We start from the raw sequence: 57671 nt of genomic DNA, 5'->3' as shown, positions 1-57671 counted from the left end.
CGCGAAGGGGATCGACCCGCCCGCCGCGGTGGGAACAATCGTCCCGTCGTCAACGACGCGATGCTCGCTCACGCCGCGCGCCATATAGCCGTTGAAGCTGCGCGGCGTTCCGTTGACGCTGAACTGGTCCTCGGAATAGCCGGGTCCGTCCGACGCGGTCCAGCCCCAGATATCGGCGCTATAGTCCTTCCACTTGTTGGGATTGTCGGCGCCATAAGCGCGCTGCGACAACGTCGCGCGGCGGCTGTTCTCGAAATAGTCGATGCCCTTCTTGCGCATGAACTCGTCGCGAATGCCGCGGAAATCGACCCAGACATGGCTGTACTGATGCCCGAACAGCGGTTCGAACTGCAGATGTTCGTAGCCATAATAGGGGCCCCAATCCTTTTCGAGATTGGCCGCCCATCCCTTGTCCCACGCATCCGTGTCGACGGGGTGCGTCGGCGACCCGAGCGCGAGAATATAGACGAGCATCCCTTCGTTATAGCCGACCCAGTCGTGCGTGCCGAAGTCGCCGCCCTCGCCGCGCTCGGGATACCAGCCCATCGCAATCGACTTGGGACCGCCGCCGTTGCGCGAGGCGATGCTGCTGTTACCGCGCTGGACGAAGGTCCAGTCGACGCGGCGGTAAATTTTTTCCGCCAGGTCGCGGATCTCGGCCTCGACCGGCGTGGCGCGGTCGAAATAGCTTTGCGCAAAAAGCACGCCGCCGAGGAGCAGCGATGTATCGACCGTCGACAGCTCGGTCTTGCCGCGCCGCGTCCCGTCTTCGCTGTTGAGGAAATGATAGAAAAAGCCCTTGTGGCCGGTCACGCCGGAAACGGCGGGCCCCTGCGGAGCTTCCCAGTAAAAGCGCAGGCAGTCGCGCGTGCGCGCTGCGGCTTCGTCGCGGCTGACGTAGCCGCGCTCGGCGCCGATGCCATAGGCGGTGAGCGCAAAGCCGGTCGCCGCGATGCTCGAAAAGGGATTGCTCGGCCAGCGATCGGGCGCAAGGCAGCGCTGGGTGTCGGTCGTATCCCAGAAATAGCGGAAGGTGCGTTCGGTCAACTCTTCCGAGAATGCCGCCTCGCTGATCGGTGGGAGCGTGTCCGACGCTGTATCGGGCAAAACCGCTGGCGGCGGCGTGGTTGAACAGGCGGCAGTAAGCGCCAGAAGGGGCAAGGCGAGCGACCCGAGCCGAGAGACCATCTGTAACTCCAAAAGAAAAGGCGCCGGTCACGGGAGGAATGTGACCGGCGCCGATGTTAGATCGGTTAGAACGAGAAGCCGACCGAGAATTTGAACGTCCGCGGCGGGTAACCGCCTGTGCCGAAGTTCGAGACATCGCCGAACGATCCGTTGACGTCGTTGGGATTATTGTCGTTCGCGTTGCCGTTGTAATTCACGTAATTCTTTTCGTTGAGCACGTTGAACACGTCGACGCGGAGGCGAATGCGCGAATCCTGGCTCAGGAACGGCAGGCCCACATATTTGGTCAACGCGAGGTCTAGCTGACGGATCGCCCAGATGTCGCCGACGATGAACGGCTTTTTGTTGTTGCCGAACGTCCCGACGATCCGGCGCTCGCCGGTGACAGGGTCGTTGGTGAAGCCCTTCAGATAGGGCGGCGACGCAAGCGTGAGTTTGCTCGACAGGGTGAAGCCCAATGGAAGATCGACCGCGCCCGCCGTTACGAAACGGTGGCGGGAAACGCCGGACGAACGGAGCACCGGATAATCTTCGATCGACGGAAAATCGAGCGAGAAGGTCTGGCCGAACGCGCGATTTTCTTCGGCTTCGGTGAAGGTATAGGTCGCCGTGATGTTCCACGGCGAGCTTTGCGTATAACGCTTCACCAGCTTGAGGTAAGCCGAGTCCGCGCTGGTTTCGAGGCCGTTGGTCCCGATGATGATGCTTCCGCGGCCCGGAGGCGCATTGCCGAACGGCGAACTCTGCGGCGTCGGTGCCGGCGCAAAGAAGCTGCCGTCGGGACGACGGTTGCCGAGGAGCCACGCAAAGCCATCATGGCTTTCGATGTGGGTATAGCCGATTTCCGCGTTGAGGAGGCCGAACTGACGGCGCAGGCCGAGGCTGAACTGGTCCGAATAGGGGACCTTCAGATCATTATCGATGAAGCGAAGTTCGGCACCGCCTTGCGAACCGACCGACGCCACCAGCTGCTGGCGGCCAGCCTCGGTCAGATAAATCGGATCCCACGGTACGCAAGTCGGCGACGGTGTGCAGTTGTTGCGCGTATCGCCCGGCACCTGGAAGCGGAAGGTGCGCGTCGTAAACCCGCCGACGCTCGTTTCCTGCTGGATGAAGTCGAACTGGTTGCGGTCGTACGAGCGTCCGAAACCGCCGAACAGCACGAACTGGCTTTCGGGATCGATTTCATAAGTGAAGCCAATGCGCGGCTGGAAGGCGCCCGTGAAGGTCTTGCGTTCGCTGCCAGTCGATATGAAGTCGTTGATGTCATAATCGGCGTTGACGAGGTTAGGATAATTGGCCGCCGAAACAGCGGCCAACGCCTGCGCCGAATGTACGAAATTCACGAATGCGGGCGTGCGGTCATAATCCCAACGCAAGCCCACGTTCAGCGTAAGCCGATCGGTCACTTCCCAATCGTCCTGGACATAGAGGCCGAGCTGGAAGTTTTTCGATTTGACCACCGGGTTGCCGCCGAGGCCTGAATCGAAACCGAACTGAACCTGATAGGGGATCGTGTCGTTCCACGTCGCCCCATTGTACATCGTGTTATAGGTGAACACCGGATTGAAGAGGTTGAGCTGCAGCGAATTGAGCTTGACCCACTTCGCCTTCACGCCCGCCTTGATCGTGTGGCGCTCGGTCCCGGTCCAGGTGAAATCATTCTGGAACGAAAAACCTTTTTGCCCCTTGTCCTGATAGTTGGAGCCGCCGCCGGTCTGGAAAATCTGGCCGCCCGTGGCGTCCTGGTAGCGGAACGCATTCTCGAACGTACGCGGCGTCGGCGCCCAGCTAACGTCCTCATAGGTCAGCTTGAGGTCGTTGATCCAATTGTCTGCCGTATGCTCCCAGCGCAACAGGCCGCGATATTCGGTGACATTTTGATCGATGGTTGTCGAACGAAGGTTCGAGCCCGAGTTGATGCCGTCGCCGGTTTCGCGGCGATATTTGAGCGACGCCTGGAACAGGTCCGACGAATTGGGCGTGAAGTCGAGCTTGCCGAAGATCAGATCTTCGTTGAAGCGCTTGCTGAAACCGCCAAATTCACCCGCAAATGCGGCGGGGATATTCGCGACATTGTTTGCGCTTCCCGGCTGGATGTCGAGCGGCTGGTCGATCCGCTTGCCTTCGTAGGCGCCAAAGAAGAACAGCTTGTCCTTGATGATCGGCCCGCCCAGAGAGACGCCGAACTGCATGTCGCGCATCGGCGTCTTCGGCACATCGATTTCTGTAGGCACATTGGGTGAACCGCTGAATTTCTCGTCGGGACTGCGCGAGCGAAGATGCTCGTCGGTATATTCGAAGAAAGCGTCGCCGTGGAATTCATTGGTACCCGAACGGGTTACGGCAGTGACCGCTACCGAACTCACCTGATCGAACTCTGCCTTATAGTTTGACGTGAGCACGCGATATTCGCCGATGGCCGACTGCGGGAAAGGGTTGCCGACGCTCGAATCCTGGCCGGTGATGCCGTTCTTGAGGACGTAATCCTTCTGCCCGACGCCATCGATAAAGATGTTTGTGGTGCGGCTGTCCTGCGCGCCGCCCTGCAGACGCGATTGCCCGGCCGCATTGGTCACGAACTGGACGCCCGGTGCCAGATCCGCAAACGCCAGGAAGTTGCGGTTCGACTGCGGCAGCGTCTCGATCTCGCGCTGCGTGATATTGAGACCGACTTCGCCGCCTTCCATCGTGCGGATGCGGCTGCCGGTCACGATGATCGCATTGTCATCACCGGTCGCAATTTCGGGCGCCGACAAATCGAAATCGAGCACCGCATCCTGCGCGACCAGCAAGGTGAATTCGTCGGTACGGCGAACACCGCCCGGCGTCGTCAGTTCAAGACGATACGTCCCCGGCGGCAGCGAGGCAAAGGTATAGGCGCCACCAGCCGTGACTGTCGAGGTACGCGACAGTCCGGTATTCACATTGATAGCCGTGACCTGCGTCACGCCACCTTCGGCAGCGACGGTGCCACGAAGCGATGCGTTGACCTGCTGCGCAAAGGCCGGCGCCGAAAATCCGACGGCGAGCGCACCAGCGGCGCTGCTCCACGCCAATGCGGCGGCGAGCGCACGAGCGCGCGACGGGCGCGCAGAATGAACCTGACTCTGACGAAATGACTTCACGGCATCCTCCCTTACGGTGTCCCCGGACCCCCGCCTTCGCCTTTCGAACCCGCGCGGCTTTTGAACCGTCGCGGCGACGAATCGCAGGAAATCCCGTTGCTGCTTTTTTGATTTGTAACCGGTTTCATGATGACTGTATAGGGGGAAGTGCAATCGACGGACGATATTTGTCCGTCGCGCCAAAAGTCGCCATTTTCTGCGGCCCAAGGCACAAAGGCATTGTAATAGATCTGTTTGGGAAGGACGAATCATGTCGCCGATTTCGCGCAACCTCACCCGTTTGACGCTGGTGTCGCTGCTGGTCGCAGCACCGCTGGTGCCGACGCCCGCACTCGCCAAGTTCGCACCCAACGCGACTGCTGGCGAACTGGTGGACTCGACTGCCTGGACGCGCGCTGACCCCAAGATGGATCGCTTTGTCGCCAACCTCATGGCGAAGATGACGCTCGACGAGAAGATCGGCCAGTTGACCCTGCTCACCAGCAACTGGGAGTCAACCGGCCCAACGATGCGCGATTCTTATAAGGAGGACATTCGAAAGGGCCGCGTCGGCGCGATCTTTAACGCCTATACCGCCAAATATACGACCGAGTTGCAGCGCCTCGCGGTCGAAGAAACGCGCCTCAAAATCCCGCTGCTCTTCGGTTATGACGTGATCCACGGCCATCGCACCATCTTCCCGATCTCGCTCGGCGAAGCGGCGAGCTGGGACCTTCAGGCCATTGAAAAAGCAGCGCGAATTTCGGCGCTCGAAGCATCGGCAGAGGGCATTCACTGGACCTTCGCGCCGATGGTCGACATTGCGCGCGACCCGCGTTGGGGCCGCATTTCCGAAGGGTCGGGCGAAGACGTCTATCTCGGCAGCCTGATCGCCAAGGCGCGCGTGCGCGGTTATCAGGGCAGCGACCTGTCGCGCCCCGACACGATCCTTGCGACCGCCAAGCATTTCGCCGCCTATGGCGCTGCGCAGGCGGGCCGCGACTATCACACCGTCGACATCAGCGAACGCACGCTGCGCGACGTCTATCTGCCGCCGTTCAAGGCTGCGGTCGATGCCGGAGCGGCGACGTTCATGACCTCGTTCAACGAGGTCGACGGCGTCCCCGCCTCGGGCAGCCGCTACCTCCTCACCGACGTGCTGCGTCATAAATGGGGGTTCAAGGGTTTTGTCGTAACCGATTACACGTCGATCAACGAAATGGTCCCGCACGGCTATTCGGCCGACCTCAAACAGGCGGGCGAGCAGGCAATCAATGCCGGGGTCGATATGGACATGCAGGGCGCGGTCTATATGGAAAACCTTGCCAAATCGGTCGCCGATGGCAAGGTCGACGTCGCACGCATCGACGCCGCGGTGAAGGCAATTCTCGAGATGAAATATCGCCTCGGTCTGTTCGACGATCCCTATCGCTACGCCGATGAGGCGCGCGAGAAGGCGACGCTCTACAAGCCCGAATTCCTAGAGGCTGCGCGCGACGTTGCGCGCCGGTCGATGGTGCTGCTCAAGAACAAGGACAATACCCTTCCCCTCGCCGCTTCGGCCAAGTCGATTGCAGTCATCGGGCCGCTCGGAAACAGCAAAGAGGACATGATCGGAAGCTGGGCCGCCGGCGGCGATCGCCGCACACGCCCGGTAACGGTCCTCGAAGGATTGCAGGCGCGTGCGCCAAAGGGCGTCAGCGTCGCCTATACCAAAGGCGCGGGTTATAATTTTGACGATGCGGGCAAGGCCGAGGGCTTCGCCGAAGCCCTTGCTCTCGCGGAGAAATCCGACGTCATCATCGCCGCAATGGGCGAGCATTGGAACATGACCGGCGAAGCAGCAAGCCGCACCTCGCTCGACCTTCCCGGCAACCAGCAGGCGCTGCTCGAAGAGCTCAAGAAGGTCGGCAAGCCGATCGTCCTCGTGTTGATGAGCGGCCGTCCGAACAGCATCGGCTGGGCCGAGGAGAATGTCGATGCGATCCTGCACGCTTGGTATCCGGGAACACAAGGCGGTCACGCCATCGCCGATGTGCTGTTCGGCGATTACAACCCATCGGGCAAATTGCCCGTCACCTTTCCGCGCAATGTCGGGCAGGTGCCGATCCATTACGACATGAAGAACACAGGCCGACCGATCGAACTCGGCGCGCCGGGCGCGAAATATGTCTCGCGCTATCTCAACACGCCGAACAGCCCGCTCTATCCATTCGGCTATGGCCTCAGCTACACAAGCTTCACCTATTCGCCGGTGACGCTCAGCAAAGCGAGCATCCGTCCGGGCGAACCGCTGACGGCGACCGTGACCGTGACGAACAGCGGCAAGCGCGACGGCGAAGAAGTCGTGCAGCTTTATGTCCGCGATCTCGTCGGGTCAGTGACGCGTCCGGTAAAAGAACTGAAGGGCTTTCAGAAGGTCATGCTCAGGAAGGGCGAAAAGCGTACGCTGCGATTCACGCTGACCGACGCCGACCTTGCCTTCACACGGCAGGACATGAGTTGGGGCAGCGAACCCGGCAAATACAAGCTGTGGATCGGCCCCTCGTCGGCCGAGGGGTCGGAGACCGAGTTCGAGCTGACGCAGTAAGGAGATTGTCCGTGCGATACCATCTCTCGATCGCCGCGCTCGCCGTCCCGCTGATGCTGGCGGGCGCGGCGCAGGCGAAGGACCAGAAGGGCACGACCCCGCAGCGTCCGAACATCGTCTACATCATGTCGGACGATCACGCTTATCAGGCGATCTCCGCCTATAGATCGGAGGTGTCGAAGCTCGCGCCCACGCCCAATATCGACCGCATCGCCCGCAATGGCGCGATCTTCACCAACAGTTTCGTCGGCAACTCGCTCTGCGGGCCTAGCCGCGCGACGCTGCTGACCGGCCGGCAAAGCAACGCCCACGGCTTCAAGCAGAATGGCAACAAGTTCGACAACAGCATCTGGGTGTGGCCACGCGCGCTGTCGCAGGCGGGCTATGCCACCGCGCTGTTCGGCAAGTGGCACCTCAACTATTCGCCCGAAGGCATCGGCTTCGACGATTGGAAGGTGCTCGACGACCAGGGGGAATATTATAACCCCGACATCATCACGCCCAAGGGGCGGAGCATCGTCGAAGGCTATGCGACCGACCTGACGACGCAATACAGCCTCGAATGGCTCAAGAGCGGGCGCGACAAGTCGAAGCCCTTTGCGATCCTGATCCACCACAAGGCGCCGCACCGCAATTTCATGCCCGCGCTGCGTCATCTGCAGAAATATCAGGGCGTGACATTTCCCGTCCCGGCCAATTATTTCGACGATTACGCCGGACGTCCGGCGGCGGCGGCGCAGGAAATGAATATCTACCGCGACATGTATGAGGGGCACGACCTCAAGATGACGGTTGCGGAGGGCACCGCGCAATTGCGCTACAATCGCTGGCCGGGCGGCTTCGACCGCATGACCCATGCGCAGCAGGCCGAATGGGACCGGCTGATGCAAGCCCACAACGACCGGATGAACGCAGCGAAGCTGACGGAACGCGAATTGGCGGTCTGGAAATACCAGCGCTACATGCAGCAATATCTGGGCACCATCGCCTCGGTCGACGAAGGCGTCGGCGCGGTGCTCGATTATCTGGAGGAAAGCGGCCTCGATAAGAATACGGTTGTCGTCTACACCTCCGACCAGGGCTTTTACCTTGGCGAGCATGGTTGGTTCGACAAGCGCTTCATCTATGAAGAATCGATGCGCACGCCCTTCCTGATCCAATATCCGGGGCATATCCGCCCCGGCACGCGGGTCGCTGCACCGATCCAGAATGTCGACTATGCCCCGACCTTCCTCGAGCTTGCCGGCGTCAAAGGTCCCGACACGCTGCAGGGCCGCTCGCTCCGCGCACTGTTTGCCGGACGCACCCCCGCCGACTGGCGCAAAGACGTCTATTATCACTATTATGAATATCCCGGCTTTCACGCGGTGCGGGCGCATTATGGCGTGCGAAGCGACCGCTACAAGCTCGTCCGCTTTTACAGCAAGGACATCAACAATTGGGAATTCTATGACCTGAAGACCGATCCGTCGGAGATGCACAACCGGATCGACGATTCGAAACTGCAGCGACAGATCGCGCAAATGAAAAAGCGCCTCGTCGCACTCCGCCGCCAATATGGCGACAACGACGGCCCGGCTGTTGACGCGCCGCTGAACTAACGCTCTACGCCGCCGGGCAGCCGGAGCTGTTCGGCGGCAACGCGCTGCAAGACCGCGGTCACGCGCGGATCGAGGCCAATTTCGTGCGCCGCCTTGTCGCCTGCGCCCAAGGTGCGCGGATCGACGCCGGTTACGCGCCCGAAGACGACGAGCGCCTCCAGGTAAGATCCTGCGGCGCTCGCGTGATATTGGTCGTAACTCCACAGATCGACCTGCCCGAAGCTGGTCCCGTCATAGGGATTGGGATCGGCGATCCCCGCCGCCATCGCGCGGTTCCACGCCGCGCCCACCGGGATGACGCCGTCGATGGCATCCGATGCGGCGTCGATCCTGTCCAGCGCCCGCTGTACATCCTCTGCCATGCTGGCGACCGGTCGGCCGTACCAATGGCCGGCGGGCGTATAGATCTGGTCGGCGCGCGACCAGGTTGCCATCAGATAGATGGCGGCACCGGGGTTGGCCTTCTCGATATGGCGCGCGAGTTCGGGAGCGGTTTTGGCCGTGATTTCGGCATTGCCCGGTCGCTGAGGGTCGAGCGTGCTATATTCCTGCAGCACCGCCACGTCCCACCGACCCGCCATCAACGGCAGCCGCTCGCGGATATGGTCCGCCAGGGTAGCGCCGCCGCGCGTCACATGGACGACGCGCCAAATCTGCCCCGTCTGCTCGGCGAAACGTGCGAACAGCGCGGGAATGCCGCCGACATCGGCCTCGACGCGTCCCTCGACCGATTGCGGGCGATAGCGCAGCACCGCCGAATTGGCGCCTTGGGTAAAGCTGTTGCCGACGAACAGGATTGATCGCGCCTCTTCGGCGAAGGCGGGCAGCGACAGACCGGAAAGGGTGAGCGCGAGCAACGCCGCGCGGACCGAAGCAATGGACATATGCGCGACCTGCCAGCCGCGCGCCACGACGTCAATTCACTGCGCGCGAACCGTCGCCAGCTCGATCCGCGCCTGCCGGAACACCTCAACGCTGCCCCACAGCGCGAGCACCGCCATGATTGCTGCGACGACCAGATCGGGCCAGCCCTGCCCCGTCCCGAACACGCCGAGCGCGGCAGCAAGCACCGCCAGATTGCCGATCGCGTCGTTGCGCGAACATATCCACACCGACCGCATATTGGCGTCGCCGGTGCGATAGCGGAACAGCAGGAGCGCAACGACGACATTTGCCGCCAGCGCCAGCGCACCGACGATCCCCATCGTTTCGGCATGCGGCGCGCTTCCGTTCACGAACGCCCAGGCGGTCGAACCGATCACCCACAGGCCGAAGGCAAGCATCGTCGCCGCCTTGACCAGCGCGGCGCGCGCGCGCCACGCCAGCGCCATGCCTGCTACACCCAGGCTGATCGCATAATTGGCCGCATCGCCAAGGAAATCGAGCGCGTCGGCCTGAAGCGCGCGCGAATCCGCCGCCACACCCGCCGCAATTTCCACGCCGAACATCATCGCATTGACGATCAGCGCGATCCACAGGATGCGCCGCCAGCGCGGATCGTTGAGTGCGGTGGTCCCGCTCTTGCTGGCGCAACATTGATCGGCCATCGCCGAAGCCTCCTTGGTGTTTCGAGTCGGCCACCTATATGCACCCTGTAGCAACTACAGGGTCAAGCCATGAAAATCGGCGAGCTATCGCGTGCCACCGGCACCAATGTCGAAACGATCCGCTATTATGAGCGCATCGGCCTGCTTCCCGAGCCCGCGAGGTCGGCGGCCAATTATCGCAGCTATGGTCCCGACCATCGTGCGCGGCTCGTCTTTGTGCGCCACTCGCGCGAGCTTGGCTTCACCATCGAGGAAATCCGCTCGCTCCTCGACCTGTCCGATGACCCCACGCGCGACTGCACCGAGGCCGACCGCATCGCGAGCGCGCATCTGGCGCAGGTGGAAGACAAGATCGCCCAGCTTTCGCTGCTCCGCGACGAACTGAAGCGCATCGTCGGCCGCTGCCGCGGCGGACTGGCGGGCGATTGTCGCGTCATCGAGGCGCTCGCCGACCATTCGCAATGCGAAAGCCAGCATTGAACGATCAGCGCCCCGCCGGGGTCAACTCGTAACGATGATCTTGCCGATCGTCTTGCCATCCTCGAGCGCCTGATGGGCCGCTGCAATGTCGCTGAGCGGGTAGCGCGCGCCGATCGCATGCGTCAGCCGCCCTGCCACGAGTTCCTCGTTGATCGCAGCGGCCGCCGCCGCGTGCGCAGCCTCGTCCATCACATAGACCAGCACGAACCGGATCGTCGCATCGAGCATGACGAGCGACCAGAAGGGCAGAAGGGGTTCGGGGACCGCATCGGACGAATAGGCGGCGACCGCGCCGCGCGGCGCCAGCAGCGCCGTGATCATGTCAAGGTTGGCGCCGAAGGCCACCTCCACAAAGCGGTCGACGCCGCGCTCGGTCCCGGTGAACGCGCGAACGCGCTCGATCAGAACGTCCTCGGAGCGATAGACAACCAGATCGGCCCCCGCAGCCAGCGCGGATTGTTCCTGCTCGGCTCGGCTGACGCTCGCAATCACGCGCGCCCCACCCGATTTGGCGAACTGGATGGCATAACGTCCCACCGCGCCCGCGCCGCCCGAAACGAACACGGTCTTGCCGGTGACCGGGCCATCGGCGAACACGCAGCGATGCGCGGTCATCGCCGGAACGCCCAGGCACGCGCCTTCCTCGAACGACACCCCATCGGGCAGCGCGACGACCTTGACGGCAGGGAGAGCCACATATTCGGCGGCGGCGCCAAACGGACGGCCAAGCTGCGCTTCGTAGAACCAGACGCGGCGCCCTACCCATTCAGCAAGCTCCGCCGACCCGGCTCCCACCACTTCTCCGGCACCGTCCTGGTGCGGAATAATGCACGGGTAGGGCATGGAGGTGCGGCCGCGCGCGCCGCTGCGGCCCTTGGTGTCTGACGGGTTCACCCCCGACGCGCGGACGCGGATCAACAATTCGCCATCCTTTGGCACCGGCATCGGCTGCTCGCCGACCACCAGCACGTCGGCTGCGGTCCCGGTCCGTTCGTACCACGCCGCCATCATCGTCTCTTCCGCCATAATCTCTTTCCTGTCGCTCGCGGGGTCTGCCGCGAGGGGCTCAAGCCCGTTGCCGAAGAAGGCATAGGCTGGTAGAAAGAATTGCGTAAGTACGCACAATTTGGGCCTATACTATCATGAACGTAACTATCGCGGAAAATGAAGCGAAATCACCCATTCGTACCGGTCGAAAACGTGCGCAAAAAACGGGATGCGCCGTCGAGGCGACGCTGTCGGTGATCGGGGGCGTGTGGAAGCCGGTGATTCTCTTTCACCTGCTCGACGGGAAATTGCGCTTCAATGCGATCTGCAGGCTGACTCCCAATGCGACGCAGCGCATGATCACGTTGCAGCTGCGCGAACTCGAAGCCGATGGCATCATTGCGCGGACCGTCTATCCCGAGGTGCCACCGCGGGTGGAATATGAACTCACCGCGCTCGGACGCTCGCTGGAACCGGTGCTGTTGAGCATGCGCGCGTGGGGGGCGAGCTTCCAGAACGGGTATGGCGACTGAGGCGGGCGCTGCAGATGTGAACCCCCGCCCTCTGTGTGCGTTTGACGCAAGGTCACAGCGGGAGTGAATGATGACCAACGGGCAAAGTCTTGAATCGCTGGCCGCGCGGCTGCTTCAGACCGCAAAGGACCGCGAATGGCGCATAGCGACCGCCGAAAGCTGCACGGGCGGGCTTGTCGCGTCGCTGCTCACCGACATTGAGGGGCTCGGCCATGTGTTCGAGCGTGGTTTCGTGACCTATAGCGACGAGGCCAAGACCGACATGCTCGGGATTGAGCAGCAGCTGATCGACGAACGCGGCGCGGTGTCGGCCAAAGTGGCCGAAGCGATGGCGCGCGGGGCGCAGCAGCGCTCGCGTGCGGAACTCGCTCTGGCCATAACGGGTTTCGCCGGGCCTGCGGGGCCAGGTGACGAGGAGGGACTGGTCTATGTCGCCGCCCGCTGCGGCGCGCGGATGGAAATTGGCGAACATCACTGGGGAGCGATCGGCCGCGACGCGGTGCGCGCAAGATCGGCGCGCGCGGCGATGCGGCTGCTGCTCGATCTTGTGGAACACGATGGGAAATAGGTGGGACGATTCTGTTGCCCGGCTCGTCCCCAGCCGCTGGTATCCGATTCTGTTGCCCGGTTCGGTCCGAACCGCGTTCTATTTGTCTAACCTTAGGCCGTGAGGCTTATCGGTTAGGCAGCAAGAGCGAGTGCTTCGTTATCGTTAGCACTTATAGGTTTGAGCCTTTAACGGGTTACTCAGCCCGGAAGAAAACATCGCCTTTGAACACACGTCGATCCTGGTTCGGCCCCGTCAGAAGCCCGCTCGCCATGCGGCAGCGCGGGTTTGTGGTGGAGCCGCCGGGTACTGCCCCCGGGTCCGCTGTGTCTATTCCACGACACCATTTATCCTCATAGCCGACCGAAGCCGGCACCGACCAATATAGGAAAGCCGCCGGCGCTTGGAAAGGGCGCGGGCGGCTTCATCACACAAATATCTGATATTAATTTATTTTTTTCGCAATTCATCGCGAATCTCGGTCAGCAGGTCGACCTCACTCGGTCCCGCCGGCGCGGGCGCTTCGTCTTCATGCCTGCGCATCACCCGGTTCACCCAGCGCACGAGCAGAAAAATGATGAACGCGAGGATCAGGAAGTTGATCACCGCGGTGATAAAAGCGCCATAGCCGATCATCGCCACGCCCGCCTCTTTCAGTGCGGCATAGTCGTCCGCCGCTACGCCACCGGGCACGCTGCCGAGCAGGATGAATTTGCTCGAGAAATCGACCCCGCCGAATATTGCGCCGACGACCGGCATGATGACATCCTCGGTCAGCGAGGTGGTGATGGTCGCAAAGGCGCCGCCGATGATGACACCGACCGCAAGGTCCATGACATTGCCCTTGGCAATGAATTCCTTGAATTCCGACAACATGTTGGCATTCCCCTTTTCCATGTTTCGCAGCGTTGAGCGTGGCGCGGCGATTGCACAAAGGCAAGCGGCTTCCTATTATCTGTATTGTTGCGGCAAAACGCCGCCGGAGGGAGATTTACGACCATGACTATTCGTTCCGCGCGCTGGCTGATCCTGCCCGCCGCCGCGATGAGCCTGTCGGCCTGCGGCATCAACAGCGTGCCAACCAAGGAAGAAGCCGCGAAGGCGAAGTGGGCGAATGTCGAGGCCGCCTATCAGCGGCGCGCCGACCTGATCCCCAACCTTGTCGAAACCGCCAAGGGCGCGGCGCAGATCGAGCAATCAACGCTGGAAGGCGTCATCCAGGCGCGCGCATCGGCAACGCAGGTCAAGCTCAGCACAGACGACCTTGAAGACCCGGCGAAGGTGCAGGCGTTCCAGCAGGCGCAGGGCAATGTGTCGAGTGCGCTCGGCCGCTTGCTCGTCACAGTCGAGCGTTATCCCGACCTCAAGAGCCAGCAACGCTTCGCCGATCTGATGACGCAGCTCGAAGGCACCGAGAACCGGATCAATATCTCGATCCAGGACTATAATGCGGCCGTTCAGGATTATAACACCACGATCCGCACCTTCCCCGACATCATTGGCGCCAAGATCGTTCACGGCGCCGACCCGATGACGCCTTACAAGGCCGTGAATCCGAACGCCGAACAGGCCCCCAAGGTCGATTTCGGCAGCTAGGGCAACAGGATATGCCCCATTTTACGTTCGCCCTGAGCTTGTCGAAGGGCCGTTCCGAGCCTCCAAGCGAGAAGAGCGAAGAACGGTGCTTCGACAGGCTCAGCGCGAGCGGCATTTTTCGGAGTAAAATCTGGCAACTCCTGTCGGGGATTGTCGCACTTGGCGTTATTGTCTCGGCTCCCGCCACTGCCCAGACCTTTCCCCAACGCGCGACCGAACCCGTGGTGGATCAGGCGGATATCATCCCGGCTGACAAGGAAGCCGCCCTCAACGCCCAGCTCACGCAACTGTTCGAAACGACCGGTCGCCAGCTCGTCGTCGCCACGGTCAACGACCTCGAGGGCCATGATGTCGCCGACTATGGCTATCGGCTCGGCCGCGAATGGGGGATCGGCGATGCCGAGAAAGACGACGGCGTCGTCTTTCTGATCGCGCCGAACGAGCGGCGTATGCACATCGCGGTTGGCTATGGGCTCGAACCGGTCCTGACCGACGCGCTGTCGGGCCGCATCATTCGTGACGTCGTGACGCCACGCTTCAAGGCCGACGATTATCCCGGCGGAATTCAGGCGGGGGTCGACGCAATCGCCGAGCAGATCCAGCTTCCGCCCGAGGAGGCTGCGGCGCGCATCGCCGAGGTTGAGGCGCAGGAACGCGACCGCGCCGACGACGGCAATATCGGCGGGCTGTTCTTCGTTGCCTTCATCGTCATATTTTTCTTCATCCTGCCTATGGTGGGCGCCTTTGGGCGACGCGGCATGCGGCATCGCCGGAATCGCCCGTGGGGCGGCGCGCCCATCATCATCTGGGGCAGCGACTGGGGCAGCGGTGGCGGTTCGTCATGGGGCGGTGGCGGATCGAGCTGGGGCGGCGGCGGTGGCGGTGGCTTCGGTGGATTTTCGGGCGGTGGCGGCAGCTTCGGCGGCGGCGGCGCGTCGGGCGGCTGGTAGGAGGGCGAGCCAATGGCACTCAGAAAAATCAGCCACGTCAGCGAGGCCGACCACCGCATCGTTACCGACGCGGTCGCCGAAGCCGAGCGCGGCACTGACGGCGAGATCGTCACGATCATTGCTGCGCAGTCGGACGGTTATGACGATGTGGCGCTCGTCTGGGCAAGCGTCGGCGCCTTTGTTGCCATGTCGCTCGTGGCGTTGTTTCCGGCTTGTTATCAGGGATTGTACCAGACGCTGACCGGAGGCTGGGGCGCCGAACCAACCGCAAACCAGTGGCTCGGCATCGTGCTGGCCTTTGGCGCGCTCAAATGGATCGGCATCTGGATCATACTGCTGTGGCGGCCGCTGCGTCTTGCGCTCACGCCGCGCGCGATCAAGGCGGGGCGCGCCCGCGCGCGCGCGATCGATCTGTTCAAGGTCGGCACCGAGGCGAAGACCGTCGGGCGCACGGGCGTTGTGCTTTATGTCAGCCTGAAGGAGCACCGCGCCGACATTGTCGCCGACGAAGCGATTGCGGCCAAGGTCGCGCCCGAGGTGTGGGGAGAGGCCATGGCCGCGCTGATCGAGCGTATCCGCGCCGGCCAGCCGGGCGAAGGCATGGCCGAAGCGGTCAGGCAGATGGGCGTCGTCCTCGCTGAACATTTTCCCAAGAGCGACAACAACCCCAACGAGCTTTGCGACCGGCTGATCGAGATTTGACCCAATGACCCGCCCTGCCCTCGGCACCCCCGTCGAGACGCGGTGGGAGGGCCGCTTCATCACCGTCAGGCAGCAGGGCAATTGGGAGTATGTCGCACGCGCGCGCGGCATCCATGCGGCGGTCATCCTTGCCATTGACGATGCGGACGACGGGCGCCACGTCCTGCTCGTCGAACAATATCGCGTCCCGCTCGGCCGATATTGCCTCGAACTGCCCGCCGGGCTCGTTGGCGACGATACGGCAGGCGAGGCGCCCGAGACCGCAGCTGCGCGCGAGTTGGAAGAGGAAACCGGCTACCGCGCCGCCGAATGGCAGACCGTCGGCGAATTCTATTCCTCGCCCGGCATGGTGAGCGAGAGTTTCACGTTGCTTGTCGCGCGCGGCCTCACGAGGGTTGGCGAAGGCGGCGGAGTCGATAGCGAGGATATCATCGTCCACCGCGTCCCTCTGAGCGGCATCGCCGACTTTGTCGCGGCAAAACGCGCCGAAGGCTGCGGCATCGACGTGCGCGTCGCGATGTTGCTTGCGGGAGGGTTACTGGCTTGATGACTCTCTTCGACCGAAGGTCGTGCCTTATTTGATCGTCATCCCCGCGAATAAGCAGATGACTGCTTTCACCTCAAACCGCCGTTGGCAGCGACGTGATGGCCTACCGTCCGCCGAAACGCCAGCGCAGCAGCGGTCGTGCCAGCAGAAGACCTGCGAGAAATCCACCGACATGCGCCCAGATCGCCACCGCGCCGAATCCACTGCTGCCTGCAAAGCCCAGCAGCAATTGCAGCCCGATCCACGCCGCAGCGAGCCACAATGCGCGCACCCAATGGCTGGGAATCGGCCCTATCGCGGGCGCCTGGCTGCGGCTGAACAGCAGTGCGAACACCGCGATCAGCGCAGAGATTGCGCCGCTTGCACCAATCATCGGCACCGCCGAAGCGGGCTCCGACAACCATTGCGCTGCCGCACCCGCATAGGCGCCGACGAGGATCAGCACAGCCATCGCCTTGCTCCCCAGCGGCGCCTCGAGCTGGCGGCCGACGAACAGCAATACGACCATATTGAAGACGAGATGCAGCACCCCGCCGTGCAGGAAGGCCGATGTGAGCGGCGTCAACGCAAAGGGTACCATCGTCCCCGGCGGCAGGATCAGTTCGCTGCCCGACCGCGCGGGAACGAATCCCGCGCGGACGATGGCCTCGATCTGCAGGCCGGTAATCGACAGCAGGATGAACAGCACCGTGCAGGCGAGCGCATAGCCCGTGACCAGCGGCGTATCCTGCGGCCTCATCCCGCGCGGCCGATCAGAGGAATTCGATCTTGGTCACCAGATAATATTTGTCGCCCGACGGGACCGTAACTTCGATCTCGTCGTCGACGCGGCGGCCGATCAGCGCGCGGCCGAGCGGCGAATTATAGCTGATCTTGCCAACTTTGGCGTCGGCCTCGGCCTGTCCGACGATCTGGTATTTGACCGGCTTGTCGTCTTCGTCCGACAGGGTGACGGTCGCTCCGAACACGATGCGGTCGCCCGATAGCGTCGAGGGATCGATGACCTGCGCGCGCGACAGCTTGTCCTCGAGGTCGCCGATCGTGGCTTCGACCTGACCCTGGCGCTCCTTCGCGGCATGATATTCGGCATTTTCCGAAAGATCGCCGTGCGCGCGCGCTTCTTCGATCGCGTCGACGATCAGCGGTCGCTCGGCTTTGAGGGCGGCGAGTTGCGCGCTCAGTTTCTCATAGCCTTCCGCCAGCATCGGCACCTTTTCAACGCTTGCCATTATCATCTCGTCCTTCGTCAAATATCCCGTCCCGGCGGCGAAGCGCCGGGCGGCTGAGCCGCTGTATCCGTCGATGTCGGGGGGTGAAGCGGTTCCTCAATAATAGTCTTGAAGCGGCTTTACTTCAAGAGAGCGTGCACGCAGCGCCCCGATCGCCTCGGTCGCCGCATGGCTTGCCGCGGCGGTCGTGTAATAGGCGATGTCGGCGCCGAGCGCCGAAGCGCGGATCGACTGCGAATCCTGCAAGCTCTGCCACCCCTCGGTGGTGTTGAAGATCAGCTGCACATCGCCATCCTTGATGCGGTCGACAATGTGCGGCCGCCCTTCGGCAACCTTGTTCACCCGCTCGACGGCGACCCCCTGTTCGGCAAGATAATCGGCGGTGCCGCCGGTCGCGATCACCTGCCACCCCCATTCGGCGAGCTGGCGGACGGGCGCGACGATGCGCGGCTTGTCGCTGTCCTTCACCGACACGAACAGGCGTCCCTCGGTCGGCAGGCGGTCGCCCGCGCCGAGCTGCGCTTTGGCAAAGGCGGTATTGAAATCGCTATCGATTCCCATGACTTCGCCGGTGGACTTCATCTCGGGCGACAAGACGGGATCGGTGCCAGGGAAGCGCGCGAAGGGGAAGACCGCCTCCTTGACCGCGACGTGGTCGATATCGCGATTGATCTTTGGCAGGTCGGCGAGCTTTTCGCCCGCCATCACGCGCGCCGCGATCTTGGCGATCGGCGAACCTACCGCCTTTGCGACGAACGGCACGGTGCGGCTCGCGCGCGGGTTGACCTCGATCAGGAAGACTTCGTCGTCCTTGATCGCGAACTGGATATTCATCAGCCCGCGCACCTCGAGCGCGCGTGCGAGCAATTCGGTCTGGCGCTCGATTTCGGCAATGATCGTGGGCGACAGGCTATACGGCGGGATCGAGCAGGCGCTGTCGCCCGAATGGACCCCGGCTTCCTCGATATGCTGGAGCACGCCCGCGACCACGACATCGGTCCCGTCACAGATCGCGTCGACGTCGACCTCGATCGCGTCGCGCAGATATTGGTCGATCAGGACGGGAGAGTCCCCCGACACCTGCACTGCCGTCTCGATATAGTTTTCGAGCTGCGCCTGGTCATCGACGATCTCCATCGCGCGCCCGCCAAGGACATAGCTGGGGCGGGTCAGCACCGGATATCCGATCCGCGACGCGACCGCGACCGCCTCTTCGCGGCTGCGTGCGATGCCGTTGTCGGGCTGCTTGAGGCCGAGCTTGTGGACGAGCGCTGCGAACCGCTCGCGGTCTTCGGCGAGGTCGATCGCGTCGGGCGAGGTGCCGAGGATCGGGATGCCCGCGTCCGACAGCGCCTGCGCTAGCTTCAATGGCGTTTGGCCGCCGAACTGGACGATCACGCCCGCCAGCGTCCCCTTCGACATTTCGACGTGCAGGATTTCGAGCACATCCTCTGCCGTCAGCGGCTCGAAATAGAGGCGGTCCGACGTGTCATAGTCGGTCGATACCGTTTCGGGGTTGCAGTTGACCATGATCGTCTCGAACCCGGCGTCCTCGAGCGCGAAACAGGCGTGGCAGCAACAATAGTCGAACTCGATCCCCTGCCCGATGCGGTTCGGTCCGCCGCCGAGGATGACGACCTTCTTGCGCTCGCTGGGGTTCGCCTCGCACTCGGGCTCGCCAAAGGTCGGCGCTTCATAGGTCGAGTAAAGATAGGGCGTCTGCGCCGCAAATTCGGCGGCGCAGGTGTCGATCGTCTTGAACACCGGCCGCACGCCGAGCTTGTGACGCAGCGCGCGCACTTCCTTTTCAGTGACGCCGCCCGTCATCGCCTTGACCGCCTCGTGGATCAGCCCGGTGCCGCGCGCCGTCGAGCGACGCGTGCCCGGCTGAAGGTTCGCCGACTGGAGCGCCAGATAGGCAAGGCGCTTGTCCGAAAAGCCCATCGCCTTCAGCTTCCGCAGTCCCGCGGCATCGCGCGGCAGACCGTTGCGGCACACGTCGCTCTCGGCCGCGACGATTTCCTCGATCCGCTGCAGGAACCACATGTCATAGCCTGCGACGCGGTTGATCTCCTCAAGCGGCAGCCCCTCGCGGATCGCCTGCGCGGCGATGAGCAGCCGGTCGGGGGTGCGGCGCGCCAGTTCGTTACGAAGCTGCTCGTGGCTCGCGCCCTTCAGCCGGTCGACGAAATTGAAGCCCGACAGGCCGGTCTCCAGCCCGCGCAGCGCCTTCTGCATCGATTCATGAATGGTGCGACCGATGGCCATCACCTCGCCCACCGACTTCATCGCGGTCGACAGCAACGGTTCCGACCCCTTGAACTTTTCAAAGGCAAAACGCGGGATCTTGGTGACGACATAGTCGATCGTCGGCTCGAACGACGCCGGGGTGACGCCGGTGATGTCGTTCATGATCTCGTCGAGCGTATAGCCGACGGCAAGCTTCGCCGCGACCTTGGCGATGGGGAAACCGGTCGCCTTCGACGCGAGCGCCGACGAACGCGACACGCGCGGGTTCATCTCGATCACAATCAGGCGGCCGTCCTTGGGATTGACCGCGAACTGGACGTTCGACCCGCCGGTTTCGACGCCAATTTCACGCAGCACCGCGATGCTCGCGTTGCGCATGATCTGATATTCCTTGTCGGTCAGCGTCAGCGCGGGGGCGACGGTGATGCTGTCGCCGGTATGCACGCCCATCGGATCGACATTTTCGATCGAACAGATGATGATGCAATTGTCCTTGCGGTCGCGCACCACCTCCATCTCATATTCTTTCCAGCCGAGGAGCGATTCCTCGATCAGGACTTCGGTGGTCGGCGACGCGATCAGGCCGCCGCGGACGATATGTTCGAACTCCTCGCGGTTATACGCGATGCCGCCGCCGGTGCCGCCCATGGTAAAGCTGGGGCGGATGATCGACGGCAGGCCGGTGCGTTCGAGCACCGCGAACGCCTCGTCGAGCGTATGCGCAATGCCCGAGCGCGCGCTTTCGAGGCCGATCTTGTCCATCGCGTCGCGGAACTTGATCCGGTCTTCGGCCTTGTCGATCGCCTCGGCATCGGCGCCGATCATCTCGACGCCATATTTTTCCAGCGTCCCGTCGTTGAACAAGGCGAGCGCGGTGTTGAGCGCGGTTTGCCCGCCCATCGTCGGCAGCACGGCGTCGGGGCGTTCCTTTTCGATGATCTTGGCGACGATCTCGGGCGTGATCGGCTCGACATAGGTCGCGTCGGCGAGCTCGGGATCGGTCATGATCGTCGCCGGGTTGGAGTTGACGAGGACGATGCGATAGCCCTCCTCCTTGAGCGCCTTGATCGCCTGCGTCCCCGAATAGTCGAACTCGCACGCCTGACCGATAACGATCGGGCCGGCGCCGATGACGAGGATGGATTGGATGTCGGTTCTTTTGGGCATTATTTTTTTTCCGTTTGTGCCACGCAGCCCCAACCGTCGCACTCGACGCCGAAACTGTCTTCAATCTGCAAATAGGTCATCGTCAGGTCACGCATCGCATCATCGTCGGTCGTTTGCGTTCGGACCAAAAACAACCAAGGCTCGCCCTCCTCGTCGGCCTCGATGAACTCCTGCACGGTAAAGCCGAAATTCTCACACGCCGCTTGGAGCCGCCGGAGCGCGTCCATCGGACCGCGAAAGGAAACATCGACCTCGCGCGGGACGTCCGGCAGATCACCATTCTCGCGCAAATTGCGCAGAACATCGAGATCTGCTGCCCAAACCTCATCCCACTGATCAGGAGAAGGAATCTGCGAACTCACTTTAACCCACCAACAAACTTCTCGAACAGGTAAAAGCTGTCCTGCGGCCCCGGGCTCGCCTCGGGGTGATATTGCACGCTGAACGCGTTCTTGCCCGTAATCGCGATGCCGCAGTTCGATCCGTCGAACAGGCTCTTGTGCGTTTCGACCACGCCCGCGGGCAGCGTCGCGGCGTCGACCGCGAAGCCGTGGTTCATGCTCGTGATCTCGACCACGCCGTCCGCAAAATCGCCGCCGACGCGCTGCACCGGATGGTTCGCGCCGCGGTGGCCCTGATGCATCTTCACCGTCCTTGCCCCCGCCGCGAGCGCGAGCAGCTGGTGGCCCAGACAGATGCCGAAGATCGGGACGTTGCGTTCGAGCAGCCCCTTGATCACCGGCACCGCATAATCGCCCGTCGCCGCTGGATCGCCGGGGCCGTTCGACAGGAACACGCCCGCGGGCTCCAGCGCCAGCACTTCGTCGAGGGTCGCGGTCGCGGGCACCACGGTGACGCGCGCGCCAGCCTTCACGAGATTGCGGAAGATATTGTCCTTCGCGCCATAGTCGATCGCGACGACATGGGGGCGGACTTGAGCCGTCGCCCCATTTCCGTTCGTGTCGAGCGAAGTCGAGACACCGTGAGGTCGTGCGCCGTCGATGGGCATCTCGACTTCGCTCGATGCGAACGGGATTTGGTAACCCTTGCCGAGAGCCCAAACGCCGCCGGTCCATTCGCCGGTGTCGGTGCGGCTGACGCCTTTCGCCAGGTCCATGCCCTCCAGCCCGGCCCAGCCGCGCGCCATCGCCAACAGCTCGTCGATGTCGAACTTGCCCTCGGGGCTGTGCGCGATCACGCCGTTGGGCGCGCCCGCTTCGCGGATGCGGCGCGTCAGAGCGCGCGTGTCGATACCCGCAAGCCCGATTACGCCCTGTTCGGCCATCCAATCGGGCAGCGTCTGGAAGCTGCGGAAATTGCTGGGCGCCGTCGGCAGCTCGCGCGTGATGCAGCCAAGTGCGCCGTGCACGCCGCGTTCCATATCCTCGGGGTTCGCGCCGACATTGCCGATGTGCGGAAAGGTAAAGGTGATGATCTGCCCGGCATAGCTCGGGTCGGTCAGGATTTCCTGATAGCCGGTCATCGACGTGTTGAAGCAGATTTCGCCCACACCGGCACCCACAGCGCCATAACCCACGCCCCACAGGATCGTGCCATTGGCAAGGACAAGAACGCCGGTGGCGCCGGAAGGCTGGCTTTTGGGCGCGGCAGAGGGATTGGCTGGTGCCATTTAACATGCTCCGGTCGGGGGGCTAAACGGCCGACCAATTAGGCGGCAAAAAAGTGATTCACAAGCTATCGGATTTGGAATCTTGCCGCTAAAGGTGCTCCTTTCCGAAATGAGAAAAGCTGGGGACACGCAATGATTCGTGATGCTCTTAAGGCTGCGCAGGTCGCCGCAATGAAGGCCGGCGACAAGGCGCGGCTCGGCACCATCCGCCTGATGCTGGCCAAGATCAAGGACCGCGACATCGAGCTTCGCACCGGTACCGCACCCGCAGACGACGATGTGCTCGTCACCGACGTCCTTCAGAAAATGGTCAAGCAACGCCGCGAATCGATTGCGATGTACGAACAGGGCGGCCGCCAGGAACTCGCCGACATCGAGGCGGCGGAAGTTGTCGTGATCGAGGAATTCCTGCCCGCACAACTGAGCGAAGAAGAAGCGACCGCTGCGATCCGCGCCATCATCGCCGAACTGGGCGCAAGCGGCCTCAAGGACATGGGCCGCGTGATGGCGACGGTCAAGGAACGCCACGGCAGCGAACTCGACATGAGCAAGGCGAGTGGGTGGGTGAAGGGGGCGCTTTCCGCCTAAAGGGGACATGCCCTGCCCTAGCCCCCCGCCCGCAGGAGAGGGATTGGCTGGGCCGCGAGCGCATATTTCTCCCCTCCCGCTTGCGGGAGGGGTCGGGGGAGGGCCTGTTTGGACAAGGGCTACAAACGAGCGACCGCAAATTCCCGCGAGTTGAGACTCAACGCGACCGACGCCGAACGGAAGCTATGGGCACAGTTAAGCGCCCGTAAAGTCCGGGGTGTCCGCTTCAATCGCCAATTCCCGATCGGCCCGTTCATCTGCGACTTCGTATCGCGCAGCGCCAAACTTGTGATTGAAGTCGATGGCGGCCAGCACGCGCTTGATGTAGCCAGCGACAAAGCGCGCACTCCTATTTGCAAGCACGGGGATATCGAGTGATCCGGTTCTGGAACAATGATGTGCTAGAACGGATCGATGGGGTCGTGCGCGAGATCGAGCGCGTGCTAGCCACATGCCCTCCCCCGACTCCTCCCGCAAGCGGGAGGGGAGTACCGTGACCCTCACCCCCCAATGGCTGGACGAATTGCGCGCGCGCATCACCTTGTCGACCCTCATCGGCCGCACGGTGAAGATCACGCGCGCCGGTCGCGAGTATAAGGCGTGCTGCCCCTTCCATAACGAGAAGACGCCCAGCTTCACGATCAACGACGAAAAGGGCTTCTATCACTGCTTCGGCTGCGGCGCGCATGGCGATGCGATTCGCTGGATGACCGAGCAGCGGGGGCTCGGTTTCATGGACGCGGTAAAGGAGCTTGCCGCCGAGGCCGGGATGGACGTCCCCGCTCCCGACCCGCGCGCCGCGAAAAAGGCCGAGGCTCAAGCGAGCCTGCGCGATGTCGTGCAGGCCGCCGCCGACTGGTTCGCGCAGCAGCTCGAGAGCAGCAACGGCGCCCCGGCGCGCGATTATCTGGCGCGACGCGGCATTTCGGAGGCGACGCGCAAGGCGTTTGGCTTCGGCCTTGCCCCCGATAGCCGCAGCGCGCTGAAAGAGGCGCTCAAGAAATTTCCGACCGCGATGCTTGTCGAGGCGGGGATGCTGATCGCGGTCGATGACAAAGAGCCTTACGACCGCTTTCGCGGCCGCCTGATGATCCCGATCTGCGACGCGCGCGGGCGCGTGATCGCCTTTGGCGGCCGCATCCTCGGTGACGGCGAGCCCAAATATCTGAACTCGCCCGACACGCCGCTGTTCGACAAGGGGCGCACGCTCTTCAACCTCGACAAGGCAAGCCCCGTCACCCGCCGGACGAACCGCATCATCGTCGTCGAGGGCTATATGGACGTGGTCGCGCTTGCCGAAGCGGGGATCGACGACGCCGTCGCGCCCCTCGGCACCGCGCTCACCGAAAATCAGCTGGGGCTGCTTTGGCGGATGGTGCCCGTGCCGCTCCTCTGCTTCGACGGCGATGCGGCGGGTCAAAAGGCGGCGATGCGCGCCGCGACGCGTGCGCTGCCGCTGCTGCGCCCCGGTTTCAGCCTTGCCTTCGCGACGCTTCCCGCCGGGCAGGACCCCGACGATCTGGTACGCGCCAAGGGCGCCGACGCGTTCGAGGCGATCCTCGAGAGCGCGCAGCCGCTCGTCGAGCGACTATGGGCGCACGAGGTCGCCGCCGGACCGCTCGCGACGCCCGAGGAGCGCGCCGCGCTCAAATCGCGCCTGCTTGCTCACGCCGACGCGATCGAGGATACCGATGTGCGCCACCATTATCGCGAGGCGTTTCGCGAAAAGCTCGATGCGCTCTTCGCGCGTCGACGCCCCGACCGCGGGCCGCGCGTCCCCTGGGCGCCGCAGGGCGCGCGCGGCGGCGGCCGGCGCTTCGCCCCCGACCCACGGTTGCAACCTCCGGCCGACGAAACGCGTTCGATCGGGCAGGCAGGAATCGCCGCACCCTATGCCGCGGCGCTGATCGGGGGCTTGTTGCGCCATCCGCAGGCGATCCGCCGTAACGAGGAGGCTCTGGTGCGGCTCGCAATCCCCGACCCTGGCGACGCAGAATTGCTCGCCGCGATGCTTGACATCGCAAATGCCGAGGAAGGGCTTGATTGCGAGGGGTTGCTTGCCATATTGGAGCCCATGAAGGTGTATAATAGGGCGATGACATTGCTCAGAGCCGATGGAATGCACTTCTCGTTCAATCGACGACTTGAAGAGGGCGAAGGGGCCGCGGCGGCGCGCGAATCCGCGCTTCGCGACCTTGACGAATATATCGGCGTGCTGGTGACGCAGCCTGAAATCCGTGCCCGGCTGGCCGAGGCGACAGCGGATTTCCAGCGCACGATGGACGACGAAGGCCTGGCGCGGCAGCAAAAGCTGCGCGCTTTGGATGAGGATTTGACCCGCCGTTTGGCCGCGCTGTCCGACAGCAGCCACGGCTCGACTATGAATTAATTGCCCCAAGGCAAGGAAACAGAATGGCCACCAAGAACGAAGCCGACACTGACGCTCCGCTGATCGACCTCAACGAAGCCGATGTCAAAAAGCTGATCGCGCGCGGCAAGAAGCGCGGCTACCTCACCTATGACGAGCTGAATGCGGCGCTGCCGCAGGACGAAATGTCGTCGGAACAGATCGAGGACATCATGTCGGCGATCTCCGACATGGGCATCAACATCGTCGAAAGCGATGAGGATGTGCAGGAAGAAACCGACGCCGAGCCCGACGACGAAGTCGATGTCAGTGCAGGCACCGGGTCGGTTTCGAATCCCGCTATCGAAAAGAAGAAGGAAACGGTCGATCGCACCGACGATCCCGTTCGCATGTACCTGCGCGAAATGGGGGCGGTCGAGCTGCTGAGCCGCGAGGGCGAGATCGCGATCGCCAAGCGCATCGAGGCGGGCCGCGACACGATGATCCTGGGGCTGTGCGAAAGCCCGCTGACCTTCAACGCGATCATCGAATGGTCGAACGCGCTCAACAATGGCGACATGCAGCTGCGCGAGATCGTCGATCTCGAAGCGATGCTGTCGAAAGATCCCGCGCCCGAGAATCTTGAGGAAGAGGGCGCCGAGGACGACGGCGAGATCAGCGAAAAGACCGCCGGCGTCTCGTTCAAGGACGAGGATGAGGTCGAGGAGGAGCCCTCGGCCGACGGCGAGGATGAAGATGGCGAAGGCACGTCGGGCAAGCGCGAGCGCTTCGACGACGATGACGAAGACAATACGCTGAGCCTCGCCGCGATGGAAGAATTGCTCAAACCCGACGCTCTAGAGAAATTCGCCGCGATTACCAAGAGCTTCAAGGCATTTTCGAAGCTGCAGGACGCGCGGCTCGAGGCCTTGTCGGGCGGCGAGGAATTCCCTGCCGCGTCAGAGAAGAAATATCACAAGCTGCGCGAAGAGCTGACCGCTCAGGTCGAAAGCGTCCAGTTCCACGGCACCAAGATCGAATATCTGGTCGACCAGCTCTATAGTTACAACCGCCGCTTGACCGCGCTCGGAGGCCAGATGCTGCGGCTTGCCGAACGCCACAAGGTGCCGCGCAAGGCCTTCCTCGACAATTATATCGGACGCGAGCTCGAGGAAAACTGGCTCGACGAAGTCGGCGGCATCGACAAGAAATGGGCCGCCTTCGCCGAGAATGAAGCAGGCGCGGTCGACCGCATCCGCGTCGAAATCTCCGAGATTGCACAGGCCGCGGGCATGAGCCTCGTCGAATTCCGCCGCGTCGTGAACATGGTCCAGAAGGGCGAACGCGAGGCGCGCATCGCCAAGAAGGAAATGGTCGAGGCGAATCTGCGCCTCGTGATCTCGATCGCCAAGAAATATACCAACCGCGGGCTGCAGTTCCTCGACCTCATCCAGGAAGGCAATATCGGCCTGATGAAGGCGGTCGACAAATTCGAGTATCGCCGCGGCTACAAGTTCAGCACCTATGCGACCTGGTGGATCCGGCAGGCGATCACCCGCTCGATCGCCGACCAGGCGCGCACGATCCGTATCCCGGTCCATATGATCGAGACGATCAACAAGCTCGTGCGTTGCAGCCGCCAGTTCCTCCACGAAAGCGGCCGCGAGCCTACCCCAGAGGAAATGGCCGAGCGTCTGTCGATGCCGCTCGAAAAGGTCCGCAAGGTGATGAAGATCGCCAAGGAGCCGATCAGCCTCGAAACGCCGATCGGTGACGAGGAAGACAGCCACCTCGGCGACTTCATCGAGGACAAGAACGCCGTCATTCCGGTCGACGCCGCCGTGCAGTCGAACCTGAAAGAGACGGTTACGCGCGTCCTCGCCTCGCTGACCCCGCGCGAGGAGCGCGTTCTGCGCATGCGCTTCGGTATCGGGATGAACACTGACCATACGCTCGAAGAAGTCGGGCAGCAGTTCAGCGTGACGCGCGAACGTATCCGCCAGATCGAGGCGAAGGCGCTGCGGAAACTCAAGCACCCGTCGCGCAGTCGCAAAATGCGTAGCTTTCTCGACCAGTAACCTTCGGGCGACATTCGTCGAATTTTTTGGGCGTCCGGTCTAACCGGGCGCCCATTTCGGTTGGCCGACGCATTATGTCGGGCGCGTCCGTCGGAACGGCGGCGCTCTCCCCCACCTTTCCTCGAGTTTGAGCCATGACAATAACAACGATCTGATGGCGTCACTTCCCGACCATTGGGATATTTTCCCTATCGGTGACCAGCGGAAGCGCTGTCCGATCCGCCAGAAGGCCGGGAATTCAGCCGTTCAGAAAAATTGGCACGCCCTTTGCGAAGCATTGGGCACGAACGCGGGGCGGTGCCCGCTACGAGAATAGGAAAGACAAAAATGGTACAGGAAACCACCAACCTCTTCCGCCGTCGCGACACCTTTTTCGGTATTTGCGAGGCCGTGGGCCAGGATTTCGGCTTTAATCCCCTGTGGCTGCGTCTGGCGTTCATTGCGCCGCTCTTCTTCTTTCCGGTGCAGACCTTTGCGGCCTATTTCGGCCTCGGCGCGATCGTGCTCGCTTCGCGCCTGCTCTTCCCTGCCAAGGCGGGCGCCGCCGAACAGCCGGTGCTCTCCGAAGTCGGGGGCACCGCGCCGACCGCCGACAAGGCCGAGGAACTCGCACTCGCTGCTTGAGAGGGCGCGGGCGGCCTATCCCCTCTCCCCTGGTCCGCCCGTCCCCGCCTCGATGGCGCCCCCCGCCAAAGCGACCAGACCCGGTAGGCTCCCCGGCCTGCCGGGTCATTTCGTCCGCTCCGAAATGTCTGCTGTCCCGCGTCGGAACAGAATCTGACGAAAAGCACAGCCGCCCATAAACGCGACGTTTACGACGTTGCTTTATGGCTGACGGCAACAGTTCATCGGCGCGGCTGAAGCTCGTCGCCCCAGGCCAAGGATTTCGCATTGAGCCCATCGATCCAGCCGAAGCAACCGGCACGCGGCGTCGCCGAACTGCTTGATTCGCTCGTCGCCAGCGAAGGCGCGGGCGCGCATCCCCACATCAAGGCCGGAGCGCTGTCGACCGGCCCCGACGCGATGCGCAACCTGGCCGATGCCGTCCATTTCCTGTGCCTTTTGCACGGCCGCTATCCGGGCGTCATCGACAATGCCGCGCGCAAGGCGGTCGACGCCGCCTCGCGCCGCTGGATGGACGAAGCCGCCAACGCCTTCGCGCTCGAGCGCGCCTTCCTCTCGAAAATTGCCGCCGCGGCCGGCCCGGTGCCAAGCACGCAAGGTCAGGCGCAATGCGAAGCCGCCGTTGCCGCGCAGCGCAAGGCCATCGAAATGCTTGCGGAATCGGATCGCCACGGATGCGCTCTCGGTGCCGCCATCGCGCTGACGCTTGACTGGCGCACGGTCCGCGTGCTGCTCGACATCAGCGCGCAGAAGCTCGAAATGGCCGTTCCGCGGTGCACGCTGCCCGACCTCCGCGACACGGCGCGGCTCGCCGGTGCCATCGGCGGAACTCCCGCAGCCGAACGCGCGATGATGTTCGGCGCACAGCAGTTGATTGCCCAGCACAGCGGGCTGTGGGATCTGCTTTCGGCCCGCGCCGCCAGCCGCGCGCATCCCTGACCCCGCGCCCGCGCGCCCAAATCTGCAAAGCATGTGAGGTTGCGCCGCCAAGCGCGCGCAGCTATGCCATCCCCGGTTGACGTTCACGTTAAGGGAAAGGCATTCCGCCCATGCGCTTCGAAGGCACCAGCGCCTATATCGCCACCGAGGACCTGAAGGTCGCGGTCAACGCGGCGACGATGCTTCGCCGCCCCCTCCTCGTGAAGGGCGAGCCCGGAACCGGCAAAACGGTGCTGGCCGAAGAGGTTGCCAAGGCGTTCGATGCGCCGCTCATCACCTGGAACATCAAATCGACTACAAAGGCACAGCAGGGTCTTTACGAATATGATGCCGTTGCGCGCCTGCGCGATGGCCAGCTCGGCGAAGAGCGCGTCCACGACATCCGCAACTATATCAAAAAAGGCAAGCTGTGGGAGGCCTTCACCAGCCCCGAGCTCCCCGTCCTGCTGATCGACGAGATCGACAAGGCCGACATCGAGTTTCCGAACGATCTGCTCCAGGAACTCGATCGCATGGCCTTCCATGTGTACGAGACCGATGAGACGATTACCGCGAAGGAAAGACCGATCGTCGTCATCACCTCGAACAACGAAAAGGAACTGCCCGACGCCTTCCTGCGTCGCTGTTTCTTTCACTATATCAAATTTCCGGACCGCGACACGATGGCCGAGATTGTCGAGGTTCACTTCCCCGGCATCCAGAAAACGCTGGTCAGTCGCGCCATGGATATTTTCTATGAAGTGCGCGACGTTCCGGGGCTCAAGAAAAAGCCTTCGACGAGCGAACTCATCGACTGGCTGAAGCTGCTGCTGGCCGAGGACATGCCGCTGGAGGTTCTGCAAAACCGCGATGTCGGCAAGGCGATTCCGCCGCTGCACGGGGCGCTGCTCAAGAACGAACAGGACGTGATGCTGTTCGAAAAGCTCGCGTTCATGGCACGGCGGCAGGGCGGCTGACACAATGGCCTATAGCGGCCACTGCGCCTGCGGGGCAGTTGCCATTCGCATCGACGGCGAACCGCTGGTCGTGCGGCAATGCTGGTGCGCGCAGTGCCAGAAGCTTGCCGCCGGCGGGCCGACGCACAACGCCATCTTCCTGACCGCCGACATCGAAGTGACCGGCGAGATCGCGTCGAACCGCCGCATGGCGGCGAGCGGCCGCGAACTCGCCTGGTCCTTTTGCCCGGCTTGCGGGACTCAGCTTTTTGCTGCGTCCTCGGCGGGGCCGCACATGCGCGCGGTCCGGCTTGGCCTCCTCGACGATCATGGGCTTAAACCGACGATCGCGATCTGGACCGACGATGCCCCTGCTGGAGCGACGATCGATCCGGCGATGGAGCAATATCCGGCGCAACCGCCCCCGCCGGGGGCACCGCGTTAGAGCTGGTACGCAACCTCGACGTCGCCCCAGCGACGGCCGTTGATCGTCGCGGGCATATAGACATTGCGGACGGTGATAAAGTTCGTCCCGTCGCCCTCCTGACGATAAACCGCCATGAAAAAGGGTGCCGTGCTGCGCTTTGCCGCGGCATCGGTCGCATCGAACAGGATACGCCCGTTGCGGCAATGCTGGGTGTCATGCTCGATATCGCCCGTCGGCGCGCGCGAGCAATCGGTGATATGAGTCGGCAGAAATCCGTTCATGTCGCCGGCGGACGACATCAACACTTCGGGATGCTCGCGGACGATCTCGTCGAACAGCGGTCGCCAATGCGCATCGGCCCAATCGCACAGGCTGGTCCGAAACCGTTCGGGGTTCGAGTTCGGCACGCGGACATAGTTGGTGTCGAACAGTTGCTCCATCGTCAGCGCGCCCTGCGCCACGGCATCTTCGGCAATCGCCACGAAACGGTCGCGCACACGCGAGGCGAGCTGGACGATAGCCGAATCCTGCGGCGAGACGCCCGCAGAGATCACGGCGTTGAACATCCTGTTCGATACATATTCCATCGACAGGATCGAATCGCGCGTGCCGGCGAGCGTGGCGCTGTTATCACGCACCGAGGCAACGACGCTGTCCATCGCCTCGCGCACCTTGGCGCCATTGGCGTGTACCATCGCGCTCGACTGCGCGATGCGGTCGCTCTGGTCGTCGAGCAGGGCAACAAGGTGCGTCGCATCGTGCAGCGCGTCGGTAATCGTCTCGAACTGCGCCTCGGCGCGGCTCGACTGTTCGACCCCCGACTGAATTTCCGCAACGAGCCCGCTCGCCTCTGTTGCGAGGCTGCCGATGCTGCGGCGGATTTCGTCGGTCGCGCCGCGCGTATTCTGCGCAAGTTTCTTCACTTCAGCGGCAACGACCGCAAAGGTCCGGCCCGCGTCGCCCGCACGCTCGGCCTCGATTGCGGCGTTGAGCGCAAGCATGTTGGTCGTCTTGGCAATCTGCTCGATTGACTGGCTGACCTGCTGCACCTGCTCCATCACGGCAGCGAAATTGGTGACATGCGTTCCGAGGCGCGCGACAAGGTCGATGACCGAGCGGAATTCGGTGACGGCGCTGTTGACGCGCTCGGCCCCGGCGTCGAGCTGTTCGCAAGCGCGCGCCGACAGAAGCTTGGCTTCGTCGGTCGAATCGGCGATCTGGCGCTGATCCGCCTCAAGGCTGACGACAAATTCTTCGAGCCGCCCAAGCTCGGAAATCTGCCGTTCCATCTGATCGGTCGCAAGCTTGATGCGGCCCGCCGCATCACTGCACCCGACAGCAAGCTCGCCGCAATCGCTTGCGACGGACTGGTCGAGAACCGCCGTATTGGCGTTGATCGGTTCGAATTTCATCGGCTTACCCACGTCCCTGTGCCATCGCGCAGCTATGCCGAACATTGGTTAATGCGGCGTCAACGGGTGGAGTCTGGCGCGATGCCGCACGCCCGCGGGCCTTACCTATCCACTTTCCGTAAACGTAAAGTGATTGCGCGGGCAATCTCGACGGGCTACCCCTAGGCCATGCTTCTCGGCTTTCTCGACGAACTGCGCGCTGCGGGGATCCCTGCCAGCCTCAAAGAGCATCTGATGTTGCTTGAGGCGCTCGACCGCGAGGTGATCGACCGCAGCCCCGAGCAATTCTATTATCTGTCGCGCGCCATCTATGTGAAGGACGAGGGCCTGCTCGACCGGTTCGATCAGGTGTTCAACAAGGTCTTCAAGGGGATTCTTACCGACTATGGCCAGAATCCGGTCGATGTACCCGAGGAGTGGCTGAAGGCGGTCGCCGAAAAATATCTGACGCCCGAGGAGATGGAGGCGATCAAATCGCTCGGCGACTGGGACGAGATCATGGAGACGCTGAAAAAGCGTCTCGAGGAACAGCAGAAGCGCCACCAGGGCGGCAACAAGTGGATCGGCACCGGCGGGACGAGTCCCTATGGCAACTCAGGCTATAACCCCGAAGGCGTGCGGATCGGCGGCGAAAGCAAGCACAAGCGCGCGCTGAAGGTCTGGGAGAAGCGCGAGTTCCAGAACCTCGACAACACCAAGGAACTCGGCACCCGCAACATCAAGATCGCGCTGCGCCGCCTGCGCAAATTCGCGCGTGAGGGCGCGGCCGACGAACTCGACATTCCGGGTACGATCGACGGCACCGCGCGGCAGGGCTGGCTCGACATCCAGATGCGCCCCGAGCGCCGCAACGCGGTCAAGCTGCTCCTTTTCCTCGACGTTGGCGGCTCGATGGACCCGTTCATCAAGCTGTGCGAGGAATTGTTCAGCGCCGCGACCACCGAATTCAAGAATCTCGAATTCTTCTATTTCCACAATTGCCCGTATGAAGGCGTGTGGAAGGACAACAAGCGCCGCTGGTCCGAACGCCACCAGATGTGGGACATCCTCCACAAATATGGCCATGATTATAAGGTGATCTTTGTCGGCGATGCGTCGATGAGCGCCTATGAAATCACCCATCCGGGCGGCAGCGTCGAACATTTCAACGAGGAATCGGGCGCGGTCTGGCTGGGCCGGATCACCAAAGTCTATCCCGCCGCGGTGTGGCTGAACCCGGTGCCCCAGGCGCATTGGGGCTATACCCAGTCGGTGAAGCTGATCAAACAACTGATGAACGACCGCATGTATCCGCTCAGCCTCGCCGGGCTGGACGATGCCATGCGCGAATTGACGCGCAAGCATTGAGCGCGGCGTGGGTAGGTTCAGGGACAGGCTGCGCGGCTGGTTCGGACGATATGCGATAGAAGACCCGCGGCCGACCGCCGCCAAGGCACCCTATACCTTCTATCTACCCTCAGAAAATGAGCTGTTGGCGGTATCGCCCGGCGACCTCGTCAAACTGATTTTCCGGTCGATTCCCGATAGCGGCGAATGGGACGCCGAACGCATGTGGGTCATCGTGACGGCGGCAGAGGGAGCACGACTGACCGGTACGCTCGACAACGATCCACTCGACATGCCCCAGCTCAAGGCCGGTGATGCTGTGACGTTCGACCGTGCACATATCATCGACATCGACTGGAGCGAGGATCGCGCCGCCCCTCCCCCGACCGCGCCCGAACGGCGGGAATATTGGGACCGCTGCTTCGTCGATGACCAAATTCTCGATGGCCGGCTCAAGGTGGAGTTTCTATATCGTGAGGAGCCCGATCCACCGCGCGAAGGCGACAAATACCCCGACAGCGGCTGGCGCTTTCGGTGCGACACACGCGGTCTGACCGACGCCGAGTATGACAATCCGAGCTTCAGCTACATCGCGCTCGGCAAGGTGCTGAACGGCGACGACAGCTGGCTGCACCTGATCGATGCGCCGGTCGGCAGCGCCTTTCTGCGCGACCGGGACACTGGCGCTTTCCATCCCACGGCGATGCCCGACGTCGGTGATGACTGATCCCGACAGGCGTCATTCGCGCTTCCACGCGGTTCGCTCACGGCTCGAGGCGATGGCGGTCGCGCCGGGGCCGCGCGGCTGGTTCCTCGAATTTCTCGTCTTCGGCTTCAAACAGGGCTGGGCGTGCCTGTTCGGCGCCCTGATGCTCGCGCTTTTGCTCGGCACGCATCTGTTCTGGCCCGACGATGCGCCGGTCCACCGTTATGACGCGATCACCATCGGCGCGGTGCTGATCCAGCTCGGCATGCTGGCGTTCCGGCTGGAGACGCCGAAGGAAGCGCTGGTTATCCTGATCTTCCACGTCGTCGGCACGGTGATGGAGTTGTTCAAGACTGCGGCGGGATCGTGGCAATATCCCGAGCCGAGCCTTTTCCATATCGGCGCGGTGCCGCTCTTCTCGGGCTTCATGTATGCGGCGGTCGGCAGCTATATCGCGCGCGTCTGGCGCATCTTCGACTTTCGCTACACCGGCTATCCCCCGCTCTGGACGAGCTTCGCACTCGCCGCCGCGATCTATATCAATTTCTTCGCGCACCATTGGACCTACGACATTCGCTGGTTCCTCTTTGCGGCCACCGCCCTCCTCTTCTGGCGCTGCCAGGTGTGGTTCCGGCCGCTCCACGTCCACCGGCGCATGCCGTTGCTCGTCGGCTGGGGCCTTGTCGCGCTCTTCATCTGGTTTGCCGAGAATATCGGCACCTTCGCCCGCGCGTGGAGCTATCCGAACCAGGCGAACGGATGGGAAATGGTCGGGATCGAAAAGCTCGGGAGCTGGTATCTGCTGATGATCATCTCCTTCGTGCTCGTCAGCATCGTCCAGCGCCCGAGCGGGCTCGCTCAGCCGAAGGGCGCGTCGATCGAGGGAGGCGGTTCGGAAAACCAGCGCGGGCCGTCGGCGGCCATATAGAAGCAATCCTCCAGCCGGATGCCGAATTCGCCGGGAATATAGATCCCGGGCTCGTTCGAAAAGCACATGCCGGGCGCGAGCGGGGTCGTCTCGCCGCGCACGAGGTTCACCGGCTCGTGCCCGTCGAGGCCAATGCCGTGCCCGGTACGGTGCGAGGTTCCGGGCAGCTTGTATCCCGGCCCCCAGCCAAGGCTTTCGTAATAGGCACGCACCGCGTCGTCGACCGATCCCGCGGGTGCGCCGACCTGGGCTGCGGCGAAGGCAACCTCCTGCCCCTGACGCATCTGCTCCCACACCTTGCGCTGGCGCGCCGTCGCCTCGCCAAAGACAAAGCTGCGCGAGATGTCGGACTGATAGCCATGCACTGACGCGCCGCAGTCCATCAACACGACCTCGCCCTTTGCGACGCGCTGCGGCTTGCCGCTGCCGTGCGGATAGGCGCTCGCCTCGCCGAGCAGGATCAGCTCGAACTCGCTGCGCGCGCCCATCGCGACCGTCGCCGCACGCATAATCATGCCGATGTCGGCGGGAGTCATCCCTTCCTCGATACGCGGCGCCGTGTGGCGATAGGCGGCGATGGTGATGTCGTTCGCGACCTGCATTAGCGCGAGTTCGGCGGGCGATTTGATCATTCGGCACCCGCGCACGACCGGCGCGCCGTTCACGACCGGCGCTTGCGGCATCGCCTTTTCGAGCGCATCGACCGCGAAATAACGCACCGTTTCCTCAACGCCGATCCGCCCCTGCGCAAGGCCGCGTTTGCCGAGCCATGCCGCGACCTTTGCAAGTGGATTTTCATCCTCGTTCCACGTCAAAATCTCGGCCTCTATGCCGAGGCTTTCGCGCACCGACGGTTCCTCGAAAAAGGGCGTGACGACCGCAACCTCGCCCTCACGCGTGAGAATGGCAGCGGTCAGCCGCTCGCTCCGCCACCACTGCACACCGGTGAAGTAGATGAGGCTCGATCCCGGCTCGATCAAAAGCGCGCCGATATCATTCGCGGCCATCAACGCCTTTGCCTTGGCGATGCGCGTCATGCGTTCGGCCTTGCCGATGGGAGCCGCCTTTGCCGCAAGGTTGGCAAGGTCGGCCGCGTCGGCGGCGAGAACCGACGGAGGCAGGCCCACCGCAAAGGCGCCGACCGCTGCGGTGCCAAGAAACTTTCGTCGCCGCATCATCGCCGTGCCTTTCAGCTGTAAAGAAGAAGCTGTGAAATCTCGTCCCGCCACGCCGCTTCATCGGGCAGCGCGAGCGCGTCGAGGTCGCCCGGCGCGGCGCCTGCATCGTCGACCCACTCGCGCAGCAGCGGCGAGCCGTTGATCACGTCGATCGCGAGCACGTCGTCGGTATATTCATATTTGAAATCGAGCCCGCGCCAGATCGGGTAGTCGGGATAAAGGCTGCGGATCGCCTTGAAGCCGAGCGCCTGGACACGCCAGGGACGAAAGGCGTTATGATCGTACCACGGCCCCTCGGCATGGATATGGACGCCGCTGTTGAGGCGGCCGACATGCTTGTGGAAGGTCGGCTCGAACCACAGGTCGCGCAGCTTGCACCCGGCAAGCCACTCGGGCGCGATCCGTTGCATCTCGGCAATTACCGCGCGCGCGTCGATGTCGGGCGCGCCGAACAGTTCCAGCGGGCGCGTGGTTCCGCGCCCTTCGCTCAAGGTCGCGCCTTCGACCATCACCGTTCCGGCATAGGCGCGCGCCATGTTGAGGTTTGCGGCATTGGGGCTGGGGTTAATCCAGACGCGGTCGGCGGGCCAGCCGAAGCCCGCGCCTTGTGGCTCCCACCCCTCCATCTCGATCACCCGATAATCGACGTCGAGATCGAAATGGCGGATGAACCAGCGCCCCATCTCGCCCATCGTCAGGCCGTGGCGCATCGCCATCGGCCCCGCGCCCACAAAACTCTCCCAGCCTTCGCGCAGCAATGTGCCTTCGACCGGTCGTCCGGCGGGGTTCGGACGGTCGAGCACCCACACCGCCTTGCGGTGTTTGGCGGCGGCCTCAAGCACATAAAGGAGCGTCGTCACATAGGTGTAGATGCGGCAGCCCAGATCCTGCAGATCCACCAGCAGCACATCGAAGCTGTGCATCGACTGACCGGTCGGGCGGCGCACCTCGCCATAGAGGCTGAAACAGGGAACGCCGTACACCGGGTCGGTGAAATCGGGCGATTCCATCATATTGTCCTGCAAATCTCCGCGCACGCCATGCTGGGGACCGAACACCGCGGTCACATTCACCCCCGCCGCGACGAGCGCGTCGAGGCTGTGGACGAGGTCGGCCGTCACCGATGCCGGGTGGGCGAGCAGAGCCACGCGCTTGCCCTCCAGCGGTTGGCGAAGGAGGGGGTCGGCGAGCAGGCGGTCGATGCCAAATTTCACGGTCATGACGCGTCGGGTGCCCCAAGCGTGAGCGCGAAGCAATCGGGATGATGAAAATCGGGTCTGCCCGGCGGATGCGCGAGCGCCCAAAAGCTCTTGGTCCCATCCACCTCCTCGATCACGGCCGACAGGCCGAGTTTCGTCGTCGCTTCGGGCAATATCCCCGGCTCTATTCGCAGCGCGTAGCGCGTCGCCTCGCGCGCGGCCTGCATCGCCCAGGGCGCCAGCTCGTCCGGCCGCTGCAATACGCGATAATCGTCAAACTGGTAACAGGCCCAGCGACCGTCCGGCGCATAATTGAATTCTGTATAGTCTGTTCCGCCCTCGTCGGTCAGAAAGGCTTCGAAACAGCTGCTTTGCCACAGTCCGTCGGTCGCGCTGTCAGCGATGACGAGTTCGCCCTGCCCTTCGGGGAGGATGACCGCGGCGATATCGCCCGCGACGACGAACTCCAGAGCAAAACCATCGTCGAACGACAGCGTCACCTCGACCGCAACCGATCGCACAGCTTTCGCCGGGGTCTGCGGATGACATATCAATTCCGCGCGCATGCTACCCAAATCCGAAACCCCATGCTAAGCGCCCCCGGCTTTCCAAGAGGCTGTTATGACGACCTATCAATCCGACCTGCTGCGCCTGCTCGATGAACGGGGCTATATCCATCAGATGACCGACGCGGAAGGGCTCGATGCGCTCGCCGCGAAACAGGTCGTTCCGGGATATATCGGCTTCGACGCGACCGCGCCGTCGCTGCACGTCGGCAGCCTCGTCCAGATCATGATGCTGCGCCGCCTGCAACAGGCGGGGCACAAGCCGATCGTGCTGATGGGCGGCGGAACGACGCGGATCGGCGACCCGACCGGTCGCGACGAAAGCCGCAAGATGCTCGATGACGCAACGATCGAGGCGAATATCGCGTCGATCCGCACCATTTTCGAACGCTTCCTGACCTTCGGCGACGGCCCGACCGACGCGGTGATGGTGAACAATCACGACTGGTTGGGACAGCTCGGCTATATCGAACTGCTTCAGGAAGTCGGCACGCACTTCACCATCAACCGAATGCTGACCTTCGATTCGGTCAAGCTGCGGCTCGACCGCGAACAACCGATGACCTTCCTCGAATTCAACTACATGATCCTGCAGGGTTACGATTTCCGCCACCTGTCGAAAGCAATGGGCGTACGGCTGCAAATGGGCGGGTCGGACCAGTGGGGCAATATCGTCAATGGCATGGAACTCGGCCGCCGGATGGACGGCGCCGAACTGTTCGGCTTGACGACTCCGCTGCTCACGACGGCTGCGGGCGCCAAAATGGGCAAAACTGCAGCGGGCGCGGTGTGGCTCAATTCGGGACAGCTCAGTGATTACGACTATTGGCAATATTGGCGCAATTGCGACGACCGCGACGTCGGGCGATTCCTGAAGCTGTTCACCGATCTTCCGCTCGACGAGATCGCGCGGCTCGAGGCGCTCGACGGCGCCGAAATCAACGAAGCGAAGAAGGTGCTGGCGAACGCGGCGACCGCGATGTGCCGCGGCCCGGAAGCAGCAAGAATCTCCGCCGAAACCGCCACGCAAACCTTTGAAAAGGGTCAGATAGGTGGCGACCTGCCGCAGGTCACAGCGCCCGCCGGGGGGATCGACATTTTGACCGCGCTTCGTGAGCTGGGCTTCACCGCCTCGAACAAGGAAGGGCGGCGCAAACTCGACGAAGGTGCGGTCAAGGTGGACGGGGTCGCGGTCCGCGATCCGCACCACAAAATCCTGCCTGCCGACGACCCCGTTCCGCTCAGCCTGGGGTCGAAAAAGCACGGTCTCGTCACGCGCTAAAGCCAAAGCCGGATTTACTGATTCTTCAGTAATTCTGCCGATCCTTGTACGCACATAACAAGGGTTCAGTTCGAATGCGCAAGATTGACACCAGCAAGGCCCATTACGTTGGCCTCGACCAGCGGATCGCGCCGCGTAGCGACGTCTATTGCCGCTTGCCTTTCGTGTTGCCTGACGGGCGGCAGGAAATGTGCACCTGCGTCAACATCAGCGCCGACGGCCTGCTGATGCGTTATGAACGCGGGCTCGAGCCCGGCGACCTCGTCGTCTTCCGCATGCCGATCATCGGCCGCACCGCGGCAAAGGTCATCTGGTCGCTCGGCGGCAAGACGGGTGTGCAGTTCGACAAGTCGATCTCGGTCGAAGACTATCTGCCGATGATCCGCGCGATGGGTGCGCGCGGCGACGTCAACTAACCGCTTCGGAGCAGCGGCACCGCCGCATCGCGCTCGAAGAGATAAAGGCACAGACGCACCGCCTCCCCCCGTTTCCCCGTTATGCCGCCGTCGCGCTCGACGAAGAGCCGCGCGTCGTCGTGCGCCGCGGGGAGAAGCCGCACGAGCTGTTCGGCGTTCGCGACGCGATAATCGGCGTCGCCCGATTGCTTGAGTCCAAGCAATTCGCCCCCGCCACGCAGTTCGAGATCCTTTTCGGCAATGACGAATCCGTCGTTTGTCTCGCGCATCAGCGCCAGCCGTTCACGCGCCGTCTCCGACAGGTTCGGCGAACGCAACAGCAAGCACACCGATTTTGCCGCACCGCGTCCAACGCGACCGCGAAGCTGGTGCAGCTGCGCGAGACCGAAATTCTCGGCATGTTCGACGATCATCAGGCTTGCCGCAGGAACATCGACCCCGACCTCTATCACCGTGGTCGCGACGAGCACGCCAATCTCGCCCGTCGCGAACCGCGCCATGACGTCATCCTTGTCCGCGCCCTTCATCTGCCCGTGGACAAGCCCGACCCGCTCGCCCCCCAGCCGCGCACGGAGCAGCGCCGCGCGCTCCTCGGCTGCCGCCAGCTCGCTCGTTTCGCTCTCGGCGACAAGCGGACACACCCAATAGGTCTGCGCGCCACCATCGAGGTGCCGCTCGAGCCCCGCGACGACCTCGTCGAGTCGTTCGACCGATACGACGCGCGTGTCGACCGGCGTGCGGCCCGGCGGCATTTCGTCGAGGCGCGACACGTCCATCTCGCCATGATTGGCGAGCAGAAGGGTCCGCGGGATCGGCGTCGCGGTCATCACGAGCAGATGCGGCGGGCGGGCGCCCTTGTCGGTAAGCATCAGCCGCTGCGCGACGCCGAAGCGATGCTGTTCGTCGACGACAACGAGCGCGAGGTCGCGGTAGCTCACCGCCTGCTGGAAGATCGCATGCGTACCGACGAGGATGTCGATGCTGCCGTCGGCGAGTCCCATCAACGTCGATTCGCGCGCGCGGCCCTTGTCGCGCCCGGTGAGGATCGCGAGGTTGACGGGCAGGCCCGCGAGCATTTTCTGCAGCGTCGCAAAATGCTGGCGCGCGAGGATTTCGGTCGGCGCGAGCAGCGCCGCCTGCGTCCCCGCCTCGACCGCCGCCAGCATCGCGCGCAGCGCGACGAGCGTCTTGCCCGATCCGACATCGCCCTGCAGCATCCGCAGCATCGGCGTATCCTGCGCCATGTCGCCCGCAATCTCGCGCCCGACGCGCTCTTGCGCGCCCGTCAGGCCGAAAGGCAGCTGCAGCGCACCGGTCAGCCGCCCGTCGCCGACGATCGCCCTGCCCTTGCGCGTCCGCAAACCTTCGCGGATCAGCATCAACGCGACCTGGCTCGCAAAGATTTCGTCATAGGCGAGCCGGTCGCGCGCCGCCTCGTCGCGCGGGCTGGCATGCGCGCGATCGAGCGCGTCGCGCCACGCAGGCCAGCCCCGGCTCGCGAGCAGGGGCGCGTCGATCCATTCGGCCAATTCGGGCCGCCGTTCGAGCGCCACCGCCGCCAGCTGCGACAGCCGCGCGTTGGTCAGCCCCTCGGTCAGCGGATAGACGGGCTCGTGTACAGCGATGCCGCCCTCGTCGCCCGGCTCGGCAACATGATCCGGGTGGACGATCTGGCGCATGTCGCCATAAAGATCGAGCCGCCCAGACACGCGGCGTTTCTCGCCAAGCGGGAAGAGCTTGCGCGCGAGGCCCGAAGTGCGGCCGAAATAGACAAGCCGCACATGGTCGCCCGCACTGTCGAACGCCTCGACCCCGAAGGGCGCGCGCGGGCTGCGTCCGGGGCGATAGTCCTGCGCGGCCACCTCGACGATGATCGTCTGTCCCGGCTGTGCATCGTCGAGCCGCTCGACGGGCACGCGCGAAATCAGCCCGGTCGGCAGGTGGAAAAGCACATCGACCACGCGATCGAGCCCGAGCCGCGCGAGCGGCTTCGCAAGTTGCGGCCCGACGCCCTTGAGGTCGGTAAGCGCGGCGAAGAGCGGGTTGAGGATATCGGGTCGCATCGGTCGTTGCTGTGTAGCGTGAGCTTTGCGAAGTTGCATCACCCTCTCGAACATCATCTTTCGTCATCCCGGGCTTCGCCGGGATGACGAAAGCGAGCGAAGGGTCGTCACTTGATACCTAGCGCCACCGCTCTAAAAGGCCCGCCATGCAAGACCGCCTGAAACGCCTGAAATTTCGCGCCTGGCATCGCGGCACGCGCGAAGCCGATTATATGATCGGCGGCTTTTTCGATCGCTATTCGCCCGAATGGGGTGCGGCGGAGATCGACTGGTTCGAGGCGGTCTGCGACGAGGATGATGTCGACATCATGGGCTGGGCGCTCGGCACCGGCGCGCCGCCGGCGCATCTCGACCGCCCGGAACTCATCGCTGCGATGCGGCGTCTGGACTATATCCCGCTGCCATGACGCGACCCGCCGCCGATATTTTTGCCGCCATCGGGCAGGCGTCTGCGCCGCTGACGCTCGCGCGCGCGGCCGACGGCTTCCTGCCGCTGCTGCTCGCCGATCTGGCGCGTGCGAGCGAGCACCGGCTGCTCTATATCGCGACCGACGATGCCGCGATGCAGGCGATCGCCGACGCCGCGCCTTTCTTCGCACCCGACCTCGTCGTCCATCGTTTCCCGGCCTGGGATTGCCTTCCCTATGACCGCGCGGGGCCATCGATGCGCGTCAGCGCCGACCGGCTTGCCACGCTTTCGGCGCTGCAGGCGCCGGCTCGTCGCGGCGAACTGATCTTGACGACTGTCGCGGCGATTACCCAGCGCACGCTGACGCCTTTTCGCATCCGCCAGCTCGCAACGACGCTGGCGTCCGGGCAGCGGATCGACCGCGATGCGCTCGCCGAATTGCTCGTCGCCAACGGCTTCAGCCGCGTCGACACCGTTGCCGACCAGGGCGAGTTCGCGGTGCGCGGCAGCCTCGTCGACCTTTTCCCCGCAGGCGAAGAAACGGGCCTGCGCGTCGACTTCTTTGGTGACGAGATCGAGAGCATCCGTCGCTTCGATCCCGCCGACCAACGCAGCCTGGGGCCCGCCAAGGCGCTGCAACTGCTCCCCGCCGCCGAAACATTGCTCGACGAAGCGACGGTCAAGCGCTTTCGTACCCGCTATCGTGAGCTGTTCGGCGCGCAAGCGACGGGCGATCCGCTCTATCAAGCAGTGAGCGAGGGCCGGCGACAGGCGGGGATGGACCATTGGCTGCCGCTGTTCGAGGAGCGACTCTCGATCCTGTTCGACCATATTGCGGCGGAAACCCCCGTGCTGCGCGGCCACCGCACCGACGCGACCGCGGACACGCGCTTCGAGGCAATCCGCGACTATCACGCCAACCGCGTCGCCTCCGAGCAGGAACAGGCGGGCAGTTACCGTCCGCTGGCACCCGATGCGCTCTATCTGACCGAAAGCGAATGGCGCGATGCCGAGGCGGCGCGGCCAATCCATATCGCCACGCCGTTCGACGTGCCCGAAGCAGCAGGCGTGCTCGACCTCGAAACCGTTGCGGCGCGCGATTTCACCCCCGAACGCGCCGCCGACCTCAACGTCTATGACAAGGTCGCCGACCATCTGGCCGACGAGCGCCGCAAGGGACGACGCACGATCATCGCCAGCTATTCGAGCGGTGCGCGCGACCGGCTTGCAGGACTGCTGAAGGAGCATGGGGTAACGGGGCTGGCGCTCGCCGAGACTTGGCAGGCGGCGTTGGGCTTGAGTTCCGAAAAAGGGTCGCTTGGAACGGGCACCGTCGCCCTCATCGTCCTCCCGCTCGACCACGGTTTCGCCTCGGGCGCGCTCAGCCTGCTCACCGAACAGGATATCCTCGGCGAGCGGCTTGTCCGCCGCAACAAAAGGCGCAAAAGCGCCGATGCTTTCCTTGCCGAGCTTGCGACACTCAGTGTCGGCGACCTTGTCGTCCACCTCGATCACGGCATCGGCCGCTATGAAGGGCTGACCTCGATCCCGGTGGGAAGCAGTCCGCACGATTGCGTCGCACTCACCTATGCGGGCGGCGACAAGCTCTACGTTCCGGTCGAGAATCTCGACGTCCTTTCGCGCTACGGCGGCGAGAGCGAAGGCGTCGCGCTCGACAAGCTCGGCGGCGAGGCGTGGCAGCGGCGCAAGGCGCGGATGAAGGAGCGGATCCGCGAGATTGCGGGCGAACTGCTGAGCACAGCGGCTCAGCGAGCGCTACGCCCCGGCGACGTACTGGCGCAGGACGCCGCCTATCCCGCCTTTGCCGACCGTTTCCCTTATCAGGAAACCGACGACCAAGATCGCGCGATCGGCGACGTGCTCGAGGATATGGCGTCGGGCCGCCCGATGGATCGACTAGTTTGCGGCGACGTCGGTTTCGGCAAGACCGAGGTCGCGTTGCGCGCCGCCTTCGTCGCCGCGATGGCTGGGGTACAGGTCGCGGTGGTCGTGCCCACCACCTTGCTCGCGCGCCAGCATTTCACCAATTTCGCCGAACGCTTCAAAGGCTTTCCGGTCAATATCGGCCGCCTGTCGCGCCTCGTCCCCGCTGCCGAGGCGCAAAAGACGCGCGATGGTCTCGCGAGTGGCCAGATCGACATCGTCGTCGGCACCCATGCAGTGATCGCGAAATCGGTCGAGTTCAAGAATCTCGGCCTCGTCATCGTCGACGAGGAACAGCGTTTCGGCGTTGTTCACAAGGAACGGCTCAAGCAGCTCAAGGCCGACGTCCATGTGCTGACGCTGACCGCGACGCCGATCCCGCGCACGCTCCAGATGGCGATGTCGGGGCTGCGCGAACTCAGCGTCATTCAGACACCGCCCGTCGACCGGCTCGCGGTGCGCACCTATGTCGCGCCGTGGGACCCGGTCGTCATCCGCGAGGCGCTGCTGCGCGAACATGATCGCGGGGGGCAGAGCTTCTTCGTCACCCCGCGCATCAAGGATCTGCCCGACATCGAGGAATTCCTGCGCAACCGCGTGCCCGAGATCAAATATGTCGTCGCGCACGGCCAGATGGCGCCGGGCGAGGTCGAAGAACGGATGAGCGCTTTCTACGACCGCAAATATGACGTGCTCGTTTCTACCACCATCGTCGAAAGCGGGCTCGATATCCCGAGCGCCAACACGCTGATCGTCCACCGTGCCGACCGCTTCGGGCTCGCGCAGCTCTACCAGCTTCGCGGGCGCGTGGGGAGGTCGAAAACGCGCGCCTACGCCTATCTCACGACGCCCGAAACCGGCGCCATCACCGACACGGCGGAAAAGCGGCTGAAACTGCTCGGCGATCTCGACACGCTTGGCGCAGGTTTTCAGCTCGCGAGCCACGACCTCGACATTCGCGGCGCGGGCAATCTGGTCGGCGACGAGCAGTCGGGGCATATCCGCGAGGTCGGGTTCGAGCTGTACCAGTCGATGCTGGAAGAAGCGATCCTCGTCGCCAAGGCCGAGGGCGCCGGCGTCGCACCGCCGCGCGAAGCCTTGTCGCCGGTGATCACCGTCGATGCGCCGATCCTGATTCCCGAGGATTATGTTCCCGACCTCCCGCTGCGCATGGCGCTCTACCGCCGCCTCAACGAAGCCGAGGACCGCGCCGCGCTCGACGGATTCGCTGCCGAGATGATCGACCGGTTCGGTCCACTGCCGCCAGAAACCGCAAACCTGATCCAGCTTATGGAAATCAAGGCGAACGCGAAGGCCGCAGGCATCGCCAAGCTCGATGTCGGAACGAAGGGTGCCCTCGTCAGCTTCCACGACGACGAATTTGCGAACGTCCCCGGCCTGATCGCCTATGTCGAGCGGCTGAAGGGCCGCGCGCGCATCCGCCCCGACAACAAGCTGTCGGTGAGCGGCGAGTGGGCCAGCGCGGGCGCACGGCTCAACGGCGCGCTGCAATTGTCAAAGGGATTAGGCAAGCTGGCGAAGCAGGCGGGGTAGCCGTTGCCCCCGCGCAAGCGGGGGCCGCTATCGGTTTACCCAGCAACGCGGCTCAAAGTTGCCGACGGCACCCGCCTGCGCGCGGGCGATGATTATTCTATCAACTCCGACAGTTGATCTCCCGGAACCGGCCCCGATTTCAGGAACCCTTGCCAGCTCGCCACGCCAAGTTCGGCGAGCCGCGCGAGTTGCGTCTCCTTTTCGACTCCCTCGGCGACCACACGCAGCCCCAGCGCGCGCGCCAAGTCAACGATCGCGCGCACGACGATTCGATCGCGATCGCTGCCATCGATCGTGCGGGTAAAGCCGCTGTCGATCTTCAAATAATCGATCGGCAACCGCGCGAGCAGCGACAGGCTGGAATAGCCCGTCCCAAAATCGTCGATTGCGATTGCGCAGCCGAGCGCACGCAGCTGCGAAAGCTGCGCCGCGGCGCTCGCCGGATCGCTGAGCATCGCCTGCTCCGTGAGCTCGAGCGTCAAGCGGTCCGGCGCAACATCGCTGGCACGCACCATCGCTGCAAAACGGTCGGCAAATTCTGGATCGCCCAGATCCGCAGCGGTGATGTTGAGCGCAACATGAAGCTTTGCAAGCGCTGCCGGCCACGTGGCAATCTCGGTCAGCGCGACGCGATGCGCATGTTCGGTCAGCTCGCATTCGAGCCGCGCGGCGCGTGCGGCAGTGACGAGCGGCCCCGCGCCCAGCAAACCAAGTTCGGGATGCTGCCAGCGCAGCAGAGCTTCGACACCCACCATCGCTCCCGAGGCGACGTCGAACTGCGGCTGATAGAATATGGCGACTTCATTATGCGCCAGCGCCGATTTAACCATCGCACCGTCGCGCGCCGATGCCGGGCGCGCCAGTTGATCGGCGGCGGCACGCAGTTGTTCGTCGATTGGTTCGTCGCGCGTGATTACCGCGGCGGCAATACGGATTGCAAGCCGGCCGGCGGGGTCGCCGACCATCGGCTCGGCAAGGACGAGGTGCAGCGCGCGCTCCTGCGCATGAAGCGCGCCGAGCGAAAGCGGCGTTGCCGGCGCGATCAGGAAACGCGGACCGCCGAGCCGTGCGACATGCGAACCAGGGCCCAATTCGTCGCTGGCAAAAGTTTCAAGCCGTCGCGCGACCTCTTCGAGCAGCGCGTCTCCTGCCTCGGGGCCCGCGCTGTGATTAATGCGCGCAAGCTGGTCGACCTGCACCAGGATGACGCCAACGTCAGTCTCGTGTTGCGCTTGCAGCGCCTGCAAGTGGCGGACGCTCGCAGCGTTCGTATCGTCCCTATGATTCATTGGCGCCCCCCTAGCAGGCTTTTCTTGCCATTCCCTTCCCTTTTGCATCACATTGTGCCGATGGACGCGATTTCGCCCTACAGCGCTCCGCTCACTGACGCCCATGGCCGCCGGATCAGCTATTTGCGCCTGTCGGTCACCGACCGCTGCGACCTGCGCTGCCGCTATTGCATGGCGGAGGATATGACTTTCCTCCCCAAATCGGCGGTACTCAGCCTAGAGGAAATGGGCGACCTCGCCGAACGGTTTGTTGCGCGCGGCATCCGTCGCATCCGGCTGACCGGCGGCGAACCGCTCGTGCGCCGCGGCATCGACACGCTCGCAAAGCGTCTCGGCGCACTGATCGGGAATGGCCTCGACGAGCTGACGCTGACCACCAATGCGATGCGGCTTGCCGAATATGCGCCGATGCTGGCGGCAGCGGGCGTCCGGCGCGTCAACGTCAGCCTCGACACGCTCGACCCGCAAGCCTTCCGCCATGTCACCCGTGTCGGTAATCTCTCGGTGGCGCTGGACGGCGTCACCGCGGCGCGCAAGGCGGGCCTCTCGGTCAAGATCAACATGGTCGCGTTGAAGGACATCAACGAAGACCAGTTGTTGCCGATGCTCGACTGGTGCGCCGCCACCGGATGCGACCTTACCCTTATCGAAACGATGCCGCTCGGCGAGGTCGAAAGCGACCGGAGCGACCATTATATCCCGCTCCATCAGTTCATTGCGCCGCTGCGCGACAAGTGCGCGATCTTTCCCACCGAGCAGCGCACGGGTGGCCCGGCGCGCTATTTCGCGGTCGAAGGCAGCGCGGTGACGCTGGGGCTGATCACGCCGCTCAGCGACAATTTCTGCGCCACCTGCAACCGCATCCGCCTGACGGTCGAGGGGCGCATCTATATGTGCCTCGGTCAGAACGATCATGTCGACCTGCGCGCCGCACTGCGCACCGGCGACATGGGCCATGTCGACGGGTTGATTGACGCGGCATTGGCTGGCAAACCCCGCGCGCATGACTTTCTTATCGAACGAAAGTCTGAGCCGGCGGTCGCGCGTCACATGAGTGCAACGGGCGGGTAGGACCCCGTCCGGAGGGGGATACAGAATGCAACGCAAGATCGCGCTCGTCGCGTCGAACGCGCCGTCGGCACTGGAGGCGGAGGCCGAACTGCGGCCGCTTTACGACTTTGTCGACATTGCCGAGGCCGACTTGCTCATCGCGCTCGGCGGCGACGGATTTCTTCTCCACATGCTGCACCAGTTGCTCGACCAGCGGCGCAACATGCCCGTGTTCGGAATGAACCGTGGCACCGTTGGCTTCCTGATGAACGAATTTCGCGTCGAAGGCTTGCTCGAACGTATCGCGTCGGCGCGGCCCTTCCTGATCCACCCGCTGTCTGGCGACATCACGACGATCAGCGGCGAACGCCACATCCTGCCCGCGATCAACGAGATTTCGCTGCTCCGCGAAACGCGCCAGGCGGCAAAGCTCGAGGTTCTGATCAACGAGCGCACGATGCTGGAAGAACTCGCGTGTGACGGGGTGCTCGTCGCGACGCCGGCGGGTTCGACCGCCTATAACCTCAGCGCCAACGGTCCGATCCTGCCGCTGGAATCGGAAATGCTGGCGATCACACCGATCAGCCCCTTTCGTCCGCGGCGCTGGCGCGGTGCGCTCGTTCCCGAATCGACCAGCATCCGCTTCAATGTTCGCGAGGCCGCCAAACGCCCCGTTTCTGCGGTCGCCGACCAGCGCGAGATTCGCGACGTAAAGACCGTGCGCGTCACCACCGATCGCAGCCGCCCGCTCACCCTGTTGTTCGACCCCGACCAAGGCCTCGACGAACGCATCGCGATGGAACAATTCATCGTCTGACCGCAAAGCGGCCGACCGATCGCTGACGCGAGAATTTTTTCCGAATACCCCCTTGATAAAAACATCGGTTGGCGGCAAAGGGACCGCCTTGCCCGCCACGGCGGTTTGTTCCTCGGTAGCTCAGCGGTAGAGCAATCGACTGTTAATCGATCGGTCGTAGGTTCGAATCCTACCCGGGGAGCCATTTCCGATTTTTGCCGATTTTGGCGCTTGAAGCACCCTCCGAAGCCTTGGCCTTCGGCAGACTTTCCACAATGATATCAAAGGGTTTACGGAAGGTCACTGACACCTCTCCGTCCTTGTAGGAACAGTTCGATAGTAGGTGGTGGAGAATGTTTCTCTTACCCGCAAAATCGGCTTCCCCGAACATCCGGCGTGCGTCCTTGGCGATGCCCAGCAGCGCGATGCCGTCGTCGATATAGGCATGATCGGCCTCTGACAGACGATCGAACTCCCGCGACAACCCCTTCAGGTCTTCGCGATAGTCTTCGGAGATTCGGGCGAAGAGACTTTCGTCGAGCTTGCCATCGACGTGGTCGAGGTAGGCCTTCTTCATGCGTTCACGGATGTCGTCCTGATCGCGGCGGAGACGGTCGAGCACGCGCGCGTGTTCGGTTTCTATAAGGTCGCTGTTTTCTTTCAGTGCCTGGCCGAGCCATTGGTGCATGCGCGGCGTCAGCTACGCTGCCTTCAGCCGGGAAGCGAAGGCAGCCGGCTGTGCGGGCTATCTCGTCTCCTTCCTCGGGCGCCGCATAGTCTATTATGGTCGCACCGCTGAGACCCACGTCGAATTCTTCCCACAATAGCGTCACTTCAGTCAATGGCGGGGGCCGGTCGATATAACGGACGTTCAAATGATGGCCGGTGGCGGACAGTCTGCACTCTGCTTGATCTCCTGAAAAGTGGGCCTTCCGCAGATGATCCGATGCAAGTCAACGGTCGATTGACCGGATTGGGTGAGACCTATTGCAGCACCAAGCAACTACGACCTTGGAATTGGCTTCACCCAAGGCAGGCGCGAACACGTGCGTCCGCCTCCTCGCGTGTGTGGTCAGGAGGGCCAGGATAATTGACCGTCGCCATCAGGCGTTCGAACCTTCTCAGGTTGAACCTGGGGTCGATGCTTCTCGCTCTTGCCGCCGTCTCTCGTGCGTCTTCACGATCGCCCAAAAGACATGCGTAATGAGCGTAAGAATAATATGGTCCCGAGTAATTGGGGTTCCGATCGATTGCATCCTGCGCAGCATCGCGCGCCAATCGGTTTTCCCCCTGTGCGCCGTGACATCCGGCCCTGAACCACGGCCAGATCGCGTAGCGCGGATGATTGGGCGCCCGTGCCTCAGCATCAACGATCAGTCGCATCCCCTCGGCATGTTCGCCCTGATAGCATTTCTGCAAACCCAGCACTGCGGATGCGTGCGGTTCATTCGGGTCGATCGCCAGCGATTCCTCCAGCAACCTGATCGCGGCCTTTTCGTCGCCCTGGACATAGAGGCGGACAAGGGCTGTGGCGGTCAGAACTTCGGGATCACGCGGCGACCGTGCGCGCATTTGCTCCAGCATCTGGAGCACCCTTGGAATGTCGCGGGCCGGGTCGTCCGAATATCCGCTGATGACATTTTGTGCGAGCTGTGTAGCCAGGATCGCCTGGGCCGAGTAATTATCCGGATCGATTTCGAGCGCGCGCTGCACATCTTCAATCGTCATCATCGCAGCTTCGCGGCCATAGGCGTAGCGACGCGACCGCGCTCTTTGCACCAGTTCATAGACTGACAGATTGAACCGGCCCTTATCCTGGACCGCCCTCATCTCGAACGCCTGGATCTCCGACGATACCGAAGTCGAGATAGCCTGGATCACGTCCTGCTGAAGATCGAAGAAGCCCGTGAGCGGTTCGACAAATCGCTTCGACCAGACTTGCTGGTTGCTCGCTGCATCGCTCAAATCCACCCTCAGAACCAGTTGGTCGCCCTGTGTCGTAAGGGACCCGGACACGATGTAGCGCACGCCCAGCGCTTCGGCCGCCGCAGCACGCCGACTGTCATCTGCAAAGATTCGGGCGGAACTGTACGGCGCAACTCTCAGCCGAGGCACCCTCGACAACAACGAAGTGAGGTCACGTGTCATGCCCTCAGCGAGAAAGGCCTGCTGGCTGGTCCCGGTCAGATTTTCAAAAGGCAGGATGGCAAGGCTGGTTTCCGGCTCGTCCCTGGCAACCGCCTCTCCTGTATCGTCGGCCATGCTGAACCATATCGCCGCGACGATGGCGGCGAACAGGACCACGATCGCTGCGGTTTTCCGCCATCCGCCCGTTGCCGGCGCGCCTTTCGTGGCAGGCAAAGCGGCGCTGTATGATGTCTTGTCCGTGAGCACATCGGCGTCCAGCCGGTATCCAAGCGTCGGGACGGTAGTGATAACATCTTCCGCGCCATGATCGTTCGCCAGCGTCTTGCGCAGGAGCGACACGAGCCTGCTTAGACCCTCGTCGCTTCCATGACCCGATGACCATAGCGCATCGCAAAGCTCCCCGCGCGTCCATAGCTGGCGGGGTCGTTGCGAGAAGACCACCAGCAACGCCATCATCTTGGGTTCGATCGTCGAAACGCCGAGCTCGCTTGTCAGCGTCAGCGCAGATGGGTCAGCCGTCACGCCGGCGACAACGAATTGGCCGCCTGCGATCATCGGCCCTGAATTGGCATCCATCCTGTCTCGCACCCCCTGCAATGCCCCGCTCACGTCTTAAACCAGTACGCGCGGATGTACGAACTGCATTTTTATTGCATCCAGGTTCGTAAAATAATTACGCGATTTCAGCGCATAAGGAAAACCTAAGACCAAACGAACCTTAGCATCAGGACGTGGGCGGCGGTGCTCGACCATGAATGGCGCAGGTCGCTCGATATTGGGGGAAGCGGCCAATCCGGGGGGATAATGGCATGAACAATCCAAATTTCCTGTTCGAGATCCTGGCTGCATTGAATCCTGCCGGGGCGGCGAATTGATCACCATGACCACGCAGGGACCATCCTTCGGCCTTTCCGGACAAGTTGCTTGCGTCACCGGAGGCAATCGCGGCATCGGGCGGGCCATCGCGCTAGGCTTCGCGCAAGCGGGTGCCTCGGTGGCGATCATGGCGCGTGATGGCGAGCGCAGCGCTTACGTCAGACGCGAGATCGAGGCGCTCGGCGTTGCGTCCCATGCCTGCGGGCTTGACGTCACAGATCGCGCCGCGCTTGCCCCTGGCTTAGCGCAGGTGGAAGAGGCGCTCGGTCCGCTCGACATTCTCGTCAACAATGCCGGGAACACCGATATCAGCGGCGGCGTGCTGCACCAGTCGGAAGACGGCTGGGACAATGCCATCGCAACCCATCTCACCGCCACGATGCTTCTGTCGAAGCTGGCGGCGACCTCGATGATCGAACGGGGGTCGGGCAAGATCATCAACCTTGCAAGCATGTACTCGATCTTCGGAGCCGCAGCCTTGCCGAGTTACGGCGCGGCCAAGGGCGGGATCGTCCAGCTTACCAAGGCGATGGCGGTCGAACTGGCTCCGCACGGCATCCAGGTCAATGCCATCGCTCCAGGCTGGATTACCACCGAGATGACGCAGGTCGCCCGCGACGACCCCGACTGGGCGGATTTCCAGACGATGCTGCTGGCCCGGACACCGATGGGGCGCTGGGGCGAGCCCGAAGAATGCGCCGGCGCCGCCGTTTTCCTCGCCAGCGACGCCGCCCGTTTTGTCACCGGCGTCACCTTGCCGGTGGACGGCGGATATTCGGTCTTTTGAAGGAGGAAGCCCAATGCCCATCCCCGCGCCCAAACCGGCCCATGTCGTCTATCGCACGAGGCGTCTTTCCGAGATGCTCGACTGGTATGCAAAGGTCTTCGGGGCCGAGATCGTTCATCAGAACCCGGCACTCGCATTCCTCACGCATGACGAGGAACATCACCGCTTTGCCTTTGCCGATCTCGACGTGATTGCACCGGGCGACGGGCTCGATCATCGCGGGCCGATCGGGGTCGATCATATCGCCTATGACTGCCCGTCTATGGCGGAACTGCTCGAGGCCTATGCCGATCTCAAGGCGCAGGGCGTCGAACCCTATTGGTGCGTCAATCACGGGATGAGCGCCTCGCTCTATTACGCCGATCCCGACGGCAACCAGATGGAATTCAGCGTCGACTGCTTCGCCAGCAAGGCAGAGTGCACACGCTACTTCAAGGGCGAAAAATTCGGTGAAAACCCTGTCGGCGTCGAATTCGACCCCGACGAATGGCTCGCGAAATTGCGCGGCGGAATGGCCGAGGCCGACCTGCTCAGAATCGATGCGAACGGTCCGGTCTCGCCGATCAGGGGCGAACTCATGGAGATGGTGGATGGATAAGATGAGCAAATGGGAAGCCGCCGACGCGGCGGTAGCCAAGGCGCTGGAACATCCGCGTGTTGCCGCCGCAATCGAGGCGATGAGCGCGCTCGATGCTGCGATCGTAGCTGGCGACAAGGACGGGTTTCTGGCCGCGTTCGACGAGGAATCGGTCACCAACAACCCGATGAATGCGATCAGTCGCATCGCCGACAGCGCGCGCTTTTTCGCGGGCGGCAAACTCGCTTATTCCTACTTTCACCGGACCATCGACTACGCAGCGCCGCGGGGCGACGACGAAGTCATCCTGATGGGCGGCGAAGTGTTCGAACCAATCGGCGGCGCTCCAAATGCCGGGCACACGGTGCGCCGGCGCTTCACCGATCTCTGGCAGCTCAAGCCTGACGGCTGGAAGGTAGCCGTCAGGCAATCGACCGTATTCGACGCCAGCCCGGCATGAATGTCGCCAGCGCCCATCCGCAACCCATAAAACCGGCCGACGCTGTCGGTCGCAAGCAAGCCGTATGGCGATTGATCGGCCCCGCGCTGCTGTTTTCCGGCGTGGCGATCGGAACCTCGCATCTCGTCCAGTCGACCCGCGCAGGGGCAGTATATGGTCTGGGTCTGGTGGGCGTCATCGTGCTCGCCAACCTCCTCAAATATCCGGCATTTCGTTTCGGGGTAGATTATGGGCATACGACCGGGCAATCGATCCTTGCCGGTTACCGGCACTTGGGCCGCTGGGCGGTGCTGCTGTTCGCGCTGGCGATCTTGCCAATCACTCCCATCATTCACGGCGCGGTCGCGGCCGCTACTTCGGGCGTCTTCATAGCGGTCACCGGTATCGATGCAACGACGCCGGTCGTCGGGGCAATCCTGCTGCTGAGCGTGGGCGGCGTGCTCCTTGCCGGAGGATATGACTGGCTCGACAAGATCAACCGCGTCCTGCTGTCCTTCCTCGTCATCTCGACCGTGCTGGCAACCGCGCTGGTATTGCCGCGGGTTGCGTGGCCCACGCTCACCGACTTCACATGGATGATGGATCCGGTTGCCGTGCTGTTCGTGATCGCGCTGGCCGGCTTCATGCCCAACCCGCTCGAAGTGTCGGTCTCTCAATCTCTCTGGACAGCGAGAGTGGAGAGCGACCTTCGCGGCGAGAATTCGGGAAGCGGTGGGGGCAGCCGGCTCGAAGATGCGCGGTTGGCATTTGCATCCGGCTATGCGTTGACCGCGATCCTGGCGATCTGCTTCTGCATCATGGGCGCCGGAGTCATGCATTCAGGCGCGGTAACGCCTGAAAGCAGCGCGCCGGCATTCGCGGCGCAAGTGATTGATCTTTACCGCTCCGTCCTCGGCGATGGCGCTGCGCTCCTGGCTTCGGTTGCCGCGCTCAGCGTGATGCTGACCACGCTGCTGGGCGGCGTCGATATCGGCTGCCGGATCGTGGCATCTACAGTGCAGCAGGCGACGGACCGCACCGAGCCAGCCTTCTTCGGCGCGATCTACCGGGTAGTCGTCCCTGTCATCGTGGGGCTCGATATCCTCGTTCTGTTCACCCTGCTGTCCGATTTCACCACCTTGATGGACCTTGCAACCAGCCTTGCGTTCATAGCAGCGCCGGTGATCGCCATCCTCAATCACCTTTCGGTGACCGGGCCCACCATGCCTGCCGAGGCGCGCCCGTCGCGGCGGATCCAGGCCCTCAATCTTGCAGCCATCATCGTCATGCTCGGTCTGACGGCTGCGTTTTTCACCTTGCGATAAACGCCCGGGAGAAGAGCCTTGCTCATCCAGAAGCCGCAACAAACCATCCGCACCTGGCACACCGATACGCGGGTCTGGGACGATTTCGAATTCCGTGCAGGCGACATACTGATCTGTACGCCGCCGAAGACGGGGACCACCTGGACGCAGCGCATCGTCAGCATGTTGCTTCATCAATCGGCAGAGCCCCGCCCCTTCATCGATGAGCAACCGTGGCTGGACGCGCGCTTCACGCCACAGGCAGAGATTGCCGAAGCCCTGTCACAGGCGCCCGGAGTGCGTTCGCTCAAGAGCCATTCGCCGCTGACTGCATTGCCGCTCCACGACAACGTTCTTTACATCAATGTCGCACGCGATCCGCGCGATGCGGCGATGTCATTTCACAATCACGCGACGCATTATACGGCGGAGTTCGAAGAGACGCTGGACCAGAGCGGTCTCGACGACCCGCAGATCGCCCGCCCCTATCCAAGGGCACGGGCGGATGCGCGCGCTTTCTTCCGCCGCTGGCTTCGCGATCCTGCCTATGCGCCTTTCGATGATTTCACCATCGCCGAATTCCTGGAGCTCGAACGCAGTTTCTGGGACGAGCGGCACCGCCCGAACGTCCTGCTTGTCCATTACAACGATCTGAAAGCCGACCTCGAAGGCGAGATACGCCGGATCGGCGATTTCTGCGGGATCAAAACGCCCGAGCCGCTGATGGCGCAAATCGTCGAGGCGGCCGGCTTTTCGAGCATGAAGCGCGACGGTGCCAAGATGCTTGGCATTATCAACGTCGCCTTCAAGGGCGGCACGGACACGTTTCTTCACAAGGGCACCAATGATCGCTGGAAAGCTGTCCTCACCGAACAGGACCTCGCCGACTATCGCGCCGCGATCGAAGCTTCTGTGCCGGAAGACCTGGCGCGGTGGTTGGAAAAAGGACGGCATGCCGCGGGCGATCCGACACCCGCTTCTGACCAAAAAACCGAAACAAGAGGGCCGACAAAGTGATCCGCAATCTCACACTCCTCGCAGCTGCGGCTATCGCGAGCGCTTGCCCGGCACACGCCGAAAGCCAAACTGCCGAACAGCGCGCGGTGGAGCTAAGCACCGAGCAAGCCGCAGTCTGGCAGGGCGAGGTCGATTACTGGGATCGGGTAAATTCGCGCGATCTCGAAGGGTATCTAGACCTCTGGCATCCTGACTTTACCGGCTGGCCCTGCGGCGCGGCTGGCCCGGCCGACCTTTCGGGGCTGGCCGAGTTTGCTGAAGCTTGGTTTGAAGGTATGACCGCGCGCGGGCAGCGGACTGTACCGACCGCAGAGGCGGTAATCGTCAAGAACGGTTTTGCAGTCACCTATCTCTCGGCAGTCACCACCTGGACCGAAGCCGGTGGGGGCCCGGCATCAAAGCGCGAGAAATTCGTCCACACCTGGCAGGCAACCGACGATGGCTGGAAGATCGTTGGCGGCATGTGCGCCCCGCTGGTGAGCTACGACGCTGCGGAAACGAGCGATCCAGTCGCAATCGGAGCGGCCGAAACCGCAAAGGGTCTTACGACCGAGTATTCGCTTTTCCCCTCCGACGGCTCGCTGACGCATGCCGAGGACGGTGTGGTGCTTCCCGATGGCCGCCTGCTGGTTGGCGACTGGGATCATGGGTTGGTGACGCTGGCACCCGATGGGACCAGGCGCCCCTTTGGCAATTTCGTCGCCGCCGGCTTCCGGACCAAAGCCGAGCCGCTGTGGAACAGCCCCAACGGTGTGTCTTTCGAGCCCGATGGCCGGCATGTCCTCGTTGCCGACATCACTGGCGGGCACATCTACCGCGTCGACACGCAAACCGAGCAGGTCACGCTGATCTACGACCATCCCTTCGGGGTAAACTCCGTCGTTCGAGATACGTCAGGGGCGATCTGGTTCACCCAGTCGACCCGGAACAAAGCCGGCGAAGGATCCGAGGCACGCATGTTTGCAGCCGCAGACAAGCCGCTCGGCGATGGATCGGTCTGGCGGATAGCCCCCGAAGAGCTGGACCGGGCCAAACCGGTCGCGGTCGAAATGGTTTCAGGCCTCGATTTTGCCAATGGTATCGCCTTCGATGCAACGCGCCAGAAGCTGTATGTAGCCGAAATCATGCAAAGCCGGATCCTCAGCTTTGCGGTCGATCCCGATACAGGCGCGCTCGGCGATCGGCGCATTCTTGTGACCCTGCCGACTCCCGACAATATCGAACTCGGCGCTGACGGCATGCTCTGGGTCGCAAGCCCATTTGCCAATGCAGTCTACAGGGTCGATCCCGGCACCGGGGATCGCCAGACGATCTTCAGCCCCACCCCCGACACCAACGCGCAGATCATCGCTGAAACCGCGCGCCGGCTGGAGGCAGGCGAACCGGTGCTCTCGCTTCTCACGCCTGCAATGTGGGGGCCGCTTCCCGGGCTTGTGACGGGCGTGATCCTTGCGCCGGACGGGACTGTCTACGTCTCGAACCTCGGCGATGCGCTGGTGCGGCTGAAGCCAGGAACGGGGCCTGTGTCGGCCACTTCGAACGATGGAGGAAATCATGACTGACCCGCGCGAGGGGCGCTGCCCCTGCGGTGCGGCAACGCTCTGCGCGCCAGCTATATGTGTCCAGCGGAATCAATCCGGCTTGAAAACAGATAGTCGGCCGTTGAGCCGCCGCGTCGTTCCAGCCAGTCTAGGGTCAGGACTTCTGTGGTTGCCGCCCGTGATGCAAGAGGGTTTCTGACCTTTTGAACTGGTGATCGAGTGCGGTCTTCTGTCAGGCCTAGATTGCGGCGCTTTCAGGGGCCGCTGGCCGGTAT

The 57671-nt window shown here is 63.2% G+C and carries 50 protein-coding genes, 1 tRNA gene, 1 other RNA gene and 1 pseudogene (1 of these 53 running past the window's edge); 33 read left to right on the top strand and 20 right to left on the bottom strand.

The annotated features are described in order from the left end of the window. On the bottom strand, window positions 1–1188 hold the 5' portion of the coding sequence (locus H7692_RS00265) for a glucoamylase family protein (protein ID WP_222136317.1). The gene continues 315 nt to the left of window position 1, outside the view; the window shows 1188 of its 1503 coding nt (coding positions 1–1188); it begins with the start codon at window positions 1186–1188; the stop codon falls past the left edge of the window. Between the two features lie 65 nt (window positions 1189–1253). Then, window positions 1254–4316, bottom strand: a complete 3063-nt coding sequence (locus tag H7692_RS00260) for a TonB-dependent receptor domain-containing protein (RefSeq protein WP_227339553.1) — start codon at window positions 4314–4316, stop codon at window positions 1254–1256. A 250-nt stretch (window positions 4317–4566) separates the two neighbouring features. Here H7692_RS00260 and bglX point away from each other — a divergent pair, with 250 nt between their 5' ends. Together bglX and H7692_RS00250 are read left to right on the top strand one after the other, a co-directional pair. Continuing rightward, complete coding sequence (gene bglX, locus H7692_RS00255) at window positions 4567–6885, top strand: beta-glucosidase BglX (protein ID WP_201924823.1); 2319 nt, start codon at window positions 4567–4569, stop codon at window positions 6883–6885. A gap of 11 nt (window positions 6886–6896) precedes the next feature. Continuing rightward, the gene (locus H7692_RS00250; protein WP_227339551.1) at window positions 6897–8486 is read left to right on the top strand and encodes a sulfatase; all 1590 of its coding nucleotides are present in this window, start codon (window positions 6897–6899) and stop codon (window positions 8484–8486) included. Here the strand turns inward: H7692_RS00250 and H7692_RS00245 are convergent. Both H7692_RS00245 and H7692_RS00240 read right to left on the bottom strand, forming a co-directional pair. Further along, the gene (locus H7692_RS00245; protein ID WP_201924822.1) at window positions 8483–9370 is read right to left on the bottom strand and encodes a DUF4886 domain-containing protein; all 888 of its coding nucleotides are present in this window, start codon (window positions 9368–9370) and stop codon (window positions 8483–8485) included. The genes H7692_RS00250 and H7692_RS00245 overlap by 4 nt on opposite strands. Window positions 9371–9406: 36 nt before the next feature. Continuing rightward, window positions 9407–10033 carry a cation transporter gene (locus tag H7692_RS00240; RefSeq protein ID WP_201924821.1) on the bottom strand — a complete coding sequence of 209 codons (627 nt, stop codon included), beginning with the start codon at window positions 10031–10033 and terminating at the stop codon, window positions 9407–9409. Between the two features lie 69 nt (window positions 10034–10102). Between H7692_RS00240 and H7692_RS00235 the strand changes: the two genes are divergently transcribed. Then, window positions 10103–10513 carry a MerR family transcriptional regulator gene (locus tag H7692_RS00235; RefSeq protein ID WP_201924820.1) on the top strand — a complete coding sequence of 137 codons (411 nt, stop codon included), beginning with the start codon at window positions 10103–10105 and terminating at the stop codon, window positions 10511–10513. A gap of 21 nt (window positions 10514–10534) precedes the next feature. Here H7692_RS00235 and H7692_RS00230 read toward each other — a convergent pair whose 3' ends face one another. Beyond that, a complete protein-coding gene (locus H7692_RS00230) occupies window positions 10535–11539 on the bottom strand; it encodes an NADPH:quinone reductase (RefSeq protein WP_222136320.1) in 1005 nt (334 codons plus the stop codon). A 116-nt stretch (window positions 11540–11655) separates the two neighbouring features. Here H7692_RS00230 and H7692_RS00225 point away from each other — a divergent pair, with 116 nt between their 5' ends. Continuing rightward, complete coding sequence (locus tag H7692_RS00225; protein WP_222136321.1) at window positions 11656–12033, top strand: winged helix-turn-helix transcriptional regulator; 378 nt, start codon at window positions 11656–11658, stop codon at window positions 12031–12033. A gap of 70 nt (window positions 12034–12103) precedes the next feature. Then, the gene (locus H7692_RS00220) at window positions 12104–12601 is read left to right on the top strand and encodes a CinA family protein (RefSeq protein ID WP_227339549.1); all 498 of its coding nucleotides are present in this window, start codon (window positions 12104–12106) and stop codon (window positions 12599–12601) included. Between the two features lie 38 nt (window positions 12602–12639). Here the strand turns inward: H7692_RS00220 and ssrA are convergent. Further along, window positions 12640–12994, bottom strand: a transfer-messenger RNA (tmRNA) gene (gene ssrA, locus H7692_RS00215). A 36-nt stretch (window positions 12995–13030) separates the two neighbouring features. Continuing rightward, a complete protein-coding gene (mscL, locus tag H7692_RS00210) occupies window positions 13031–13456 on the bottom strand; it encodes a large conductance mechanosensitive channel protein MscL (protein WP_222136323.1) in 426 nt (141 codons plus the stop codon). A 123-nt stretch (window positions 13457–13579) separates the two neighbouring features. Here mscL and H7692_RS00205 point away from each other — a divergent pair, with 123 nt between their 5' ends. The 4 genes from H7692_RS00205 (at window position 13580) to H7692_RS00190 (ending at window position 16375) form a co-directional block, all read left to right on the top strand. Then, a complete protein-coding gene (locus H7692_RS00205; protein WP_222136324.1) occupies window positions 13580–14176 on the top strand; it encodes a LemA family protein in 597 nt (198 codons plus the stop codon). 113 nt (window positions 14177–14289) lie between these two features. Continuing rightward, a complete protein-coding gene (locus H7692_RS00200; RefSeq protein ID WP_227340030.1) occupies window positions 14290–15126 on the top strand; it encodes a TPM domain-containing protein in 837 nt (278 codons plus the stop codon). A 12-nt stretch (window positions 15127–15138) separates the two neighbouring features. Further along, entirely contained in the window at window positions 15139–15828 is a 690-nt protein-coding gene (locus tag H7692_RS00195) for a TPM domain-containing protein (RefSeq protein ID WP_222136326.1), read from the top strand. 4 nt (window positions 15829–15832) lie between these two features. Beyond that, window positions 15833–16375, top strand: coding sequence for an NUDIX hydrolase (locus H7692_RS00190; protein ID WP_222136327.1), 543 nt, complete (start codon window positions 15833–15835; stop codon window positions 16373–16375). A gap of 103 nt (window positions 16376–16478) precedes the next feature. Here H7692_RS00190 and H7692_RS00185 read toward each other — a convergent pair whose 3' ends face one another. From H7692_RS00185 to carA, 5 genes are all read right to left on the bottom strand, one after another. Beyond that, a complete protein-coding gene (locus H7692_RS00185) occupies window positions 16479–17114 on the bottom strand; it encodes a rhomboid family intramembrane serine protease (RefSeq protein ID WP_201924811.1) in 636 nt (211 codons plus the stop codon). 13 nt (window positions 17115–17127) lie between these two features. Next, complete coding sequence (gene greA, locus H7692_RS00180) at window positions 17128–17604, bottom strand: transcription elongation factor GreA (protein ID WP_201924810.1); 477 nt, start codon at window positions 17602–17604, stop codon at window positions 17128–17130. Between the two features lie 96 nt (window positions 17605–17700). After that, window positions 17701–21021: a carbamoyl-phosphate synthase large subunit gene (gene carB / locus H7692_RS00175; protein ID WP_222136328.1), complete on the bottom strand. Its 3321-nt coding sequence runs from the start codon at window positions 21019–21021 to the stop codon at window positions 17701–17703. Further along, on the bottom strand, window positions 21021–21383 hold the full coding sequence (locus H7692_RS00170; RefSeq protein ID WP_201924808.1) for a ribonuclease E inhibitor RraB: 363 nt from the start codon (window positions 21381–21383) through the stop codon (window positions 21021–21023). Before H7692_RS00170 ends, carB begins: the two co-directional genes overlap by 1 nt. Then, on the bottom strand, window positions 21380–22651 hold the full coding sequence (carA, locus tag H7692_RS00165; protein WP_201924807.1) for a glutamine-hydrolyzing carbamoyl-phosphate synthase small subunit: 1272 nt from the start codon (window positions 22649–22651) through the stop codon (window positions 21380–21382). Before carA ends, H7692_RS00170 begins: the two co-directional genes overlap by 4 nt. A gap of 132 nt (window positions 22652–22783) precedes the next feature. On the opposite strand from carA, the gene H7692_RS00160 reads away from it, so the two are divergent. The 8 genes and pseudogenes from H7692_RS00160 (at window position 22784) to H7692_RS00125 (ending at window position 30607) form a co-directional block, all read left to right on the top strand. Then, on the top strand, window positions 22784–23239 hold the full coding sequence (locus tag H7692_RS00160; protein WP_201924806.1) for a GatB/YqeY domain-containing protein: 456 nt from the start codon (window positions 22784–22786) through the stop codon (window positions 23237–23239). Between the two features lie 108 nt (window positions 23240–23347). Then, a pseudogene (locus H7692_RS00155) lies at window positions 23348–23736 on the top strand (endonuclease domain-containing protein). Next, complete coding sequence (dnaG, locus tag H7692_RS00150) at window positions 23733–25628, top strand: DNA primase (RefSeq protein ID WP_222136411.1); 1896 nt, start codon at window positions 23733–23735, stop codon at window positions 25626–25628. The pseudogene H7692_RS00155 and the gene dnaG overlap by 4 nt, the downstream one beginning before the upstream one ends. Window positions 25629–25651: 23 nt before the next feature. Next, window positions 25652–27664, top strand: a complete 2013-nt coding sequence (rpoD, locus tag H7692_RS00145) for an RNA polymerase sigma factor RpoD (protein ID WP_201924805.1) — start codon at window positions 25652–25654, stop codon at window positions 27662–27664. 327 nt (window positions 27665–27991) lie between these two features. Next, the gene (locus H7692_RS00140; RefSeq protein ID WP_201924804.1) at window positions 27992–28288 is read left to right on the top strand and encodes a PspC domain-containing protein; all 297 of its coding nucleotides are present in this window, start codon (window positions 27992–27994) and stop codon (window positions 28286–28288) included. Window positions 28289–28555: 267 nt separating this feature from the next. Next, the gene (locus H7692_RS00135) at window positions 28556–29227 is read left to right on the top strand and encodes a DUF6975 family protein (RefSeq protein ID WP_201924803.1); all 672 of its coding nucleotides are present in this window, start codon (window positions 28556–28558) and stop codon (window positions 29225–29227) included. A 110-nt stretch (window positions 29228–29337) separates the two neighbouring features. Next, window positions 29338–30183 (top strand): AAA family ATPase, encoded by an 846-nt coding sequence (locus H7692_RS00130; protein ID WP_201924802.1) that lies wholly within the window; start codon window positions 29338–29340, stop codon window positions 30181–30183. 4 nt (window positions 30184–30187) lie between these two features. Then, window positions 30188–30607: a GFA family protein gene (locus H7692_RS00125; protein WP_201924801.1), complete on the top strand. Its 420-nt coding sequence runs from the start codon at window positions 30188–30190 to the stop codon at window positions 30605–30607. Here H7692_RS00125 and H7692_RS00120 read toward each other — a convergent pair. Next, entirely contained in the window at window positions 30604–32001 is a 1398-nt protein-coding gene (locus H7692_RS00120) for a methyl-accepting chemotaxis protein (protein WP_227339547.1), read from the bottom strand. The two genes, H7692_RS00125 and H7692_RS00120, sit on opposite strands and share 4 nt — an antisense overlap. Window positions 32002–32169: 168 nt before the next feature. On the opposite strand from H7692_RS00120, the gene H7692_RS00115 reads away from it, so the two are divergent. Genes H7692_RS00115 through H7692_RS00105 form a run of 3 tightly spaced genes read left to right on the top strand, consistent with a single transcriptional unit; the run spans window position 32170 to window position 34961 of the window. Continuing rightward, entirely contained in the window at window positions 32170–33348 is a 1179-nt protein-coding gene (locus H7692_RS00115) for a vWA domain-containing protein (RefSeq protein WP_222136329.1), read from the top strand. Between the two features lie 7 nt (window positions 33349–33355). Then, on the top strand, window positions 33356–34054 hold the full coding sequence (locus tag H7692_RS00110; protein WP_227339545.1) for a DUF2185 domain-containing protein: 699 nt from the start codon (window positions 33356–33358) through the stop codon (window positions 34052–34054). After that, window positions 34047–34961 (top strand): DUF817 domain-containing protein, encoded by a 915-nt coding sequence (locus tag H7692_RS00105; protein WP_227339544.1) that lies wholly within the window; start codon window positions 34047–34049, stop codon window positions 34959–34961. The genes H7692_RS00110 and H7692_RS00105 overlap by 8 nt, the downstream gene beginning before the upstream one ends. Here H7692_RS00105 and H7692_RS00100 read toward each other — a convergent pair. The 3 genes from H7692_RS00100 to H7692_RS00090 are packed head-to-tail and all read right to left on the bottom strand — an operon-like array spanning window position 34892 to window position 37859. Then, on the bottom strand, window positions 34892–36136 hold the full coding sequence (locus tag H7692_RS00100; RefSeq protein WP_201927171.1) for a M24 family metallopeptidase: 1245 nt from the start codon (window positions 36134–36136) through the stop codon (window positions 34892–34894). The genes H7692_RS00105 and H7692_RS00100 overlap by 70 nt on opposite strands. Before the next feature lie 14 nt (window positions 36137–36150). Then, window positions 36151–37353, bottom strand: coding sequence for an exo-beta-N-acetylmuramidase NamZ domain-containing protein (locus tag H7692_RS00095; protein ID WP_201927169.1), 1203 nt, complete (start codon window positions 37351–37353; stop codon window positions 36151–36153). Window positions 37354–37355: 2 nt separating this feature from the next. Then, the gene (locus tag H7692_RS00090; RefSeq protein WP_227339542.1) at window positions 37356–37859 is read right to left on the bottom strand and encodes a DOMON-like domain-containing protein; all 504 of its coding nucleotides are present in this window, start codon (window positions 37857–37859) and stop codon (window positions 37356–37358) included. Between the two features lie 100 nt (window positions 37860–37959). On the opposite strand from H7692_RS00090, the gene tyrS reads away from it, so the two are divergent. Then, complete coding sequence (tyrS, locus tag H7692_RS00085; protein WP_201924797.1) at window positions 37960–39186, top strand: tyrosine--tRNA ligase; 1227 nt, start codon at window positions 37960–37962, stop codon at window positions 39184–39186. A gap of 74 nt (window positions 39187–39260) precedes the next feature. Beyond that, window positions 39261–39602 carry a PilZ domain-containing protein gene (locus tag H7692_RS00080; RefSeq protein WP_201924796.1) on the top strand — a complete coding sequence of 114 codons (342 nt, stop codon included), beginning with the start codon at window positions 39261–39263 and terminating at the stop codon, window positions 39600–39602. Here the strand turns inward: H7692_RS00080 and recG are convergent. Further along, complete coding sequence (recG, locus tag H7692_RS00075) at window positions 39599–41665, bottom strand: ATP-dependent DNA helicase RecG (protein ID WP_222136330.1); 2067 nt, start codon at window positions 41663–41665, stop codon at window positions 39599–39601. The genes H7692_RS00080 and recG overlap by 4 nt on opposite strands. A gap of 146 nt (window positions 41666–41811) precedes the next feature. Between recG and H7692_RS00070 the strand changes: the two genes are divergently transcribed. Both H7692_RS00070 and mfd read left to right on the top strand, forming a co-directional pair. Then, window positions 41812–42072 carry a succinate dehydrogenase assembly factor 2 gene (locus tag H7692_RS00070; RefSeq protein WP_201924794.1) on the top strand — a complete coding sequence of 87 codons (261 nt, stop codon included), beginning with the start codon at window positions 41812–41814 and terminating at the stop codon, window positions 42070–42072. Next, on the top strand, window positions 42069–45572 hold the full coding sequence (mfd, locus tag H7692_RS00065; protein WP_222136331.1) for a transcription-repair coupling factor: 3504 nt from the start codon (window positions 42069–42071) through the stop codon (window positions 45570–45572). The genes H7692_RS00070 and mfd overlap by 4 nt, the downstream gene beginning before the upstream one ends. Before the next feature lie 92 nt (window positions 45573–45664). Here the strand turns inward: mfd and H7692_RS00060 are convergent, their stop codons facing one another. Further along, window positions 45665–46861, bottom strand: coding sequence for a bifunctional diguanylate cyclase/phosphodiesterase (locus H7692_RS00060; RefSeq protein ID WP_201924792.1), 1197 nt, complete (start codon window positions 46859–46861; stop codon window positions 45665–45667). Between the two features lie 60 nt (window positions 46862–46921). Between H7692_RS00060 and moaA the strand changes: the two genes are divergently transcribed. From moaA to H7692_RS00045, 3 genes are all read left to right on the top strand, one after another. After that, complete coding sequence (gene moaA, locus H7692_RS00055) at window positions 46922–47932, top strand: GTP 3',8-cyclase MoaA (protein WP_222136332.1); 1011 nt, start codon at window positions 46922–46924, stop codon at window positions 47930–47932. Between the two features lie 25 nt (window positions 47933–47957). Continuing rightward, the gene (locus H7692_RS00050; RefSeq protein ID WP_201924790.1) at window positions 47958–48728 is read left to right on the top strand and encodes an NAD kinase; all 771 of its coding nucleotides are present in this window, start codon (window positions 47958–47960) and stop codon (window positions 48726–48728) included. Between the two features lie 109 nt (window positions 48729–48837). Beyond that, window positions 48838–48912: transfer RNA gene (locus H7692_RS00045), tRNA-Asn, on the top strand. Here H7692_RS00045 and H7692_RS00040 read toward each other — a convergent pair. Both H7692_RS00040 and H7692_RS00035 read right to left on the bottom strand, forming a co-directional pair. Continuing rightward, entirely contained in the window at window positions 48898–49395 is a 498-nt protein-coding gene (locus H7692_RS00040) for a hypothetical protein (protein ID WP_201924789.1), read from the bottom strand. The genes H7692_RS00045 and H7692_RS00040 overlap by 15 nt on opposite strands. A gap of 335 nt (window positions 49396–49730) precedes the next feature. Further along, window positions 49731–51431, bottom strand: a complete 1701-nt coding sequence (locus tag H7692_RS00035) for a winged helix-turn-helix domain-containing protein (RefSeq protein WP_201924788.1) — start codon at window positions 51429–51431, stop codon at window positions 49731–49733. 304 nt (window positions 51432–51735) lie between these two features. Between H7692_RS00035 and H7692_RS00030 the strand changes: the two genes are divergently transcribed. From H7692_RS00030 to H7692_RS00005, 6 genes are read left to right on the top strand one after another with little or no spacing between them, the layout of a single operon-like run. After that, window positions 51736–52518: an SDR family NAD(P)-dependent oxidoreductase gene (locus tag H7692_RS00030; protein WP_201924787.1), complete on the top strand. Its 783-nt coding sequence runs from the start codon at window positions 51736–51738 to the stop codon at window positions 52516–52518. 13 nt (window positions 52519–52531) lie between these two features. Next, window positions 52532–53116 (top strand): VOC family protein, encoded by a 585-nt coding sequence (locus H7692_RS00025; RefSeq protein WP_201924786.1) that lies wholly within the window; start codon window positions 52532–52534, stop codon window positions 53114–53116. Continuing rightward, window positions 53109–53555 carry a nuclear transport factor 2 family protein gene (locus H7692_RS00020; protein WP_201924785.1) on the top strand — a complete coding sequence of 149 codons (447 nt, stop codon included), beginning with the start codon at window positions 53109–53111 and terminating at the stop codon, window positions 53553–53555. The genes H7692_RS00025 and H7692_RS00020 overlap by 8 nt, the downstream gene beginning before the upstream one ends. Next, window positions 53552–54859: an NRAMP family divalent metal transporter gene (locus tag H7692_RS00015; protein WP_201924784.1), complete on the top strand. Its 1308-nt coding sequence runs from the start codon at window positions 53552–53554 to the stop codon at window positions 54857–54859. Before H7692_RS00020 ends, H7692_RS00015 begins: the two co-directional genes overlap by 4 nt. A gap of 18 nt (window positions 54860–54877) precedes the next feature. Then, window positions 54878–55855 carry a sulfotransferase domain-containing protein gene (locus H7692_RS00010; protein WP_201924783.1) on the top strand — a complete coding sequence of 326 codons (978 nt, stop codon included), beginning with the start codon at window positions 54878–54880 and terminating at the stop codon, window positions 55853–55855. Then, the gene (locus H7692_RS00005; protein ID WP_222136333.1) at window positions 55852–57417 is read left to right on the top strand and encodes an SMP-30/gluconolactonase/LRE family protein; all 1566 of its coding nucleotides are present in this window, start codon (window positions 55852–55854) and stop codon (window positions 57415–57417) included. The genes H7692_RS00010 and H7692_RS00005 overlap by 4 nt, the downstream gene beginning before the upstream one ends. Window positions 57418–57671 lie beyond the last annotated feature (254 nt).

This window comes from Sphingopyxis sp. P8 (assembly GCF_020622175.1).
Lineage (GTDB): Bacteria > Pseudomonadota > Alphaproteobacteria > Sphingomonadales > Sphingomonadaceae > Sphingopyxis > Sphingopyxis jiangsuensis.
The sequence above is the reverse complement of the archived record's forward strand: the minus strand, read 5'-3'. Positions and strand labels throughout refer to the sequence as shown.

Coding starts and splice junctions, on each gene's coding strand:
- H7692_RS00035 (WP_201924788.1), bottom strand. CDS start 51,431: ATGGATGCCAATTCAGGGCCGATGATCGCAGGCGGCCAATTCGTTGTC.
- H7692_RS00140 (WP_201924804.1), top strand. CDS start 27,992: ATGGTACAGGAAACCACCAACCTCTTCCGCCGTCGCGACACCTTTTTC.
- H7692_RS00195 (WP_222136326.1), top strand. CDS start 15,139: ATGGCACTCAGAAAAATCAGCCACGTCAGCGAGGCCGACCACCGCATC.
- bglX (WP_201924823.1), top strand. CDS start 4,567: ATGTCGCCGATTTCGCGCAACCTCACCCGTTTGACGCTGGTGTCGCTG.
- H7692_RS00205 (WP_222136324.1), top strand. CDS start 13,580: ATGACTATTCGTTCCGCGCGCTGGCTGATCCTGCCCGCCGCCGCGATG.
- H7692_RS00050 (WP_201924790.1), top strand. CDS start 47,958: ATGCAACGCAAGATCGCGCTCGTCGCGTCGAACGCGCCGTCGGCACTG.
- H7692_RS00120 (WP_227339547.1), bottom strand. CDS start 32,001: ATGAAATTCGAACCGATCAACGCCAATACGGCGGTTCTCGACCAGTCC.
- mscL (WP_222136323.1), bottom strand. CDS start 13,456: ATGTTGTCGGAATTCAAGGAATTCATTGCCAAGGGCAATGTCATGGAC.
- H7692_RS00190 (WP_222136327.1), top strand. CDS start 15,833: ATGACCCGCCCTGCCCTCGGCACCCCCGTCGAGACGCGGTGGGAGGGC.
- H7692_RS00060 (WP_201924792.1), bottom strand. CDS start 46,861: ATGAATCATAGGGACGATACGAACGCTGCGAGCGTCCGCCACTTGCAG.
- H7692_RS00160 (WP_201924806.1), top strand. CDS start 22,784: ATGATTCGTGATGCTCTTAAGGCTGCGCAGGTCGCCGCAATGAAGGCC.
- recG (WP_222136330.1), bottom strand. CDS start 41,665: ATGCGACCCGATATCCTCAACCCGCTCTTCGCCGCGCTTACCGACCTC.
- H7692_RS00020 (WP_201924785.1), top strand. CDS start 53,109: ATGGATAAGATGAGCAAATGGGAAGCCGCCGACGCGGCGGTAGCCAAG.
- H7692_RS00130 (WP_201924802.1), top strand. CDS start 29,338: ATGCGCTTCGAAGGCACCAGCGCCTATATCGCCACCGAGGACCTGAAG.
- H7692_RS00230 (WP_222136320.1), bottom strand. CDS start 11,539: ATGGCGGAAGAGACGATGATGGCGGCGTGGTACGAACGGACCGGGACC.
- H7692_RS00030 (WP_201924787.1), top strand. CDS start 51,736: ATGACCACGCAGGGACCATCCTTCGGCCTTTCCGGACAAGTTGCTTGC.
- H7692_RS00240 (WP_201924821.1), bottom strand. CDS start 10,033: ATGGCCGATCAATGTTGCGCCAGCAAGAGCGGGACCACCGCACTCAAC.
- H7692_RS00070 (WP_201924794.1), top strand. CDS start 41,812: ATGCAAGACCGCCTGAAACGCCTGAAATTTCGCGCCTGGCATCGCGGC.
- greA (WP_201924810.1), bottom strand. CDS start 17,604: ATGGCAAGCGTTGAAAAGGTGCCGATGCTGGCGGAAGGCTATGAGAAA.
- H7692_RS00015 (WP_201924784.1), top strand. CDS start 53,552: ATGAATGTCGCCAGCGCCCATCCGCAACCCATAAAACCGGCCGACGCT.
- H7692_RS00225 (WP_222136321.1), top strand. CDS start 11,656: ATGAACGTAACTATCGCGGAAAATGAAGCGAAATCACCCATTCGTACC.
- tyrS (WP_201924797.1), top strand. CDS start 37,960: ATGACGACCTATCAATCCGACCTGCTGCGCCTGCTCGATGAACGGGGC.
- H7692_RS00185 (WP_201924811.1), bottom strand. CDS start 17,114: ATGAGGCCGCAGGATACGCCGCTGGTCACGGGCTATGCGCTCGCCTGC.
- moaA (WP_222136332.1), top strand. CDS start 46,922: ATGGACGCGATTTCGCCCTACAGCGCTCCGCTCACTGACGCCCATGGC.
- carA (WP_201924807.1), bottom strand. CDS start 22,651: ATGGCACCAGCCAATCCCTCTGCCGCGCCCAAAAGCCAGCCTTCCGGC.
- H7692_RS00100 (WP_201927171.1), bottom strand. CDS start 36,136: ATGCGGCGACGAAAGTTTCTTGGCACCGCAGCGGTCGGCGCCTTTGCG.
- H7692_RS00115 (WP_222136329.1), top strand. CDS start 32,170: ATGCTTCTCGGCTTTCTCGACGAACTGCGCGCTGCGGGGATCCCTGCC.
- H7692_RS00040 (WP_201924789.1), bottom strand. CDS start 49,395: ATGCACCAATGGCTCGGCCAGGCACTGAAAGAAAACAGCGACCTTATA.
- H7692_RS00105 (WP_227339544.1), top strand. CDS start 34,047: ATGACTGATCCCGACAGGCGTCATTCGCGCTTCCACGCGGTTCGCTCA.
- H7692_RS00125 (WP_201924801.1), top strand. CDS start 30,188: ATGGCCTATAGCGGCCACTGCGCCTGCGGGGCAGTTGCCATTCGCATC.
- H7692_RS00235 (WP_201924820.1), top strand. CDS start 10,103: ATGAAAATCGGCGAGCTATCGCGTGCCACCGGCACCAATGTCGAAACG.
- mfd (WP_222136331.1), top strand. CDS start 42,069: ATGACGCGACCCGCCGCCGATATTTTTGCCGCCATCGGGCAGGCGTCT.
- H7692_RS00245 (WP_201924822.1), bottom strand. CDS start 9,370: ATGTCCATTGCTTCGGTCCGCGCGGCGTTGCTCGCGCTCACCCTTTCC.
- carB (WP_222136328.1), bottom strand. CDS start 21,021: ATGCCCAAAAGAACCGACATCCAATCCATCCTCGTCATCGGCGCCGGC.
- H7692_RS00080 (WP_201924796.1), top strand. CDS start 39,261: ATGCGCAAGATTGACACCAGCAAGGCCCATTACGTTGGCCTCGACCAG.
- H7692_RS00220 (WP_227339549.1), top strand. CDS start 12,104: ATGACCAACGGGCAAAGTCTTGAATCGCTGGCCGCGCGGCTGCTTCAG.
- rpoD (WP_201924805.1), top strand. CDS start 25,652: ATGGCCACCAAGAACGAAGCCGACACTGACGCTCCGCTGATCGACCTC.
- H7692_RS00025 (WP_201924786.1), top strand. CDS start 52,532: ATGCCCATCCCCGCGCCCAAACCGGCCCATGTCGTCTATCGCACGAGG.